The organism is Bradyrhizobium ferriligni (assembly GCF_056837965.1).
In genome coordinates, this window is the sequence record NZ_JBXEJO010000076.1 from 1 (window position 1) to 48,251 (window position 48,251).

A 48,251-nucleotide genomic window follows, 5' to 3' on the forward strand; every position below is an offset into this window, starting at 1 on the left:
AGATGTGTATAAGAGCCAGATCCAGCACCGCGCGCGCGGTGGCCTCATCGGTGATGAGGCCGTTGATGACCCGGCCCGCCAATGCGGCCTTGATCGACGGCACCTTGGCGGCGCCGACCGCCGCGGCAATCGTGATCGCTTCCGCGGGGATCTGCGGCGGGATGCTCGTCAGCCGCTTGTTGGTGCCGCCCTTGATCAGGCGGCCCCTGGCGTCATAGGCCCAGCCGGTCACCTCGCCGATCGCGCCGAGCCGCATCATCTCGAGCAGCTCTTCGCGGGTGACGAAGCCGTCGACATGGACCTGGGCCTTCTGGTCCATCTGGCCGATGCCGATCAACCGCAGATCGGCCTTGGCGGCGACCGCCCTCACCCGCGCGATCGGATCGATGCGCACCATCCGGTTGCGCTCGTCCTCGCTCGACATCAGGAACGGCAGCGGCATCGGGTAATGACGCGCACCGGTGCGGTCGGCGAGCCGTCCCACCGTGTCGTAGAAGCTCGCCGAGCCGTCGGCGGAGATGTTGCCGACCAGCGAGACGATCTGGTGATCGGGCCGCTCGATCGGCGAGACCCGCTCGACCGCGGCGCGCACCGCGCGGCCGGTGCCGAGCGCGACGATCACCGGCGTCTCCGAGCGTAGCGTCGTCTCCAGCAGATTGGCGCTACGCTCGGCGATTCCTGCATTCGACAGCGGCGCCGCCGGATCGGTCGGCACGACGTCGCAATGCACGAGGTCGAACCGCGCCTTCAGCCGGGAGGCCAGCTCCATGCAGGCCGCGATGGGATGTTCGAGGCGAAACGTGATCAGCCGCTCCGCCAGGCACAGCGATACCAGGCGCTGCGCCGAGGCGCGCGACACCTGCAGCATTTTCGCAATCTCATCCTGGGTATGGCCCGCGATGAAATACAGCCAGCCGGCGCGCGCCGCATCGTCGAGGCGAGACTTTTCGTTGTCGGGCGCAGCCATCGTCTTGCGTCAGCCTTCCATCCAGAAATCCGTCATCGCGGCGAAGATTCGATCCGCCCCGGCCTGCCGCAGCAGAGCACTGCCATCCGCCAACCGATAGTGGGCGCCGCCGACAAATCCCCACACTTTCATGCCGGCCGCCTTCGCGGCCATCACCCCGCTGACGCTGTCCTCGATCACGAGCGTGCGGCGCGGCGTGGCGCCCATCGCGCTTGCCGCATGCAAGAACAGATCCGGCGCCGGCTTGCCGTGCTTGACCATCTGCGCGGTATAGAGCCGCGGTCCGAAGCTGACGGCGAGGCCGGTCAGCTCCAGCGAAAACTTCACCCGCTCGAGATCGCTCGACGAGGCGACGCAATACGGCAGCCGCAATTCCGCGAGCACCGCCGCGATGCCGGCGATCGGCTTCAGCCGGGAGCGGAAGGTCTCACGGACCTGCAGCGCCAGGTCGGGCAGAAAGGTCGCGGGCAACGGCTTTCCGACGCCCCGGCAGTAGTCGACCAAGGCCGTGGTGCTGCGGCCGAGGAAGAGTTCGAGCGCCCGCTCGGTGGTCATCCCGATCCCGGCCTGCACCATCGCCTCGGCAAGGCAGCGACAGCTCAATTCCTCGCTGTCGACGAGCACGCCGTCGCAGTCGAAGATGACGAGATCGGTCTCGGGAAGCCGCGGATCCATCCCGACATGAGATCATATGCTCACGTCATGAGCAATAGATCACAGTTTCGCGCGGAATGCCGCGCCTCAAATGGTCGCGGTGCACCGCCAGGGATGCTGTGCGACAAGGCGAAATGCCGCATGACACACCTCTGATCGCGACCATCGTAGCGGGTCTCGGATTAGCTTTCGTCTTCGGAACCATCGCCCAGCGCTTTCGGGTTCCGCCACTGGTCGGTTATCTGCTCGCAGGCGTGGCCGTTGGTCCGTTCACGCCCGGCTTCGTCGCCGATCAGGCGCTGGCAACCGAGCTCGCCGAGCTCGGTATCATTCTCCTGATGTTCGGCGTCGGCCTGCATTTCTCGCTGAACGATCTGTTGTCGGTGCGCGCGATCGCGGTGCCCGGCGCGATTGCGCAGATTGCAGTCGCCACATTGATGGGCCTTGGCCTTGCGCTGTTGATGGGCTGGACCGTCGGCGCGGGCCTGGTGTTCGGCCTCGCGCTGTCGGTCGCAAGTACCGTCGTGCTGTTGCGCGCGCTGCAGGAGCGCCGCCTGATGGACACCGAACGCGGCAAGATCGCGGTCGGCTGGCTGATCGTCGAAGACCTCGCCATGGTGCTGGCGCTGGTGCTGTTCCCGGCGGTGGCGAGCTTGCAGGGCGGCGATGGCGCGGCGCTCACCTCCGACCCGCTCGCCGCCCGTTTCGGTCTCGGGCTGACCGGCGTATTGGTGCTAACGCTGATCAAGATCGCCGTGTTCATCGCGCTGATGCTGGTGGTCGGGCGCCGGCTGATCCCGTGGATCCTGCACTACATCGCGCATACCGGCTCGCGCGAGCTGTTCCGGCTGACCGTGCTCGCGATCGCGCTCTGCATCGCGTTCGGCGCGACCAAGCTGTTCGGTGTCTCGCTGGCGCTCGGCGCCTTCTTCGCCGGAATGATGCTGCGGGAATCGCCGCTCAGCCAGCGCGCGGCCCAGGAAACACTGCCGCTGCGCGATGCGTTCGCGGTGCTGTTCTTCGTCTCCGTCGGCATGCTGTTCGATCCGCTCAGCGTGGTGCGCGAGCCCTGGCCGTTCGTCGCGACGCTGTTCGTCATCGTGGTCGGCAAGTCAATCGCCGCCCTTCTGATCGTTGTGCTGTTCCGTCATCCGATGGCAACCGCCCTGATGATCTCGGCGAGCCTCGCCCAGATCGGCGAATTCTCCTTCATCCTGGCCGAACTCGGCGTTGCGCTCAATCTGCTGCCGAAGGCCGGCCGCGACCTGATCCTGGCGGGCGCGATCGTCTCGATCATGCTCAACCCGCTGGTGTTCGCGGTGGTCGACTGGCTGACGTCGCGGCTCGAGAAGCCGCAGGCTTCCTCGCCAACCGCCGCAGCTTCTGAACCAATCCCGGTCACCGAATTGCAGGATCACACCATCCTGGTCGGCTACGGTCGGGTCGGCAGTATCGTCGGCGATGCGCTGCATCAACGCAGCGCGCCGTTCCTCGCGATCGAGGCGTCCGACGACATGGTCGCCAAGCTCAAGGAGCGGGGCATCGAAGCCCTGATGGGCAACGCCGCGCGTGCCAGCGTGCTGCGCGCGACCAATCCGGCCGCCGCGCGATCGCTGGTCATCGCGATTCCCGAAGCCTTCGAGGCCGGCCAGATCGTCGAGCAGGCGCGCGCCGCGAATGCCGATATTCAGATCATCGCCCGTGCGCATTCCGACGCCGAGGTCGATCATCTCAAGGCACTTGGCGCCGACATCGTGATCATGGGCGAGCGCGAGATCGCCCGCGGCATGATCGAGGAGCTCGACAGGGCGCGGCCAGCTGCTATGCGAACCGCCGAGCAGGATTCGGCTGCTTGAGATAGATTACGCCCGCCGCACCGATGCACGCGCGCGTCACGCGATGAGGGAGATCAAAACATGGCCTTCAAGAGCCCGCACGTTTCGCTGGTGTCGTTCTCCGTCGAGATCGGCGCCGCGGAGACGACAAACGTCATGCAGGTCGAGACCGACCTGCACCTGAACACCCGTCATCCAAGCTATGACGCGGCCGCCGTGGAGCGGCTGGTGCGTGACGCGCAAGCCTATCTCGCCGGCAGTGCCGGTCAGGTCACCCGGATCCGGCTGGTTTCCACCCGCAGCGGCCAGACCTGACGCCACTTCATTCGAGCATGATCTCTGCGCAAACGCTTCGCGTTTGTCGCGAGGGAAAACCGGCTTCCACTTCTCCGGATCATGCTCTAGCCGCCAAGAAATGCCGGCGCCAGATCTTCCTGCACGATGATGTTGGCGGCTTCCGTCGTCAGCTCGCTGCCGACGAGGTCAAGATTCTTGGCGGCCTCGAACAGCATCGAGCGGACGTCGTCCGGCGTCAGCACGCCTTTCGCGATCAGCTTGCGCACCAGCGCCTGCAGGATAAGAACGTCGATCTCGCCATGCGCCAGCGGCGTCGGCTTGTACGTCATGATCGTCTCCCAGGCTGATCTCAAGGCTGAGGTTCGTCGTAAGTGAGGCGCCTAGCGCGGTGGTGACGCCATATCCTTGTGCAATTGCTCGAACGCACGGCGCAGGCCGTGCAGCTGATCGACCAGATGGAGAATGACGTCGATGCCCTCGTCGTTGACGCCGAAGTCGCCCTTCAGGTCGCGGATCAGATGCGCTCGCGCCACGTCGGTGTCGGAGAAGCTGACCTCGCTGGCGGTCTCGTCCGGCACGAGCCATTGCTGCTCGATCCAGAACTCCAGCGTCTGCACCTCCAGACCTGCACTGGTGAGGAACTGCTGCTTGTTCATGATGCACCATCCTCGCGCGGATCGAACGCCTTTCGATCCCAGTTCGATACAAACGCCTCGAGCTCGGGATCGGGTCCCTTGGGCAGGACCACCTTGAGCTTGACGAGCTCGTCGCCATGGCCTCCACCGACGTGGGGCGCGCCCTTGCCGCGCAACCGCATGGTCGTACCGGTGTTCGATCCCTTCGGAACCGTCATGGTCACGGCACCGGTCGGCGTCGGAACGCGGACTTTTCCGCCGAGCACCGCCTCGGACAGCGAGATCGGCAGTTCCAGCGTAATGTCGTCACCCTCGCGGGTGAAGCGCGGGTCGGGGCGAACCTCCACCTCGATCAGCGCATCGCCGGGACCGCCCTTCCCGCTGCCGGGCATGCCCTTGCCGCGCAGACGAATGATCTGGCCATCGACGAGCCCCGGCGGGATCGTCACTTCGAGCGTACCGCCGTCGGGAAGCGTCAGCCGCTTGCTCGCGCCGGTGATCGATTCCGCGAAGTCGATCGCGAGAGCGTAATGCAAATCGCGGCCGCGCCGGTTGGCGCGCGCCTGCTCGCTGCGCCGGAGCAACTCGGCGAAGGCGTCGTCCTGGTCCATGTAATCGGCATAGCCGGAACTGTCGGCATAGGGATGCCCCGCATCGGCGGTGGCGAAATCCCGGTAGTAGCGATGCTGCGGCCGCTCGGTGCCATCAGCGTCGATCTCGCCGGCGTCGAAGCGCTTGCGCTTCTCGGCATCCGAGAGCAGATCGTTCGCAGCAGCGACTTCCTTGAATTTGTCTTCGGCCGCCTTGTCACCCGGATTGAGATCCGGGTGCAGCTTCTTCGCCAGCTTTCGATAGGCCTTCTGGATATCGGCCGCAGACGCCGTCGGGGCAACGCCAAGAACCTCGTACGGATTTCTCACAACCTGCTCCGCAACACCGTGAGTGCACCTGCAATCATGAGGGCGCAAAAGCAGGCGATTTGCAAGTGCGCAGGCGCGCCGCCCGGAAGCGGCCGACGCAGCATGCGCTCACGTCACATGACGAGCTAGGATGTATGTCCGGGGTCCAGATAGTTCGGCATGTTCTTTTGCTGCTGCGGCGTCATCTTGGCGGTATCCGGCTTGCCGGGCACGCCCCGCGGACCCAGCAGGGCGCGCTGCATATCGTCCTCGCTCAGGCGCGGCTTGCCATCGTCGAGCTGTCCATCGCCACCGTGACTCTGTGCCATGACCAACCTCCAGTGATGATCGCTTGCGCACAGGCGGGACAATACCGCGCTCCGCCGAAACGAGCCAGCGGAGCGCGGACGTGCCTTAGAGCGTTTTCGAGCGAAGCGGGCACCGGTTCGCGTGAAGAAAACGCGTCAAAACAGGAATCTAGAGCTTCGGTTCTGATTCAATCAGAACCGAACATGCTCTAGTGTTGCTCCTGCCGCTTCTCCTCCGCGGGATGACTTGCCGCGGGCGCAGCATGCGGAGCGGCGTGTGGCTCCGGCCGTGCGGCGGGCTGGGGATGGGCGGCCTGCGGATGCGGCTCGGGGCGCGCCATCGTCTCCGGGCGCGCTTCCGGCCTTGCCGCAGGCTCCGGTCGTGCTTCGGGCTTCGCTGGTTCAGGCCGCGCGACGGGCTTCGCGGCAGGCTCGGGACGCGGCTCATCCTTGCGCACCTCTTCGGGCCGCTTCTCCTGCACGGCAGGCCGCGCCGCTTCTGCAGGACGCGGCTCAAGCTTCGGCTCGGCGGCAGGCGCTGCGCGCTTCTCTTCAACCGCGGGCCTGTTCACTTCGGCGGGCGGATGCGCCGCAACGCCCTTCTCGGGAACCGGAAGCGCGTGGGATCCGGCAGGCGCCGGTGCAGCAGGATGCGGCTCGGCCTTCGTCTCGGGAGCAGGTGCCGCGCGCTTCTCCTCGGCCGCGGGCTTGTTCGCCTCGGCCGGTGGATGCGCCGCCGGAAGCTCCTTCCCCGGGACCGGGAGTGCGTGGGAAGCAGCCGGTGCTGTTGCGGGCGCGGCTGCAGCTCCCGGGTGCCCCGGCTCCCCGGCCGCCGGCCGTGCAGCGTTGGCAGGCACCGCCTCGCCGGCCGCCCGCGCGCGAACCACGCCCGGTCCCTTCAACTCGCCGGGACGCGCCGTTGCGGCGACAGCGGGCACGCCATTGTTGGTCCGCTTGAACAGGCTCGGATCTTGGCTTGCGGTCTCGACCTGCTTGCGTTGCAACGGCGTCGCCGCGAAGTGCTGCTCCTTGGCGATCGCGCGATCGGCCGGCGTCGGCCGCACCTCGATGCCGCCGCGGCCGCCATTGTAGCTGACGTTGTTGACGGTGGTCTGATTGATCGTGACGTTCTTCTCGTAGACGTTGGTGATCCGCGCGCCCTGCAGATTGTTCACGGTGCGATTGTAAAAGAAGTTGCCGTGATCCCAGCGGCCGCCTTCATACCCTGAACCGCCGTAGCCGAAGCCGTAATTGACGCCGCCGTAGAAGCCGACGCGATCACCCCAATAGCCCTGATGGAAAATGAAGCCGCCGCCGAACGCGCCCCAGTAGCCGGGCGTCCACAGCAGTCCGACCCGCGGCGGCTGCACCCAGGTGCCCGGCACCCAGTAGTAATCGCCGCGCTCCTCGTCCCACGACCAATTGCCCGGCGACCACATGTAGCCGGGACCAGGCACCGGCGGCTGATCGTAAGTCGGCAACGGTGGCGGCGCGGTCTCGACGGCCGAGACCGGCGCGCATGCCGCATCCTGCGCGATTGCGGGCGCCGCCGTCGCATAGAACAGCGCCGTGGCAATCGCTGCACACGACACGGTCGAAAGGAGACGAGTTGTCATTGGGAGCCTCTTCGATGAGCACGTTCGACGTGAGACGGAACAAAAGTTCCGTGCATCGGCAATGCACCGACACACTTCATCGCTAGCGCCTTGACCTTACACCAGCCTGAAACGCATCGACGCAAACGGAAACGCGCTCACGCGGCTATTCATGGTCGGTTCAGAGTGCGCCGTGATGCAACGTCGCGCGATTCAGTGGAACATCGCGCGCTGCTTCTCTGCATCATCGAGCGAGCTACGCGAAACGCGACGTGATCGATTCCAACAGCGTGTCCCGAACATGACTTGGGCCCTTGTACGATCACAGCGATCCATGCTCATCCAGCGCTCGCTTCGCGAGCACGGCTATCCATCGAACCGCAATCAGCGCGATGCGTGCATCCGGCTTGCCGGCGCGGCCGTAGCAGTGCTCCCGGATGAGTGCCAGAGACGAACATCAGCCCTCGCAACGGCTTAACCGCAGCATCCCAGCGAGCGCGCTCCGCGATTGACACTCCCCTGAAAGGACCACACGATGCGAGATGCGGCGGCCTCTGGCCCGCGGTTTTTCCGCCGGCGCAATTGCACGGGACTGTTGCATGATGGATGTCATCGTTCCGCCATCTGTCGCCGGCGGGACTGCGTGGCTGACTTGATCTCGACGAGCCTGCGTTGCCTTGAGGTGCCACGATGAACATAGAAAAATATACTGATCGCGTTCGCGGCTTCATTCAGTCGGCGCAATCGCTCGCGATGCGCGAGGGGCATCAGCAGTTCTCGACGCTTCACATCCTGAAGGTGCTGCTCGACGACAATGAGGGCCTCGCGGCCGGCCTGATCGACCGTGCTGGCGGCAACTCGCGCGCGATCCTCAAGGCCACCGAAGACGCGCTGGCGAAGGTACCGAAGGTCAGCGGCGCCGGCTCGGGACAGATTTATCTGGCGCCCGAGACCGCGCGCGCCTTCGCGGCGGCGGAACAGGCCGCCGACAAGGCCGGCGACAGCTTTGTCTCGGTCGAACGCCTGCTGCAGGCGCTCGCAGCCGACAAGGACAGCGAGGCCGGCAAGCTGCTCGCCAAGGGCGGCGTCAATCCGCAGAACCTGAATGCGGCCATCAACGCACTGCGCAAGGGCCGCACCGCCGACAGCGCGTCGGCCGAGAACGCCTATGACGCACTGAAGAAATACGCCCGCGACCTGACCCAGGCCGCGCGCGACGGCAAGCTTGACCCGGTGATCGGCCGCGACGAGGAGATCCGCCGCACCATCCAGGTGCTGTCGCGGCGGACCAAGAACAATCCCGTCCTGATCGGCGAGCCCGGTGTCGGCAAGACCGCGATCGTCGAGGGCCTCGCGCTGCGCATCGTCAATGGCGACGTGCCGGAAAGCCTGCAGGACAAGGCGCTGCTCGCGCTCGATCTCGGCGCGCTGATCGCCGGCGCAAAATATCGCGGCGAGTTCGAGGAGCGGCTCAAGTCGGTGCTGCAGGAAGTGACCTCGGCCGAGGGCGGCATCATCCTGTTCATCGACGAGATGCACACACTGATCGGCGCTGGCAAGGGCGACGGCGCGATGGACGCATCCAACCTGTTGAAGCCCGCGCTCGCCCGCGGCGAGCTGCATTGCATCGGCGCCACCACGCTCGACGAATACCGCAAGCATGTCGAGAAGGACGCAGCGCTGGCCCGGCGCTTCCAGCCGGTGTTCGTCTCCGAGCCGACGGTCGAGGACACCATCTCGATCCTGCGCGGCCTGAAGGACAAGTACGAGCAGCATCACGGCGTGCGCATCGCGGATTCGGCGTTGGTCGCCGCCGCGACGCTGTCGAACCGCTACATCACCGACCGCTTCCTGCCCGACAAGGCCATCGACCTGATGGATGAGGCCGCGGCGCGGCTGAAGATGCAGGTCGATTCCAAGCCGGAAGAACTCGACTCGCTCGACCGCGAGATCATCCGGCTCAAGATAGAGCAGGAAGCGCTGAAGAAGGAGACAGATCTCGGCTCCAAGAGCCGCCTGCAGACACTCGAGAAGGATCTTGTCGATCTGGAAAAGAAGTCGGCGGACATGACATCGAAATGGCGGTCGGAAAAGAGCAAGCTCTCCGATGCGCAGAAGATGAAGGGCGAACTCGAACAGTTGCGTACCGAGCTCGCCAATGCGCAGCGCAAGGGTGAATTCCAGAAGGCGGGTGAGCTGGCCTATGGCCGCATTCCCGAACTGGAGAAGAAGCTCGCGGCTGTCGAGGCCAGCGAGACGTCGTCCGCCAGCGAAACCGTGACCGCCGACAATATCGCGCAGGTAGTCTCACGCTGGACCGGCGTGCCGGTCGACAAGATGCTGGAGGGCGAGAAGGACAAGCTGCTGCGCATGGAGGAGATGCTCGGCAAGCGCGTCGTCGGCCAGGCCGAAGCGGTCCGCGCGGTGTCGACCGCGGTGCGCCGCGCCCGCGCCGGCCTGCAGGACCCGAACCGGCCGATCGGCTCGTTCATGTTCTTAGGCCCAACCGGCGTCGGCAAGACCGAGCTTGCGAAAGCGCTTGCCGAATATCTGTTCGACGACGAGACCGCGATGATCCGCCTCGACATGTCCGAATACATGGAGAAGCACTCGGTCTCGCGGCTGATCGGCGCGCCTCCCGGCTATGTCGGCTATGACGAGGGCGGCGCCCTGACCGAAGCCGTGCGGCGGCGGCCTTATCAGGTGGTGCTGTTCGACGAGATCGAGAAGGCGCATCCCGACGTCTTCAACGTGCTGCTGCAGGTGCTCGACGACGGCCGCCTGACCGACGGCCAGGGCCGCACCGTCGATTTCCGCAACACGCTGATCATCATGACCTCGAATATCGGCGCCGAGTACCTGGTCAACCAGCCGGAAGGCCAGAGCACAAGCGCGGTGCGCGAGCAGGTGATGAACATGGTACGGGCGCACTTCCGCCCGGAATTCCTCAACCGGATCGACGAGATCATCCTGTTTCACCGGCTGCAGAAGAGCGACATGGGCCGCATCGTCGAGATCCAGTTCTCGCGGCTGCGCAGGCTGCTGGAGGATCGCAAGATCGAGCTGGAGCTCGATCCGAAAGCGCGCGACTGGCTGGCGGAGAAGGGCTGGGATCCGGCTTACGGCGCCCGCCCGCTGAAGCGGGTGATCCAGCGCAGCGTACAGGATCCGCTGGCGGAGATGATCCTTTCCGGCAACGTGCGCGACGGCTCAGAGGTAAAACTCTCGGCTACCAAGGCCGGCCTCACCTTCAACGGCAAGAAGCCGGAGAACGCGGCCGCGGACGAATTCGAACCGGTGTGAGACAGGCCGGACTGCCCACGACGCGCTGTCATCGCCGCGTCGTCTGCCGGCATCATATGCAAGCCGACTATACAAGCTGACCTGCAACCAGGGAGAGCGCCATGACGCAGCACAAGATCAAGGACAACATGGAGGTCATCGGCGCCGATGGCGTGCATGTCGGCACCGTCGATCACGTCGAGGGCAACCGCATCAAGCTCAAGAAAAGCGACAGCGATGGCTTCCACAAGGGCCATCACCACTTCATCGAGCTCGGCTTCGTGGCGGGTGTCGAAGGCTCCAAGGTTCGGCTCTCGGCCAACGCTGCGATTGCGGTGACCCTCGAGGAAGAGAAGTCCGGCAAGCCCGTCGATTGAGGCAGGCACCTCTGCAAGCGCGTGAGCCATTCGAGCCCTTGTAAAGGCTCCACCGGCATGCTCCTCTGCCCCTGTCTGGACGCCGATCCGGCGTCCAGCGCCTGCCTTTTGTCCTCGTGGAAGTGCCGTTCTAGTCAAGGAGACATGCGTGCCATCAGCCGTTCCGCAACCGGTCGCTGCGAAGCTGACGCGCGCGGCCATCTTCCTTGCGGTCACGCTCAAGCCCAACCCGGAATATGATGCGGTGGTGCGGTCGCTATGCGCCGACCTGGGCGCGCTCCTGCGTGCCGTGGGCTTCCGCGATCTCGAGGGCCGGCTGTCATGCGTCATGGGCATCGGCTCCGACGCATGGGACCGGCTGTTCGGTGCGCCGAAGCCGAAAGGTCTGCATCCGTTCCGCGAGATCAATGGCGTCCACCACGCCGTCGCGACGCCGGGCGACCTGCTGTTTCACATCCGCGCCGTGCCGATGGACCTGTGCTTCGAGCTCGCGACCCAGATCATGACGCGGCTCGGCGATGCGGTCGCGACCTCCGACGAGGTGCACGGCTTCAAATATTTCGACGAACGCGACCTGCTCGGCTTCGTCGACGGCACGGAGAATCCGGAGGACCAGGCGGCCACCGACGCCACCATTATCGGCGACGAGGACGCGGCGTTTGCCGGCGGCAGCTATGTGATCGTGCAAAAATACCTGCACGACCTGAAGAATTGGAACGAGCTGCCGGTCGAGATGCAGGAAAAGATCATCGGCCGAACCAAACTGTCCGACATCGAGCTCGACGATGCGGTGAAGCCGAGCTACGCGCATAACGCGCTGACCACGATCGTCGAGAACGGCGAGGAGCTCGATATCGTCCGCGACAACATGCCGTTCGGCAATATCAGCAAGGGCGAGTTCGGCACCTATTTCATCGGCTATGCCAAGTCCCCGCACCGGATCGAGCAGATGCTGGAGAACATGTTCGTCGGCAAGCCGCCGGGCAATTACGACCGTTTGCTCGACTTCAGCCGCGCCGTGACCGGCATGCTGTTCTTCGTCCCGTCCGCGACCTTCCTGGAGGACGTCGCGAGCGAGGCGCCGGCACCTTCGTCCGCCGAGCCGTCTCTGGATGACGCCGGGGCCGACGACACACCTGCACCAGGAATACCGCCGTCCGACGGCTCGCTCGGGATCGGCTCACTGAAAGGAGAGGCTGGACATGAATAATCTTCATCGGGGACTCGCCCCTATCTCGGACGCGGCATGGGCCCAGATCGAAGAGGAGGCCTCGCGCACGTTGAAGCGCCATCTGGCGGCGCGCCGTGTCGTCGACGTCGACGGTCCGAAGGGAACGGATTTCTCCGCGGTCGGCACCGGTCATCTCAAGAAGATTGCGGCGCCGGGCGACGGGGTCGAGGCGACGCAACGCGACGTCCAGGCGCTGGTCGAGCTGCGCGTGCCGTTCGAGCTCTCGCGCCAGGCGATCGACGATGTCGAGCGCGGCGCGAATGATTCCGACTGGGATCCGCTCAAGGATGCCGCGCGCAAGATCGCCTTCGCCGAGGATCGCGCGGTGTTCGACGGCTACGCGGCCGCCGGCATTCAGGGTATCCGTCAAGGCACCAGCAACCCGGTGCTGACGCTGCCGTCGAGCGTCAAGAACTATCCCGCCGTGGTCGCGCAGGCGGTCAGCCAGTTGCGGCTTGCCGGCGTGAACGGTCCCTATACGCTGCTGCTCGGCACCGAGCCCTATACCGCGATCGGCGGGGCGACCGACGACGGCTATCCGGTGCTGCAGCACATCCAGCGCCTGATCGACGGCAAGATCATCTGGGCGCCGGCGATCGAGGGCGGCGCGTTGCTCACCACCCGCGGCGGCGATTTCCAGCTCTCGATCGGCCAGGACCTTTCGATCGGCTATCTCAGCCACTCGGCGAAATCGGTTCAGCTGTATTTCCAGGAGACCATCACCTTCCTGATGCTGACGAGCGAGGCGTCAGTGGTGCTTGCGCCGGAGGCGAAGAAACCCGCCTAGTCTTACCGGCGTTGACTCATCCGGGAAGTCTCCGGCCGTGGCCGGAGCTTCCGTTGAACTTCAATGGAGAGGAGGCGCGCAATGGACTACGATCTCTACATCAATCCGAAGAAGACATCGGTCGGTCTTTATGTCCGCAAGGGCGCGGGTCTTCCCGACCTTGCCGATGCCAAGGACTGGGTGTTCGACGGCACCTCGGCGCAGGCCAATCTGCCGCCGCAGCTCGTGAAGGAAATCGAGGCCAACGGCCACGCCTTTCGCGACATGGATTAAGCGCGTCAGCCGGCGTTATTTCTCACCAGTCTTCACCGGGGCGGTCTCGGGCATCAGGCTCATCGCCACGATGCCGATCGCCGCCGCGAGCAGAAGATACCAGGACGGCGCCAGCGGATCCCCCGACACGTGCAGCAGCCACGTGACCACAAGCTGCGCGGTGCCGCCGAACGTCGCGATGGCGACCGCGTAGATCGTGGCGAACACGCCGCCGCGGATGTTCTGCGGCAGCGCTTCGGTGAAGGCGGCATAGAACGCGGTGAACGGCAGCGATCCGATGAACGACAGGATACCGAAGCCGAACAGCAGCGACCACGCACCGGGGTCCTGGACGATCCACAGGAAAGCCGGATAGGTCAGCACCAGCACGACCAGCTGCGGCCAGATCATGATCGGCTTGCGTCCGAGCCGGTCGGCAAGCCAGCCGCCCAGCACCGCGCCGATGATCTGCAGTCCGTTGCTGACCAGCGAGACCGTGAACGCCAGCGACGGCGACACATGCAGCGTGTTCTTGGCGTAGGTCGTCATGTACTGCGTCACATAGGTCGAGATCGTACCGCTGGCCAGAATCATCACCGCCAGTACGATGACGCGAAGATGCCGGCGCGCCAGCGCCACATGGCTTAAGCGTTCGACCTGCCCGGCGGCGTGCTCCCCATGCGAGACCGTTTCCGGCAGCGTGCGGCGCATCCAGATGCCGAACGGCAGGCAGACGGCCCCGAGCAGGAACGCGATGCGCCATCCATAGGCCTGCAGCATGTCGGGCGCCATCGCGCTGCTCAGGATGACACCGACAAGCGCGCCCACCGTCGCCGCGATCTCCTGGCTGGCCGGCTGCCATGCGACCACGAGGCCGCGGCTCCTCGGTGCAGCGATCTCGATCAGATAGGCCGTGGTCGGCCCGACCTCGCCGCCGAGCGCGAACCCCTGCACCATCCGCGCCAGGATCACGATGATCGGCGCCACAATGCCGATGGCGGCATAGGATGGCGTCAGCGCAATGGTCAGGATCGCGCCGCCCATCAGCGCGAAACTCAGCAGCATCGCCGGCCGCCGCCCGACGCGGTCGGAGAAGACGCCAAGCACGATGCCGCCGATCGGCCGCGTCAGGAAACCGGCGCCGAAGGTCGCAAGCGACAGCATGAGGCTGCCGTATTCGCTGTGCGCGGGGAAGAAGGTGCGCCCGATATCGGTCGCAAAGAAGCTGTAGGTGATGAAGTCGTAGAACTCCAGCATGTTGCCGATGGTCGCGGCAAAAGCTGCGCGCTTGACATCGAACTGTTCCCTGCTCGCAATCTCCGGCAACGCTCTCGGTTCCTTGTCTGCTGGTGCGAGCGGAGTATTATTCCTCCGACCGTGTTAGGCAAGGCATGGAGAGCCGCGCGATCTGCATGCGACGCAAGCGACAAGAGGAACAGATCCGATGCCAGCCGACAAACTCTTCATCAATGCCAGGCTCGGTGACGGCACCAGCCGCGATATGCTGGTCCGTGGCGGCCGCATCGTTGCGATTGAGGCGATAGGCGAACGGCCGAGCGGGATCGAGATCGTCGATCTCGGCAATGCGCTGGTCGTGCCCGGCTTCGTCGAAGGCCACATCCATCTCGACACCAGTTTTTACGGCGACGCCTGGCGGCCGCACCGTCCCTGCACCAACGGATTCGACGTCCATGAGCGGGTGGCGTTTCAGGCCGAGAACCTTGCCGCCGCCGCTCCGATGGACGTGCGCGCGCGGAACCAACTCGACCTCTGCATCGGGCATGGCACGACGCAGATGCGCAGTCACATCATGGTCGACGGTTCTGTTGGGCTGAAGTCGCTGGAGACCATCCTCGGGATTCGCGAGGAATACAGGGATTTGATCGACATCCAGCTCGTGGCGTTTCCCCAGAACGGCATCCTCACCAGCCCCGGCACGCCGCAACTGCTCGACGAGGCGATCAAGCTCGGCGCCAACGCCGTCGGCGGGCTCGATCCCGCAAGCTTCGACCGGGATGTCGAGGGCCATCTCGACGTCGTGTTTGGCGTCGCGCAAACGCACGGCGTCGATGTCGATATCCATCTTCATGACGGCGGCATGCTTGGCGCCTTCGAGGTCGAGCAGATCGCGGCGCGCACCCGTGCGCTCGGCATGGAGGGCCGCGTCACCGTCAGCCACGCTTACGGGCTCGGCGACATTCCTGCCGACGCGCTGAAGAAGACCGCCGACAGTCTGGCGCGCTCGGGCGTGGCGATCATGACGAATGCGCCGGGCAGCCGGCCGTTCCCGCCCGTCGCCCTGTTGCGGAAAGCCGGCGTCACCGTATTCAGCGGCAACGACAACATCCGCGACTCCTGGTGGCCGTATGGCGACGGCGACATGCTGGGCCGCGCCATGATGATCGGATACCGCTCGGGTTTCTACACCGATGAGGAGCTCGCGATCGCGTTCGATATGATCACCGCGGCCGGCGCCAAGGCGCTCAGGCTCGAGGACTACGGCCTGCATGTGGGGGCCAAGGCCGACTTCGTGACCCTGAACGCCGCGCATATCCAGGAGGCCGTGGTCGCGCGGCCGTCCGGTCGCTCCGTCTACAAGGCCGGCGTGCTCACCGCGCGGGACAATCGCGTCGTCAAGGCCGCCGGCCGATCCTGAATTGGACGCGGCGTCCAATCGAACGGCTTAGCGGACCGAGGGGATGATCGCGCGGAGGATGTCCGCCTTCCAGCGCTGCCGGGCGCCGTCGAATGCCGCAAAATCGTGGTCGAACTGCCAGTAAGCCCACGCCCAGCCATTGCGTTCCGCGCGTCTCGCCATGAACGACAGATACGTCGCGCGGCTCTCCGCGGGAGCACGTTCATAGACACCGAACTCGCCAAGATAGATCGGGCGCTTCTCCTTCTCGGACCAGGAGCGGATCTTGTCGAAATCGGCCGAGGCCCTGGCTTCGTCTTCCGCAGAGCCCCAGCGCAACGGACCGATCTTCGAGAAGGTCGGCGACCACGGCGCACCCTGATGGGTGAATTGCAGCGGCAGGTAATAGTGGAACGTGACGATGAGGTTTCGGTCGCCGGCCGGCAGCACCAGCTGATCGATCGGCAGCTCCTCGGTGTTCAGGATCGCGACCACGACATTGCGCTGCGGGTTGGTATCCCGGATGATGGCAAGGCAATCGCCGAGCAGCGCATTCCATTCGGCCGAGCTCATGTTGCCGCCGGGCTCGTTCAGGATCTCGAACACCAGCGCCGGGTATTTCCCCGCATAGCGCGATGCGATCTGGCGCCAGAATGCCTTGAGCTTCACACCGCACTCGGCCACGTCGCGTTGGCAGAGATCGGTGTCGTGCTCATCGAGGATCGGAACGAGCCTGCTCGCCAGCACCTGCTCGATCACGGCATCGAGGCGCCACAGGACGGCATCATCGAGGATGTCGCCGGAATCCATATGCCTGAAGCCGAAGAAATTGATCCGGACATGGGAAAAGCCGGCCCTGCGAATCGCGGCGAAGTTTTCCAGTCGGAACGGCGCGTTCTGGTAGCCTTCCCAGATGCCGTCATAGCCGAGAATATTGATGCCGCGCCCCAGCGCCGCCGCGTCCGGCGATGCCCCCTGCCCCGCAGCGTTCACCGGCGCGATCAGCGGGACAGCAAGCGCCGCCGCCGCCAGCATGATGAAGGCTCTTTGCAGAAGCAATCGGAACGCGGTCATGGCTGCTCCAACTCGCGCGGATGTACGCGCAACGACGGCACCGGCCGGCAAATGGCGAGGAAGAAGGCGATCAGCAGCACCGACGTGAACATCGTCGAGCGAAGGAAGACCGTCTCGGTGAAATTGGTTTGGCAGTTGAGGAAGACGAACCCGATGATCAACGCGCAGTGCAGACGGTCGATCGCCCGCCCTGCGATCAGGCAGAGCACCTTGTAGGAAAACAGGAAGACGCTCGCCGTGAACAGGAAATAGCCCAGGAATCCGGTCTCGACGAGAATGGCGATATAGCCGTTGTGATAATTGTCGAGGACCCAGCCGTGGTTCTGGTTGAAATAGTCGTAGATCGCCGGATTGGTCCAGAACCCGTTGATGCCGAATCCGAACAGCGGCGCGTCATCGAAATGGCTGATGGCGTACTGCCAGATGAAGGTTCGCTCGGTGAAATCGATCGTCGTGTCGAAGACATGGATCGAGTCGTAGCCGGTCGTGTAGAAATACAGGATCAATAGCGCTGCCGCGACGCACATGGCACATGGCAGCATCGCGTAGACCTGCATGCACCGGACCGACCACAGGGAGGTGATCAGTAGCGCGCAGGCAACCAGCGACAGGGCGCCGGCGCCGCGCGACTCCGAGAGCATGACGCAGGTGGAGGCCAGCACGAACGTCACGAGGAACGGCAGCCATCCTTGTCCCGCTATCTTTCGATAACAGGCGAAGAACATGAGATAGGCGCCGGCGAAGCCCAGGGTTTGCTTCGACTCGAAGACGCCCTGCCACTGTCCCTTGTGCATCCAGGTCTGATCGACCCCGATGTCCGGGAGGACGACCGCACAAAACGCAGAGGCCGCGATCAGCACGAACAGGCCGCGGATGGCCGATGTCACGATGTCGTCGATATCGAGGCGGGTGATCATGCAGAACGCGCCAAGCGTCGTGATCGCAAGCGCCGCGGCCTTCATCAGGGCCGCCGCGCCGAGGTTGGTCCACAGCACGGAAACAGTGGCGAACGCATAGAACGCGACGATCACGAGCGTGTCGAGATTCAGGGCCAGCCGCAGGCAGGGACGGATGAACAGGCTTGCGTAGATCAGAACGCCCCACATCAGCAGGGCGACGGCCTGCTGCACCAGGGTCAACTCGGTTGGAAGCAGCGCGGCGTGGAAGGTCCCCATCGACATGATCACATTGATGGTGATCGACCAACCGACGACGGTCCTGGCAAAATTTTCCGCCCCGACACCCGGTGCCTGCCAGATCGATCCGTCGATCGCACGTCCGTCCATTCGGTTGTACTCCGCTCATGGAATGAGCCTGCTGCTCCGGTGGAGCGGAGCGGCACATTGCACTCGTTAGAGGCGTCAGTCCTTCGCTGACGAGGATCGGGTGCGGTTGAACAGCAGATAGAGCGCGTGCGGATTGGTCGTCAGGTAGCGCCAGAACAGCCGCCGCGGCTCGAGCCACAGGCGCCAGGCCCATTCGAGGCCGACGATCTGCATCCATGTCGGCGCACGCGGCCGCGAGCCGGACAGGAAGTTGAACAGCCCGCCCGAGGTCTTGATGACGCCGACATTGCCGAGCCGAGGCATGAACTCGTCGACGAAAGCCTGCTCATAGGGCACGCCGAGCGCGACCCAGAGAAAATCAGGCGCCAGGGCGTTGATCTCGTCGACCTTGGCCCGCAGTGCGTCGCCGCGCAGATAGCCGTGCGAATGGCCGACGATCTTGAGTGCCGGATAGGCCCGGCGGACATTGGCAATGGCAGCCTTGTTCTCGGCTTCGTTGGCGCCGAACAGATAGAAGGTCAGTCCGAACTCTTCCGCCTTGCGTGCGACATCGTGAAACAGATCCGTGGTCGCGACGCGCTCGGGAAGCGGATTCGGCGACCGAAGCTTGGACACCATGACCAACGGTTGCCCGTCGGCGTTGATCAGGTCGGCGGTACGGAACAGCCGGTCCGTCATCGGCTCGGTCGAGCAGCGCGACAGCACCTCGCCGTTGGCGGAGGTCAGATACAGCGGGCGATTGGCACGCCGGTTCGGATGCACCGCCTCGACCATGAACTCGGCGGTCTGCTCGCGATCGAGCACGGCGAGCCGCAGTCCACCGATGGTTGCCCGGGGAACTCCGGCGGTCGCAGCCCTGCCGACAGGATTGATACGCCGCTCCCTCGCACCGTGTGGCAATGATCCGATCTGCGTCGACGCCGAGGACATCTGCTCGGCCCGCAATATGTCGCAAATCCGGACAGGTGGCGCAGCCATGTCCGAATTGAGACGCCGAGCCGGCTTGCGGTCGGCCTGCGGGAACGAAATTGCGTAGGAAGCGCGGGTTTTTTGGCTGTGACTCAGCATTTCGGCGGGACTCCAGGACTTGCGAGCCCTTAACTGCAATATCCGGTCCAGACCGTGTGCGATTATCTCACCACGGCGCGATTGAGCTGATCCTTAAGGGATTGTTAACGATGCTGATCCCTGGGACGCGGCCACGCCGAGTTGACGCCGATCGCAGTCGATACGATGACGGCAATGGCTCGACCCAGCAACAATGTGCAAAGGTCGACGCATTGCGTTAATACAAATCGTATTCTGCCGCTGCCCGAGCCGATCGACCTTTGCTATAAAGGGCGGCGTGCCGGATTCAATCGGCGCTTTGAAACTGTCGTTTTGTTTGGTCTCACATGAACAAGAATGATGACGCGTTCGATGTCAGCATCGACGACGCATTCGACTTCCTGTCTGAAGAGTACGTGAAGTTATTTGAAGGCTCGGACGCGACCGCCTTCCAACATCCGCTATGGCTGGACAGCCTTTACCGCAAGCTCGCTCCCGCCGCGTCGGCCAGACCGCTGGTCGTCGCCGTCCGCCATCGTGCGAACAAGTCGCTTGCGGCCGTGCTGCCGATGCTGCGCGTGCGGCGCGGCCCGATGCGCACCATCGAATTCGCCGATCTCCGCGTGTCCGACTATCTGTCGCCGGTGTGCAGCATCGCGACCTTCACCGACCTGCTGCAAGACCAGCGTGCCTGCGAAAGGCTTCGACAGCTGCTGCGGCCGTTCGACCTGCTGCGCATACCCAAGCTGCTCGACGCGAGGATGCCGATCGAGAATCTGCTCGGCGCGCCCCACCGCAGCCTGATGGATACCAACGCTTACGCGACGGTCCTGGTCGCGCCGTTCGAGCAATGGCAGATCAATGCATTGGGAAAGTCGTACCAGAAGGAGCTGGCAAAGAAACGGCGCCAGATCCACAAGAAGGGCACACTCACCTTCTCATGCTGCGACGACAGCGCTTCCGTCGGCGAAGCCATGGAGACGATGAGAAAGTTTCGCGGACCGCGGTTTCACGAACAGGGTGATGGCGACCTGTTGCAGCGACCGGAGTATTTCGATTTCTACTCGAGCGTGGCGCTTCGCGGCATGGACTCCTTTGCCCGGCTCTACGCCATGAAGATGGACGGCAGCGTCATCGCCACCGCGCTTGGGCTTGTCCACCGCGGCAGCGTCCTCGTCGTCATGACGGCGTTCGACATCGAGGGATACAAGAGCCAATCGATCGGCGCGCTGACATTCGAGAGCGTCGCCAGGGATTGCGTCGAGCGCGGCGACCGGGTGCTCGATTTCACCATCGGTGACGAACCCTATAAGATGCAGTTCGGCGGTCAGCCGACGCCGATGTCTGCGGTGACGCAGGCCGGCAGTGCGGCCGGCTCGCTCGCGCTGTTTGCCTTGAAGCAGGCGCCCTGGATCAAGCAGGCCGCCAAGCGTGTGACCGACCTCAGGCCGGTCCGCACCTCGACCGGCACGCGCTAAAGCGCGATGAGATCGGCTCGGATCATCATCGCGCTTCAGCTCATTGTGAACATGATCTCGGCGCGACGACTCGGCTAGCGGAGCGCGCTGCGGACGCGCATCACCCATCCCGGATGAATCCGGTCCACCCGGTGGGTGATCATGCGGCGAAGGAAGTGCAGCTTCCGCCGCAAGCTCCAGCGCACACCGGTGTTCAACGTCAAGGCCTGGCGGAAGTTCGCCAGGTGCAGCGAGTGCTGATCGGCGGCGAGCTTGTCCCGATCTGAATAGAACTGCGCAATCTTGTCCACGCCCATACCGGCGGTCTTGAGCCAGCGCGGCACATAGTCCGTGCAAAGACGTTCGACGTCCACCAACAGTCGGCCAACGCCGGTTCCGGCTGCGGGACAATTGGTCTGAAACGCATCGCCGATCAACACGACGCCGGGCTGCAGGTGGCCCTCGGTCACAGTCAGATCCATGACCCAGTTCTGCACCTGGCCGACCACCTCGAAATCGCCGAGATAAGGCTGCAATCCCGGCATCAGGCGAAGCAGCGTCCTTCTGGTGTCGCGGCGCAGCTCGCGCATGATCGGATCGGTCGGATCGCGGAACATGAACAGGTTCGCGCGCATGCCGCCCGACATCGGAAACAGGCTGAGATAGTCGACACCGTCAGCCGCCTCCTCGCCGTAGCAGGTCAGTGCATCGAAATCGAACGGCGCGTTGTCCGGCCGTGCGATCGTGAAGCCGAACGAGACCGAGTGGCGCGCAGCAAGCATCTGCCGGCGCATTCCGAGACCGTGGCCGAGCATGTTCGTCATACCGGTCGCCAGAATGACCAGACGCGAGACGACGCGCTTTCCGGAGGCCAGCGTCAACTGCTGACGTTCCTCGCTGCAGCTGACATTGGTCACCTGGTCGAGCAGGAAGCTCGAGGCATCGGGCGTCAGGCCGCGTGCCATGTTGACGAGGTTGGCATAGGAAATCCCGTAGGATCGGCCGACGCCGATATCGACCAGCTTGCCGCTCCTGATGTTGAGCACCCGGTCATAGGGCGCGGCAATGGCCTCGACGTCGTCGATGAAGCCGAGGCGGCGCAGGATATCGATCTGCCGTCCGGCGATCTTCTCGACGCGGAATTCATCCGGCGGGATCGAACGCTTGTCGATCAGGATGACCCGGTACCCGGCCCGGGCGAGCACAGCCCTTGCAAGCGAGCCTGCCAAACCGGCTCCGACAATTGCGACGTCCGCTTCGATGACCTCGGCCTCGCAGGCCACGATCGGCTTGGTCACACTTTTCTCGGCAATCATGTTTGTCCGCTCCGACGGCTAGAGCGTTTTCGAGCGAAGTGGATACCGGTTCGCGTGAAGAAAACGCGTCAAAACAAGAATCTGGAGCCCCGTTCCGATTCCATCGGAACGGGAAAAGCTCTGGTTGGCCGCAGAACTGCAATTTCCTTGCCTGCGGTGCCGCCTTGCCGATCGAGCACGGCGAGTTCCAGAATCGAGGTTAATGAAAACGTCCGGACCACGATCGGCGGTCTCTCGGCACATGGTTTGCACGACGGTCGGCCATGAAACCGAACCTTTGCAGGATCCGCAGCGGGATGGCGAGGCGATTGCCAGGCCATGGAGCAGCGACAGATGGCGTTGACGCGCAAGCGCCGTCTCATCCGGCTAGGTCCGCGCCACTGGACCCGGCGCTGGAGGCAAATCCGACCTGCGCCGTTTGGGGACAGGGTAGGCGGCGCCGTTCCAGAATGGAGCAACGCGACGTGGCCCCGTTCACAACTGCGTTGGGCCCGGAAGCCATTCGAAAGGAACGGAATCTTAGCAAGAGAACATTAACACTCCAGGCTTCACCGATTGCTGCGGTCAACAGCCCCGACTGGATATTGAGACGTCTCTGGTGATTGCCTCCGTGTTCCAATTGTTACGGCGCGACGTCACGCGCGGCGTTGCCGGGACCATCCTGCTCAAGGTTGGTAGCGGCGGGCTCGCATTCGCGTTGTTCTCGCTGGCCGCGCGGGCGATGACGCCCGACGCGTTTGGACACTTCGCAACCCTGCTCTCCGTCGCCCAGATCGCCTCGGTCGTGGGCCTGGTCGGCCAGGAGCTGCTCCTGGTTCGGTTTCTCAATGAGTATGAGGTGCGCGGCCAGACCGACTTCACCAAGGGTGTGCTGCTGACGAGCCTGAAGAACTCAGCGATCGGGATGCTGATTTCGATCGCCTCGATCGCCGCGGTGGCAGGCATTCGCGGCGAGTGGTGGCTCTTGATCCTGTCGGTCTCGGCGTTCACCGCGGTCAATGCAGGGCTCATGCTCGGCAGCCAGATCGCGCGATCGCTGGTCAGCATCCTGATGGGCGAAGGCAATCGGGAGTTCTTCTGGCGCGTCGCCGTCGTCCTGTTCCTGATCGCGGTGCTGTTCGGCCACCGGCAGCTCACCCCCGCCGAGCTGTTCAGCGCGATGTCGGCCGCCATGGCCCTCGGGCTCGTCGTGCAGATCGTATCGATCGTGCGGGTGCTGCCGAACCTGCGGTCGGTCACGGCGCGCTTCGAGACCTCGCGCTGGAACAAGAGCGCATTCCGGTTCTGGCTCGCCTCCATTCTCGAAGCGGCAAACCAGTATTTCGACGTCATCCTGGTCTACTGGATGCTGGATCCGGCCACCGCCGGCGTCTATTTCGCCGCCTCGCGGCTGGCCAACATCTTCGCCATGCTGTCGGCTGCGCTGTACACGTTCGGCGCGCGCCGGCTCCCCTCGCTGTACTTCAGCAAAAATCACGACGAGCTCGAACATACGCTGAAGCTGATGGCCGAGGTGACCGCTCTCTGCGTGCTCAGCGGCCTCGTCATTGTCTGGGTGGGCGCCCCCCATCTGCTCGGCCTGTTCGGACCGCACTTTGCGGCGCAGCAGTGGGTGTTGATCGTGCTCGCGATCGGAACGGCCTTCCAGGCGGCGGGCGGGCCTTCTGCTGCTGTTCTGCAGCTGACAGGCCATGAGCGCGATTACGTTCCCGTTGTCGCAGCCAATGTGGCGTTGCGGCTGCTGGGATTTGTCGTGTTGATTCCCTGGCTCGGCGTGCTCGGCGCCGCGATCTCGGCGACGGTTTCGCTGGTCGTCGCCACCATCGCGCTCAACGTGCTGTGCCGGCGGCGGACCGGCGTCGACCCATCCATTCTGGTGCTGTCGCATCTGTGGCCGTCGAAAGGTGACGCCTACGCGGTCCGCGTTGCGGACAGCAACGACTAGAAGCGTCTTTCGAACGAAGTGGATACCGGCTCGCGTCAGAACAAGAACCCAGAGCCGCGTTCCGATACTCTGGGAACGGAAAGGCTCTAGCTTCAGCCGAACCGCCTTCAGCTCGCCAGGCCCAGCGCTTCGCCCTGGGGATCGCGAACGGCGGCATTGACCGCCACGCGATTGACGACCAGCGCGGTCGGCACCGAACCATACCCGGATAAATCGGCCCGCGCCTTGCCGATCGCAGCCGAGTTGGCGGCCCCTTCGCGAACCACGAGGATCACGAGGTCGGCATGGGCAGCCAGCGCCACCGCGGCCGGCTGCAGGGCAAGCGACGATGCGTCGACGATGATCAGGCCGAAATCGGCGCGAATATCGTCCGGCGGATAGGGCGGCGCCTTGCTGCTGGTGCCCAGCAGCTCGACGACGGACGGCAGATCGGCCTTGATGATCCCCGATCCTTGCGGCGGCGCGGCCTCGGCGCGCCTGGCTTTCATCTCGATCAGGACGCTGAGCATGCCGCTTTTGACGGCGGATCGGTTCAGCGACCGTGCAACGGTGCTGCCGCCGGCACCGCCCTCAACCGACAGCAGGAGCGCCACCTTCCCGTGGTCTCCCGGAAGCTGCTCGATGTTCTCGATCAGCAGCTGAAGATGCGGACTGAGGTCAGGCTCGGCCGTCGTCGAGATCGGGGTCTGCCAGACGCTTTTGACGGCGTCCGGCGACGCGATGTTGGGAATCCGGGCCAGCACCGGCAATCCCGGCAGCAGCGCGGGTTGCGGCGCGGCGGGCGGCGGCGGTGCGGGCGCCTCGGCCCGACGAAGCGGCGGAATGGCCTTGATCGGGAGCTGCTTAAGATTCAGACCGGGAACGGCGACGATCGCGGTCGACGTCAGCAGCGAGACGATCGCGAGCGCGACGAGCAACAGCGGAAGCGGCGGCAGCGTCGAGCGCACCGGCGGCGTCGCAGGCGATGCGACCTTGGTCTGCGAGCTCTGCAGCAGCCGCTGCTCGTCGGTGGTCTTGTAGCGCGAGAGGAATTGCTCGTAGATATTCTTGTTGGCATCGGCGTCGCGCTGCAATCCCTGCAGCTTGACGAGCGCCTGACCGTCGACCAGGATTTGCTGTTCGACCGCCTTCTGCTGATCCTCGAGCGCTTTCTGCTGATCGCGCTGCGCTTCATATTCCGACTTCGCGGTGTCGATGTTCTTCTTCCGCTCGATCTCGATCTGCCGGTTGAGATCGCTGAGCTGGCTGAGAGCCATCACGAGGTCTGGATGACGGTCGCCCAGCACCCCGCGCTTCTGTGCGATCTGGTCGTTGAGCGCGGAGCGCTGAGCGCGCAGCGCACTCAGCAGGTCCTGCTTGACGGGTCCGTCGACATTGGCCTTCAGGTCGCGCTGCAGTTGCTCATAGCGGACCTTGGCCTCCTCGGTGCGGGCGCGCGCGGCGGCGACCTGCTGGGTCAGATCGGTGACGCGCAATTGTTGCGTCGTCGATTCCTTGCCGGCGTTGACGATCCGGTGCTCGAGCTTGAACTTCGCAACGGCATCTTCCGAAGACCGCAAGCGGTCGTCCAATGTCTTGAGCCGGCTCTTCAGCCAGTCGGCGGCCTCGTCGGTCGCCACGCTGCGCGTGCCACGCTGGCTGGCGACGAAGGCCTCAGCCACCGCATTGGCGTAATACGCCGCACGCTGCGGGTTGTTGGACGTGAACTTGATGGCGATGACATAGGTCAATCCGCGCCGGGAGATATCGAGCCGGTTGCGGAACCGGTCGAGCAGCCGCGTGGGGTCGGTCCTGCCGCCGGAGATGTCACTGTCCTCGGCGACCTTGAGTTGCTCGATCAGCGGCCCGAGAAATCCATCGGATTTGGCGATCTCGACATAGCTCTGCAGTGCTGCCGCGTCCTGACCGATCCCCGGCAGGACGTCCTGATCGGTGGTCACGCGCTGTTCGCGCGGGTCGACCACGACGAGCGCGGTCGCGGCATAGCGCGCCGGAATCAACATCAGCAGAATGACGCCGACCGCGAAGATCACCGCGGCGAGCATCAGAATGCGTTGACCGTTCTCGCGGAAAAATGCCACCACGCCTGGAATGCTCAGCACGCCCTTGGTGGTTTCCGCAGAGGACCGGCTGGCCGGCACGCCGGCAGTTTCCCACGACGCGGCGGGTTCCGTGGCTTCGGAACGGCTCGAGCCTACGCGGTTACCGAACTTCATGAGGCTGTGACTCGAATTCAACTGACAGTACCGCCCCAACGTAAATATCTATGGTTAATCCGCGGTTACCCCCTCTTCATGCGGCCGTAACCAATTAGTTAACGAGCCGGCTGTACCCTTTGTGTGAGACAATGGCTCTCGATTGCTGGCGATGTCTGACCGCACTAAATGAGCAGTAACCTCAACACGCGCTACTCGGTGTACGAGCGTGCTTCGCGTGATAAGCACGCGCGCAATAGCGAGGGAGCCGTCTCCACTCCTTCGACGGGTGAGGAAGCCGTGCTCCACTACAGGCCAAGCACAGAATTGCGCGAGGCATCGACCGCATCACGCAATCAATCGAACGAGAACAAGCCGAAGCTGCGTGTCGTCCTGGTACAGACCCAGGCCGAGAACGCCGGCGCGCAGGAGATATCGCGGCTGGTCGGCGCGGGCCTGACCGCGCGCGGCTATGACGTCGCCAACCTGTTCTTCTTCCGCAAGTCGGATTCGTTCGACGAGCCGCCCAATACATTCTATTGCGCGCCGAGCCGCCCGGGAAATCCGCTGGCGCTGCTGCGGATGCTGTGGACGCTCGCCGGTCATCTCAGGACCCTCAGGCCCGATGTCGTGCTGACCTTCCAGCACTTCGGCAATGTGATCGGCGGAGGCGTGTCGCGCCTCGTCAGCCGCGCCCCTGTCATCGCCAACCAGGTGTCCTCGGCGATGTCGATGAGCATGCCGGTGCGCGCTGCCGACATCATCATGGGCTCGACCGGCTTCTTCCAGTGCATCACGCTGAATTCGCGCGACATGGAGCGTGAATACGCGCGCTATCCCGCGCCCTATCGCTCGCGCATGACGCACGTCCCGCATGGCTTCGACGACAAGTCACACAGCCTGCCGAAGAACGTCGCGCGGCAGCAGTTCAAGCTGCCGCCGGATCGCACCCTGCTCGGCTGCGCGGCACGGCTGCATCCGCACAAGCGGCTCGATGCGGCAATTCGCCTGCTGGCCTCCGACCAGTCCTGGCACCTTGCCCTCGCCGGACAAGGCGCGGATGAGGAACGGCTGCGAGCCCTGGCGAGCGAGCTTGATGTCACGGACCGGCTGCACTTCATCGGCGAGATTCCACCGCGCCAGATGGCCGATTTCCTGGCGTGCCTCGACGTCTTTGTATTTCCGACGCAGGCCGAAACCTTCGGCCTCGCCGCAGTGGAAGCCGCGAGCGCCAGCATTCCCTGCGTCGTCAACGATCTTCCCGTGCTGCGCGAGGTGCTGTCCTACCAGGGACAGCCTGCCGCGGTGTTCGTTGACGCTGCGAACGAGGCCGAGTTTTCGGCCGCCGTCTCGAGAGTCCTGACCAATCGTTTGTTGAGCGACCAGCTGCGGCAAAGTGCCGTGGGCCTGAAGTCGCGTTATTCGTTGGATGCCATGATAGAGGAATACGTCCGCATTCTCGGCAATGCCGTGGGAGTGGACGCGCACTAGGAAATCGGGCTGGACATGATTATCGAGTTTCGCTGCGATCGCGCGCAGGCGCGACTCTGGATGCGTCGCGAGACGCTGCGCGTCAGCGATCAGGATATTCCCGTTCAAATCGCCTGGACTACGACGCCGGGGCCGAGGCCCGCCGGCCTCGACATGCTGTTCGAGCTCGAACGCATCGTGCTGCGCAAGGGCAAGGCGGGCGATGCCGACAGGCTGAAGACGATTGCGGAACGGCCGCGCATGGGCAGCCCCGATGTGGTGGTCGACTTCACCACTGCCGAGCGGGACCCGAACTGCTCCGCCGGGCTCTATCTCCGGCCACGCTTCAACGGGCAGGCGGGCGAAGCCGCCGCACTGGCCGCCATTCTCGCCGGCGACCTGCCGGTGATTGAAATCGTCAACGAGCTCGACGGCATGGTCATGGACCGCGGCCATCCCTCGGCGGAAATCGCCGCCGGCCTGAGCGGCGGGCTCGAAACGGTGATGGCGCGCACGCTTTCCATGCTGCCGCCGATCCTGTCGGGAGGTCCGCGGCTGGTCCCGCAATTGGCTGCGCCGGCGGCCGGCAGCGCGCCGCGAAATGCCGCACCCTTTGTCCTGCGCGGCGTCGCGACCTCGATCGCGAAGGAAATCTACCGTCTCTGCTGCTACGCGCCGCATTGGCATGTCGGATGGCGCTACGCCGAGAACGCGGATGTCTGGCGGACCGGCGACCTGTCGGGACCTGCCTGGAACGTGCTCGGCGATCCCGGCAATCACTTCTATGCCGATCCCGTCCCGGTGAAATGGCAGGGCAGGACCTTCGTGTTCTTCGAAGACCTCGACCACCGCACCGGCAAGGGCATCATCTCCGCGATCGAATTCGACGGCAACGGACCGGTCGGCACCGTGCTGCCCGTGCTCGAAGAGCCCTGGCACCTGTCCTACCCGTTCCTGATCGAGAACAACGGCGAACTGTGGATGATCCCGGAAAGCACCGCGCATCGGGATGTCCCGATCTACAAATGCGTGCGCTTTCCCGACAAGTGGGAACGGCAGGGCACGCTGCTGTCCGGGCTCGAACTCGCCGACGCGACCATCACGCAGCATGACGGCCTCTACTACATGTTCGGAGCGTGGCGCGACGGCACCGGCGGATATTCCGACACGCTGGCGATCTATTACGCCGAGCAGTTGTTCGGCCCCTGGCGGCCGCATGCAAGCAATCCGATCCTGATGGATCGCGCGACGACCCGGCCGGCGGGCAATTTCGTGACCGTCAACGGCAGGCTGTGGCGGCCGGTGCAGGACTGCACCAACGGATACGGCGCGGCGCTCGGACTTGCGGAAGTGCTCGAACTGTCGCCGACGACCTACCGGCAGGCCGTGCGCCATCTGCTCAAGCCGGGGCCGCTGTGGACCGGACGCAAGCTGCACACGCTCAACCGCTGCGGCCAGCTCGAGGTGATCGACGGCTCGCGGGTCCAGCCGAAGACCACCGCCTTGCTGGCGAGCCTGCGGTCGAGCGACCGCTCGGCGCAGCGGGAGTGGCAAAACACGCTGGCGAAGCCGATCGCACGTCGGCTCCACTAGCGCGTCGGTCGACCCGGCTCAGTTCGGGTCGGCACTCAGAACGCCGCCGAACTGCTCCCATGAGCTTCCGGTCCAACGTTGCAGCTGAAGCTGCGTATAGGCCATGCTGTTGTCCGGACCTGTGTTGATGGTGATGCCCGGCATCAGGGTCGGCAGCACGAGCCCCCTGATGTTGCGCGCCTGCTTGACGATGTTCTCGCGCGACAGGTCGTCGCCGCACTGCTTCAGCACCTGTTCCAGAATTTGGCCCTGCTGGGTGCCGAACAGATAATTGTTGTCGCCGATATCGGCGCCGGGAAGATATTTCTCGAAATGGGCGCGATACCATTTCATGCCGGGATCGTCGGCCCACTTCTTGTCGTTCGGATCCTTGGTGACGGTCGCCACGACAACGCCCACCGCCTTGTCCGCCCCCGCCGGCACGATGGTCGCGGAGACCGAGCTCGACACATAGTTGACGATGGTCAGCGGCGACCAGCCGATCTCGTTCGTCTTCTTGATCGCCTGGGCCGCGAATTTCGGCGTGCCGGCGATCAGGAACGCCTGCGCACCCGACGCCTTCAGCGTCACCACGCGGGATTCGATCGTCGGCTCGGTGACCTCATAGGGCGACGTCACCACCTTCCTGTCGAAATCGGCCTTCAGCACCTCCTTGAACGCGGCCACGAAATCGCGGCCGAGATCGTCGTTCTGGTAGAGGATCGCGATCCTCGCATCGGGCGCCGTCTGCGTGATGTATTTGGCGTAGATCTTTCCTTCGGTGTTGTAGCTCGGCAGTCCCGTGGTGGTCAGCGGAAACTCGGTGAAGTTCGCAAACTTGGTCGCGCCGCTGACGACGAACAGATGCGGCACCTTCTTCGCGGTGACGTATTTGATGGTCGCGCCGATGCCGGGCGTGCCGAGCGGGCTGAACAGGAACGCCACCTCGTCGCTCTCGATCAGCTTGCGGGTCTGCTCCACGGCCTTGGGCGGCGTGTAGGCATCGTCATAGGTGATGAGGTTGATCTTGCGGCCGTTGACGCCGCCGCGGTCATTGACGGAATGCACGTAGGCAATGAGGCCCCTGCCGGTGTTGCTGAGCGGAGACGCCGGGCCGCTGAACGGGAACGTCGCCCCGACCTTGATTTCCGACTCCGACACCCCTGGCGTTTCGGCGCGGATTGGAGCTGCGGCAAGCGCCGCGAGCATCGCAACGGACACGGCAAACGTCTTCAACAGCATGAAATTCCTCCTGAGCTTTTATGAATTGACCAATTCCTGCAACCGCCGCGCGGCGCTACCAGGCTTCGCCGAACGGCCTGATCTCGACATTGAACGACCACGCGCTGCGATCCTGATGGGCGACGTGCCAGACCTCGTCGGCGATCGCTTTCGGCTTGATGAAGAAGTCGTCCGGCCGATCCGGCCAGCGCTTGCGCGTCCACTCCAGATCAATCACGGCATCGATCACGAGATAGGCGACGTGCACGCCTTGCGGCCCGAGATCGCGGGCCATCGCCTCGGCGAGAATCCGCTGCGCGGCCTTGGTCGGCGCGAACCCCGCGAAACCGGCCTTGCCGCGCAAGGCCGAGGTGTTGCCGGTCGCGACGATGGCGCCCTTGCCCGCACCGATCATCGCCGGCGCGAACCGCCTTGCCAGGTACAGCAGGCCCATCGTGTTGACCTGGAAGTTGCGATTGAGAATCTCCGGATCGATCTCGCGGAAGGTGCCGAACGCTCCGCCGACGGCGTTATGAATCACCACGGCGGGATGACCCAGATCGCGCTCCACGGCCGAGGCCACCGCCTCGACCTGCGCGGGATCGGACACATCGCACCGATAGGCTTTTGCGCCCGGCAGCTGCTGCTCGAGCGCGGCGAGGCGCGCCTCGTTCCTGGCGAGCAGCGCGACGCGGTAGCCGCCCTCAGTGAATCTCCTGGCGAGCGCCGAGCCGGTGCCGGGCCCAACCCCGGATATCAGACAGACAGGTGCGGTCATGCGATCAACCCTCCGCGTTGCGGTCCCATGGCCTTCATGGTCAGGCGGCCGCCTTCGACAGCAGCTTCTCGACGTAAGGCTTGAGGTCCGGCCCGATGTGCTCGTGCGCGATCAGGCGGTCAAAGTGAGCAAACATCAGCGGATACTCATCCTGCACGCCCGAATGCAGGATCTTCGCCAATCCCTGCTTGCGCAATTGCTCGGCCCGCGCGTGTTCGTTCATGAACAGCGCGAGTTCAGCGGCAAAGCAGATGTCGGCAATCGAGATGCCGTTCCCGACCAGCGCCTCACGCCGGGGCGACAGCGCCTGCTCGATCCCGGACGCATAGATCGCGAACGCATCCTTCGCCCGCGCATGAATGGCCGCATCGACGGTGCCGCCCGACAGCGCCAGCAGATAGATCTGCGAGTCCCGCGCAAACACCAGGCTGACATCGAGAAAACTGTCGATCCTCGACGCCTCATAGGCGTCGCGCCCGTAGAGCGGGAACGCTGCCTCGCCGAGCCGCGCCACCACGCGCATGATGCTGTTCGATTCGAAGATCCCGACCTTGCCGTCGGCGCCGAATGCCGCCGGCACATTGCCGAACGGCTGCGCCGCCATGAACGCATCGGTTTTGAAGAGCTGCGCGCCGGTCAATCCGACCCGTCCGGTTCGCGCCAGCGACGACAGCGAGGCGCGCTCATGCTCCGCCAGCGGACGGGCATCATAGTCCCACAACCAGTCGCGCAACTCCTTGCCGGAGGCGCCCCTGACCTCGACATCGACACCGCAGAACCGCGCCGCGATGGTTGCCTTCCAGACGCGCGGGTTCGGCAAATAGGAGAAGATGCGCAAGGCGGCCATGGTGGACTGCTCCGGTGCTAATGCCTCAGGCGGCCAGCTTCAGGATCTTGACGACGTCACCGGGTTCGCGGATCGGCTGCGGGTTGGCCCGGGTGAAGATCGACAGCATGGCGTTCCGGCCGATCAGCTCGAACCGATCTTCGCCGACGCCGACATCGGCAAGCCGGCGCGGCAGGCCGAGCTCTGCGATGAAGCTGGCGAAGGCTTCGCCGGCGTCACGGCCCGGCGCGCCGAGCGCGGCGGCGATCGATTGCTGGGCGGCCTCCGTCGCCGGGCGGTTATAGCGGAGCACGCTCGGCATCATCACCGCGGTGCAGAAATAATGCGGCACATCGCAGGTGCCGCCGAGTACATGGCCGATGGCGTGACTGGCGCCCATCGGCACCCGCGACTGCAATCCGAACGCCGACAGCCAGGAGCCGAGCTGGCAGCTCAGCCGCGCCGCCACGTCGTCGGGTTTAGCTTTGGTGCGCAGCAGGCCGTCGTGCATGTAGCGTAGCCCCTGCTGGCACACCGCATCGACCAGCACATTGGGGCGGCTGGAGCAGATCGCCTCGATGCCGTGATCCATCGCCCGCGTCCCGGAACCGAGCCAGAGCTTCTCGGGCGTATATTTCGTGATGGCGGGATCGAGGATGATGCTGCGCGGCATCATCATCGGATGGTTGAATATCTGCTTCAGCTTGCGGCTGGTATCGGTGACCAGCGCGCCGGAATTGTATTCGCCGCCGGACAGCGTGCTGGGGATCGCGATCATGCGCACTTTCGGCGTGCGGAACGGCCCGAAGCGGCGGTCCGGCGTGGTCTCGAAGCCGTCGAGGCCATCAGGCTCGAAGATCGCGTGCTCCATGCACATCAGCACGATCTTCGCGGCATCAACCACCGAGCCGCCGCCGATCGCGACGACGAGGTCGGCCTTGGCCTCGCCGGCCTGCCGCGCGATCTGCGTCACCACGTCCCGCGTCGTGTGCTGCGGCACGCCGTCGAAGGTCGCGGCATGGCGATCGCCGAGCGATTGACGGATTTTCTCGATCTCGTCGGTCGTGGTGTTCAACGTCCGGCTGGCGATCAGGTAGACGCGCCTGGCGTCCAGCCGCTCGGCCTCCTCGCGCAGCGCTTCGGCTGCCGGCCTGCCGTAGATCACGGATTCCATGGTCGGGTATTGATGGCTGCCGGTGACGCGCATGCTTTCACTCCCTCGATGTGTCCGTGAGTTACGCCGCCGGTCAGGCCGACAGCTTGGTGAAATCGGGCTGACGCCGTTCGGCGAAGGCGGCAAAGGCCTCGCGCGCCTCCGGCGTCGTCAGCCGCTGCTTGAACAAAACGCCTTCCTCGGCGATCTGCGCCGCGATCCGTTGCTGCTCGCGCATCAGCGTCTTGGTCATGCCGAGCGACCCTGCCGGCCGCCTGGTCAGCGCAATCGCCGCGTCATGCGCCCTCTTGCGCAGATCGGCCTGCGGCACCACGGCATTGGCGAGGCCCGATGCCAGCGCGCCCTGCGCATCCATCGGCTCGCCGAGCGCGAACATCGCATAGGCGCGCGCGTGCCCGATCCGAAGCGGCAACAACCAGCTCGACGCCGCTTCCGGAACCAGAGCAAGGTTGACGAACGGCGTGATCAGCCGCGCGTCCTCGGCGAGATAGACCAGGTCGCAATGCAGCAGCATGGTGGTGCCGACGCCGACCGCATTGCCCTGCACCGCCGCGACGATCGGCTTGCCGACCTTGCTGATGGTTTCGATGAAAGTGTGGGCCGGACTGTCGACAGCGCTTTCACCGCGCGCCTGGCTTGCGAAGTCAGCCAGATCATTGCCCGCGGTGAAGCTGTCGCCGTCGCCCTGGAACAGGATCACCCGGACGGAGGCATCCGCCTCCACGTGCTTGAGCGCCGCGGACATGACATTGTACATCGCGCCGGTCAGCGCGTTCTTCTTCTCGGGCCGCTGCAAGGTCAGCGTCATGACGCCGGCGGCGATGTCAACCTTGACATGCTCGGTCATGGCACTCTCCCGTCAGGCGACCGCGCGGGCCGGCGTGGTTTCGAATTTGCCGTCGAGGAAGCCGGTCAGCCGTTGCCGGATGATCGCTTCGGCCTCAGCCATGATGCGGTCGATCAGCTCCTTGACGGTCGGGATGTCATTGATCAGGCCGACCACCATGCCGCAGCTCCAGGCGCCGGCATCCATCTCGCCGTCGATCATCACCTTCGGATAGACGCCGGCGACCTGCTCATGGATATCCTCGATCTTCAGCCTGGCGCCCTTCTCGCGCTCGATCTCGAGCAGCTCATCGACGCCCTTGTTCTTCAGAACCCGCTCGGTGTTGCGCAGCGCGCGCATCACCAAGCGCGTATCGAGCTCGTCGGCGTCGAGCAGCGCCTGCTTCACATTGGGATGAACCGGTGCTTCCTTCGTCGCGATGAAGCGCGTACCCATGTTCATGCCGGCCGCGCCCATCGACAGCGCGGCGACAAGGCTGCGCGCGTCCGCCATGCCGCCCGAGGCGACGAACGGGATCCTCAATTCGTCCGCCGCGCGCGGCAGCAGGATCATGTTCGGGATGTCGTCCTCGCCGGGATGACCGCCGCACTCGAAGCCGTCGACGCTGACCGCGTCGCAGCCGATCTTCTCGGCCTTCAGCGAATGCCGCACCGAGGTGCATTTGTGGATCACCTTGATGCCGGCCGCCTTCAGCGCCGGCATGTACTGCTCCGGGCTGCGGCCCGCGGTCTCCACCGCCTTGACGCCGCCCTCGCGGATAGCAGCGATATATTCCGGATAGGGCGGCGCGGTGAAGCTCGGCAGGAAGGTGAGGTTCACGCCGATCGGCTTGTCGGTCATGTCGCGGCAGCGCGCGATCTCCTTGGCCAGCAGCTCCGGCGTTCGCTGGGTCAGGCCGGTGATGATGCCGAGGCCTCCGGCGTTGGACACCGCCGCCGCCATCTCGGCGAAGCCGACAAAATGCATGCCGCCCTGGATGATCGGATGCTGGATGCCGAACAGTTCAGTGATTGCTGTCTTCACAAGTCTCTCCCGCGTTGCCGCTCAGTGGACGATTTCGAACAGGCCCGCCGCGCCCATGCCGCCGCCGATGCACATGGTCACCACGCCGTATTTCGCCTTGCGCCGCCGGCCCTCGATCAAGAGGTGGCCGGTGAGCCGCGCGCCGGTCATGCCGTAGGGATGGCCGATCGCAATCGAGCCGCCATTGACATTCAGCCTGTCCGGATCGATGCCGAGCTTGTCGCGGCAATAGATCACCTGCACCGCGTAGGCCTCGTTGAGCTCCCAGAGATCGATGTCGTCGATCTTGAGGTTATGCCGCTTGAGGAGCCGCGGGATCGCGGCAACCGGGCCGACGCCCATCTCGTCCGGCTCGACGCCGGCGGCGACGAAGCCGCGGAAGATGCCGAGCGGCTTCAGGCCTTTCTGCGCGGCAACCTTGTCGCTCATGATCACGCAGGCCGAGGCGCCATCCGAGAGCTGGCTGGCATTGCCGGCGCTGATGGTCTTGCCTTCGAACACCGGCTTGATCTTGGCGAGTCCGTCCGCGGTGGTATCCGGCCGCGGCCCTTCATCCTTGGCCAGCGTCACCTGCTGGTAGCTGACTTCCCTGGTGTCCTTGTTGACCACAGCCATTTTGGTCGTGAACGGCACGATCTCGTCGTTGAAGCGGCCGCCCTGCAGCGCGGCGCCGACGCGGCGCTGGCATTCGAGGCTGTATTCGTCCTGCTTGTCGCGGCCGATCCCGTAGCGCTCGGCGACGACCTCGGCGGTCTCCAGCATCGACATGTACATCTCCGGCTTAATCGCCATCAGCTCGTCGTCGACGGCATGGAACCTGTTCATGTGCTCGTTCTGCACCAGGCTGATCGACTCGATGCCGCCGCCGATCGCGATCTCGACGCCGTCGAGCATCACCGAGCGCGCGGCGACCGCGATCGCCTGCAGGCCGGAGGCGCATTGCCGGTCGATGGTGGTGCCGGCGACTGTCACCGGCAGCCCGGCGCGGATGGCGCCCTTGCGCGCGACGTTCATCACCATGGTGCCCTGCTGCATGGCGCAGCCCATCACCACGTCCTCGACCTCGCCGGGCGCGATGCCGGCGCGTTTCACCGCCTCGGCCATCACATGACCGGCGAGGGTCGGGCCGTCGGTGTTGTTCAGCGCGCCGCGATAGGCCTTACCGACGCCGGTGCGCGCGGTGGAAACGATGACTGCATCCTGTGACATGCTTGCCTCTCTGGCTTAGGCGACCGCGTCGAGCTGCGCATAGCGCAGCACGTGATAGGCGGGATCGCCGAACTGGATGTTGATGGAGGAAATCCGCTTGAAGTAGTGGCCGACATTGAGCTCGTCGGTCATGCCCATGCCGCCGTGCAGCTGCACCGCCTGGTCGGCGACGAACTTGCCGGCATAGCCGATCTTCGACTTGGCGCCGGAGGCAAGCCGGGACACGCCGGCCTCATCGTCATTGAGACTGAGGCTGAGATGCTGCATCAGCGACAGCGCCTCCTGATGCGCGATGAACATGTCGACCATCCGGTGCTGCAGCACCTGGAAGCTCCCGATGGTGACGCCGAACTGCTTTCGCGTCTTGGAATAGTCCAGGGTCGCCGCGTTCAGTTCGCCGATCGCGCCGACCGCCTCAGCGCAGAGCGCGCCGATGGCGCGGTTGCGGCAGGCCTCCAGCGCGGCGACGCCCTCGCCTTCACTGCCCAGCAATTCCGCGCGCACGCCGCGCAGGCTGACCTCGCCCGCCCTGCGGCCATCGATCGTCTTGAAGCTTTGCAGGTCGAGATTGGCCGCCCGGCGATCGACCACGAACAGGCTGACGCCGCCACGATCATGGCGATGGCCCGAGGTGCGCGCGGAGACGATGAGATAATCCGCCCACGGCGCCGCCAGCACCGCCGCCTTCTCGCCGGTGAGCACATAATCGTTGCCGTCGCGGCGCGCCGTGGTGGTGACGGTGGCGAGATCGAAGCGCGAGCCCTTCTCGGTCCAGGCCAGTGCCCAAAGCTTCGTACCTGCGATGATGTCGGCAATGAACGTTTGCCTCTGCGCGTCGGAACCTGCCCGCTCGATCAAGCCACCCGCAACGACGACCGTCTCGACGAACGGCTCCACGACAAGATGCCGGCCGAACTCCTGCATGATGATCATGGTCGACAACGGCCCGCCGCCGAGCCCTCCGACCGCTTCCGAGAACGGCGCGGCGAGCAGGCCGAGCTCGGCGAATTCAGCCCATTGCTTGCGGCCAAAACCCTCCTCGCTCGCGACGATCTTGCGGCGCGCGTCGAAATCATACTGGTCGCGCAGCAGCCGCTGGACGCTGGACCGCAACAATTCCTGCTCTTCCGTGAACTGGATATCCATCCGATCCTCGTTGCTTGTGGCTAGAGTCCAAGCACCGCTTTGGCGATGATGTTGCGCTGGATCTCGTTCGACCCGCCGTAGATCGAGAGCTTGCGCGAGTTCAGATATTTCTCAGACGCCGTGTGGCCGTAGTCGGGGCCCGGCATGAAGTGGTTGGCGCTGACCGGATGCTCGCGGATCGCAAGCCCGTAATTGCCGATCGCCCGATGCGTCAGCTCGGTGATGTCCTGGAAGATCTCGGTGCCGCGGATCTTGAACAGCGAGGCCGCCGGTCCCGGGTCGATGCCGCGCGCCATCTGGGCGACGACGCGGAGTTCGGTCGCCTCCAGCGCCAGCACGTCGAGCTCGACGCGGGCGATGTCCCTGATGAACTCCAGATGCGCCGGATCGTCTTCGGGGATCTCCGCTTTGACGATCCTCTTCAGCCGCTCGATATAGCGTGTCGAGCGGCCGATGCCGGCCATGCTGGTGCGCTCATTGCCGAGCAGGAATTTGGCGTAGGTCCAGCCCTTGTTTTCCTCGCCGATCAGGTTCTCGGCGGGGACGCGGACATTCTCCAGGAAGACGTCGTTGACCTCGTGCGAGCCGTCGATCGTGATGATCGGGCGCACCGTGACGCCCGGCGACTTCATGTCGATCAAGAGGAACGAGATGCCGGACTGCGGCTTGGCCGTGGGATCGGTACGAACCAGGCAGAAGATCCAATCGGCGTGCTGCGCCAGCGTGGTCCAGGTCTTGTGGCCGTTGACGATGTAATGGTCGCCGTCGCGCACCGCCTTGGTGCGCACGGTGGCGAGGTCGGAGCCGGAGCCCGGCTCCGAATAGCCTTGGCACCACCAGTCCTCGCCGGACAGGATTCGCGGCAGGAATTTCCTTTTCTGCGCGTCGTTGCCGAACGTGTAGATGACCGGGCCGACCATGGTGACGCTGAATGCAAGCGGCGGCATGGTGCCGGCGCGCGTCGTCTCCTGCTCGAAGATGAAGCGGCGGGCGATCGACCAGCCGGGCCCGCCATATTCCCTGGGCCAGAGCGGCGCGATCCAGCCCTTGTCGTGCAGGATGCGATGCCACAGCAGCATCTGCTCCTTGGAGAGATCGGTTTCCGGATTGGCGACGCGCATCTCCGCCGGATAATTGTCCTTGATGAAGGCGCGAACCTCATCGCGGAACGCCGCATCTTCGGGGGATAGCGCGAGCTCCATCTGCAGTGCTCCCTACCACTTCTCGCCGAAGGGCCGGATTTCCAGTTCAAAAGTCCAGGCGCTCTTCGGCTGCTGATAGAGCTGCCAGTAGGCGCCCGCGACCGATGCCGGCGGCATCAGCAGATCGGGGTTGTCGAGCGCGTTCGGGCCGAGCGCCTCGATACGGCGCTGCCGCACCCATTCGGTGTCGACGCCGGAATCGATGATCAGATGCGCGACATGGATGTTCTTCGGCCCCAGCTCGCGGGCCATCGCTTGCGCCACGGCACGCAAGCCGAACTTGGCGCTGGCAAACGCGGCATAGCCGCTGCCGCCGCGGAGCGACGCGGTCGCGCCGGTGAAGAAGATGTTGCCCTCGCCGCGCGCCGTCATCAGCCGCGCCGCCTCGCGTCCGGCGAGAAAGCCGGAGTAGCAGGCCATCTCCCAGACCTTGCGGAACACGCGCTCGGTGGTTTCGAGAATCGGGAAATTGACATTGGCGCCGATGTTGAAGATGCAGACCTCAAGCGGCGCATGCTTGTCGGCGTCGTTGAGGAAGGCCGTGATCTCCTCCTCCTTGCGCGCATCGAGCGAGCGCGCGTGGATCTCGCCGCCGGCGGCCTCGATCTCCTTGACCAGCGGCGCCAGCTTGTCGCCGTTGCGACGGCCGGCGAAGATCGTGAAGCCCTCGGAGGCGAACTTCTTGGCGATCTCGCCGCCGATGAAATCACCGGCACCAATGACGGCCACCGTCTTGTTTCGCTTCTGCATGGTGTACTCCGGTCTTGTTTGAGTGAACTGGCTCGCGGCGGCGGCTCAGCCTCAGCTGCGCAGCGACTCCGCCAGCTTGTGCTTCAGCAGCTTACCCGTCGATGTCGCGGGCAGCGCGTCCATCAGGATAATCTCCGACGGACGCTTGTACGAGGTGAGTTGCGGAGCAATATGCGCCATCAGGTCCTGTACGGTGGCGGTCGAGCCCTTGATCAGCTGCACAAAGGCGACCACCTCCTCATTGCCCTCGACCGGCCGGCCGACCACGGCGCACTGCACCACGGCGTCGTGCGTGCTCAGCACCGCCTCGATCTCGGCCGGATAGACGTTGAACCCGGAGCGGATGATCATCTCCTTGGTTCGCCCGACAATGTAGAGCGCATCATTCTCGAAGCGGGCCAGATCCCCGGTGTTGAACCAGCCGTCGGGATCGATCGCCTTGGCGGTCAGGTCGGGCGCGCGGTAATAGCCGCGCATCACGTTGGGGCCGCGAACATGCAGCTCGCCGACTTCGCCTGCCGCAACCGGCTTGAGGTCGCGGCCGACCAGCTTGGCCTCGAGGCCGGGCATGAGGGTACCGACCGCATGGTCGGCCCGCGGATTGTCGGGCCGGACGCCGGAGATACCCGGCGAGCATTCGGTGATGCCATAGCCGTTGAGCAGCGGCAGCCCGAGCTCCTGCTCGACCCGTGACTTGAGATCGAGGTCGAGCGGCGCGCCGGCCACCGAGATCACGCGCAACCGGCCGCGATCGAGCTTCGGCAGGCCGGCATTGCGCCGGTATTCGAGCAGACGCTGATAGGTCGCGGGCACGCCGTTCAGGATCGTGATGCCCTCCTCGGTCATCGCCTTGACCAGCGCGGCCGGATCGTATTTCGCCACCAGACGCACGGTGGCGCCGATCATCAAGGTCATGGTCAGCAACGAGATGCCGACGATATGCGAGATCGGCAGCACGCAATACTGCACGTCATCGGCCGCCATCTTTCGGAAGCTTGCCGTCGCCCGGGCGCTGAACAACAGATTGCGATGGGTCAGCATCACGCCCTTCGGCGTGCCCGTGGTGCCGGAGGTGTAGATGAGAACCGCAACCTGGTTTGCGCCGTCGGCCTCGACCGGCTCCGCCACCGTTGCCAGGTTCAGGCCGGTGACGGCGATGCCGCGGAGCGGGCCGACATCCTGCACGGCGGCCTCGTAACGTGCGGCATGCGTGGCCGCCTCCTGCGAGACCTCGGCGGTCAACAGCACGCGGCGGGCGCCGCTGTGATCCCTGATCTGGTCGAGCTCACGCGGCGACAGCCGCGGATTGACCACGATGGACCAGACATCGAGCCGGCTCGCCGCCAGCAGCAGGCAGGCGAGCGGGATCGAATTCTCGCTCACGATCATCATGCGGTCGCCGGCGCGGATGCCGAGCGCCCGCAGCGCCTCGGCGACGCCGCCGACCGTTCGGTCGAGCTCGCGGTAGGTCAGCCGCATCTCGTCGTCGATCAGCGCCGGATGATCCGGCGTCGCCACGACGTGGTGATCGATCACCTCGTGGATGCGGTTCGGCAAGCCTTCCACACTTCCTTCAAACTGGGTCGACGCCTGCACTGAAACCTCCCTGTGACAGCCCTTTGGGCCTGATTTGTTGTCTTGAGGAATTTTCCCGCTCAGGCGGTCTTGCGCCGCCCCGCGGCCAGCTGCGCGACGATCTCGTCCTCGACCTCGCGCAGCTTGTCCTTGCCGAAGAAGATCTCGTCGCCGACAAAGAAGGTCGGTGAGCCGAACGAGCCGCGCGCCACCGCGTTGCTGGTGTTGTCGATCAGCTTCTTCTTCACCTCGTCCTGCTGGGCGCGGGCGATGATGCGGTCGATATCGAGGCCGGAAGACAGGAACGCTTCGCGGAACACCTGCGGATCGTCCATCTTCTTGGGCTCGGACCACATGTGGTGATAGGCGGCGCGAAAGTACGGCTCGAACAGCCCTTCGAAATCGGCAGCGACGACGCCGCGCATCAGCATCAGCGTGTTGACCGGAAAGAACGGGTTCGTCTTGAACGTCGTGATGTTGTGGCGGCGCAGGAAGCGCTCGGTCTCGAGCGCGTTATATTCCGGCTTGTTCTTGATGCCGCGCAGCGACTCGCCGGGCGACATGTTGCCGGTCGCCTTGTAGACGCCGCCGAGCAGCACCGGGATGTAGTCGAATTTCACGCCGGTGCGCTTCTCGATGTCGGGCAGCGCCAACTCCGCCAGATAGGCATTCGGACTTCCAAAATCGAAATGGAATTCGACCTTGAGCGGAGCAGCCATGGAACGCCCTTCCCTTCGATTGCCAGCGGCCGTCAGCCGCCGCGTTGATCGAACCGGGACCTTAAGTTCTATTTTAGAACTGTCAATATGATATTTGTCATCCAATGACCAAGCTGCGGCTCCAAGCTAGGCATCCTATTGAAATGACGTTAGTTCTGTTTTAGAATTTTACTGAGCGATATCGTCGCCGGCCGCAGGAGATGCTGATGAAATGGGATGCCCTCGAGGAGGAGCCGTGCTCGGTGGCCCGCACGGTGGCTGTCATCGGCGACCGCTGGAGCCTGTTGGTCCTGCGCGAATGCTTCCTGCGCATCCGCAGGTTCGATGACTTCCAGGCGTCGCTCGGGATCACCCGGCATCTGCTTGCCGACCGGCTGAAGAAGCTGGTGCGCTTCGGCGTGCTGCGCAAGATTCCCTATCAGGAGGCGCCGAAGCGCTACGAATACATCCTGACGCAGAAGGGACTCGACCTCTATCCGATCATCATGTCGATCGTGCACTGGGGCAACGTCCACATGGTCGATTCGCGCGGCCGGCCGATGCTGCACGAACACAAGACCTGCAAGAAGATGTTCGATCCCGTCATGGTCTGTTCGGAATGCGGCGAGCCGCTGAGCGCGAAGGCGGTCCACGTGCATCCGGGCCCCGGTGCGCGGAAATCGTCACCGGTGCACGCCAAGGCGCAGGAGCGGGCCAGGCGCGCCGCTGACTAGACCTGGATACTGTTTACGAAGCCGGCTCGCCTTGCGCTGGCGGCTGCTCAGTGTGACGGCGCAGCCATCAGCGCAACATTGCCGCCAAGCAGGCAGCCGACGGGACGGCCGCCGGCGAAGCCGATGCGGACCCGGATCTCGGACAGCCGCCCCATCGCCCTGCCCTGCAGGATCCGGATCTCGCCGTCATCAGGACCGACCAGGCCATAGTCGAGCAGGCCGAACGCCAGCGCCGCGGCCGCAATGCCGGTTGCGGCATCCTCCCGATAGCCGGATGAGCGCGGGAATTGCCGCGCCTCGAACAGGCGAGCCTTTCGGTCGATCACGGCGAATGGATAGAGCCCGGTCGATCCGATCCGGCCGCAGACCGCCTCGACGTCCCCTGTCGCGGGATCGAGCGCATTCAGCGCTTCGGGGGAGCGCATCGGGATTAAGGTCTTGATCCGCGATGTGACGGCATTGCACGGTGTTGCCGCATCGATCGCTTCCGGCCCGACCGCGAGCGCCCGGAGCACGTCGTCGCGTTGCCCCGTGGTGAGCGGAACGGTCTTGCCGGCCGGTTGGGTGATCTCGACACTCGGCTCGCCGTGACAATCACGGCTGATGAAGCCGGTGACCGGACCGCTGCGCGTCGATATTCGCATCGTGTCGCCCGACAGCCTTCCCTGGCGCGCAAGCAGCCAGAGCGCGCCGATGGTTGCGTGGCCGCACATTTCCATCTCGTGGTTCGGAACGAAGAAGCGGAACGTGGCGTCGAAGTCGTCGCTCTGCGCCGGCAACACGAAGCCGGACTCGTGACCGTGGCGGCGCGCAACATCCTGCATCTCGGACGCGCTCATGCCGCTTGCATCCACCACGATCGGACAGGGATTGCCGCCCTGCCCATCGACCGTGAACACGCTGACCAGTTCCGCTGTCGTCATGATGTCGCGCTGTCTCCTACTTGACCAGCGTCGCGCCGGTCTCCGGATGCTGCAGCCAGCCGAGCAGCGCCTCGTGGAAGCGCGCCGGCGCCTGGATCTGCGGCGAATGGCCGAGGTCGGGGAATTCGATCAGCTGCGCGTGCGGAATGCGCTTCGCGGCCTCCTTGCCCAGCACCGGATAATTGCCGAGCGTCTTGCGAATCTCCGGCGGCGCGGTGTCCTTGCCGATCGCGGTGGTGTCCTTGTCGCCGACGAACAACAGCGTCGGCGGCTTGATCTGCTCGAATTCGTAGAACACCGGCTGGGTCGCGATCATGTCGTAGAGCCGCGCCGAGCTCGACGCCACGGCGGCGCGGCCCTCCCCGCGATATATGCCGGCGAGCATCTGCACCCACGTCTCGTAGGACGCATCCCAGGTGTCGGCGTAATAGGTGGCGCGCTCATAGGCGCGGATGCTGTCCGCGGTGACGCGCGTCTCACGCTGCATCCAGCCGTCGAGGCTGAGCCACGGCACGCCCTTGGCCTTCCAGTCTTCGAGGCCAATCGGATCGACCAGCACCAGCTGGTCGGTGGCCTCCGGATACATCAGGGCATAGCGCATCGCGAGCATGCCGCCGGTCGAATGGCCGACCATGATCGAATGCGCGATCCCGAGCGATGCGAGCAGCGCGCGGCTGTTGCCGGCGAGCTGCTGAAAGGTGAACTGATAGCGTTCCGGCTTGCTGGATTTGCAGAAGCCGATCTGGTCCATCGCGATCACGCGGTAGCCGGCGCCGCTGAGCGCCTTAATGGTGCCGTCCCAGGTCGCGGCACAGAAATTCTTGCCGTGCAGCAGCACCGCGGTCTGGCCGTTCGGCGTCGCCGGCTTGACGTCGAGATAGGCCATGTCGAGCTCCTGCCCCTGCGAGCTGAAGCGATAATGCTCGACCGGATAGGGATAGTCGAAACCTTGCAGCTCCGGTCCATAGGCCGGCTCGGCGGCCGATTGCGCCAATGCGTTGGACGAACCGAGCGCGACGGTCGCGGCGACGGCAAGGTGAAACAAGGCTTTCAGGTGCATCTGGACAGGTCCAAAATCAGGGTCGATCTCGTGATGCCGTAGCCGAACGGCTGAACGCCATCCAGCACCCACTGATGATTTGTTCGTGATCGGCTGCGGTCCCCCCGCTACGCCGGATCGAACGCCCGGATCGGCGGCAGATTGCCGTTGAACCGCTCGACCTCGACGCTGGTCAGCTGGCCGGTACAGCCCTGCGCGAAGGATGACGTGCCGATGTCGCGCGTCAGCACATTCGGATTGCCGTGCACGCAGAGCGGCGCCTCCTCCTCGGGGTCCATCGGGTCGTACCAGGCGCCGGTCGGCAGCTGGACCACGCCGGGCGCGATGCCGTCGGTGACGTGCACCGCGGCAAGGCAGGCGCCGCGCGCATTGAAGATACGGATGATGTCGCCGTCGGCGATACCGCGCGCGGTCGCGTCGCGCGGGTTCATGCGTGCAACCTCGCGGCCGCGATGCTTGGCGTCTAGTGAATGGCCGCCGAAATCGAGCTGGCTGTGCAGGCGCGTCACCGGCTGGTTGGCGACGAGGAAGCACGGCGCGCCTGATGTCGGCGTGTCGGTCTTCTCGAGCCAGACCGGATGGCCCGGACAATCCGCATCTCCGTGACCTGCGATCTTCTGCGAGAAGATCTCGATGCGGCCGCTCGGCGTCGGCAGCGGCCGCGCGACGGGGTCCTCGCGAAAACGGCGCAGCGAGCCGCCGTCGTCGAGATGCTGCGGCACCACCAGGCTGCCGCGCGCCCAGAACTCGTCGAAGCTCGGGGCTTCGAGCCCGCGGGCGGCGAGCGCCTTGCGGGTCGGCTCGTAAAGATGTTCGAGCCACTCTCGCGAGGTGCGTCCCTCGGTGAAGGGCTCGCGGGCCCCTAACCGCTCGGCGAGATCGGCGAAGATCTCATAGTCGTCGCGCGCAAGGCCGAACGGCTCGGCGATCCGGTGCATGGCGACCATCAAGGGATCGTTGCTGGAATAGCCGATGTCCTCGCGCTCCAGCGTCATGGTCGAGGGCAGCACGATGTCGGCGTGGCGGGCGGTGGCGGTCCAGGCGAGCTCGTGCACCACCAGCGTGTCGAGCCGCGCAAACGCCTTGCGCAGGCGGTTGAGGTCCTGGTGATGGTGGAACGGATTGCCGCCGGCCCAGTAGACCAGGCGGATGTCCGGATAAGTCCGCGTCTCGCCATTGTAGCGATAGGTGGTGCTGGGATTGAGCAGCATGTCGGCGATGCGCGCCACCGGAATGAAGTCGGCGACGCCGTTGCGGCCCTGCCCGAGCGTCGGCCCGGGCACCGCATTGACGCGGCGGCCGTAATAGCCGATCGCGCCGAGCGAATAGGCGTAGCCGCCGCCGGGCAGGCCGATCTGGCCGAGCGCCGCCGCCAGCACCATGCCCATCCACACCGGCTGCTCGCCATGCTCGGCGCGCTGCAGCGAATGCGACACGGTGATCAGCGCGCGACGCCCGGCGAGCCGCCGTGCGAGCGTCCTAATCGTATTGGCGTCGATGCCGCAGATCGCTGCGGCCCATTCGGCGCTCTTGGGCACACCGTCGCTCTCACCGGTGAGATAGCGCAAAAACACTGGCCAGCCCTCGGTGTAGCGATCGAGGAAGGCCTGATCGTGCAGGCCTTCGCTGACCAGCGTGTGGACGATGCCGAGCATCAGCGCGGTGTCGGTGCCGGGTGTGGCTGTCAGCCATTCGGCGCCGGCCTCGACGGGGAGATCGTCACGCAGTGGGCTGACGAGGATGAACTGGCAGCCGCGCCGCTGCGCGGCTTCCATCGCGCCGCGCTCGACATGCTTGCTGATCGAGCCGCCGGCCACCATCGAATTCTTCAGCGCCATGCCGCCGAACGCCAGCACGATGTCGGTCTCGGCCGCGATCTGCTCCCAGGTGACGTTGCGTTTGGTGATGTCCTCGTAGCCGGTCAGGATCTGCGGCAGCAGCACCGATGACGCGCCCGAGGAATAGGTGTTTACCGAACGGACATAGCCACCCATCGCGACGTTGAGGAAGCGGTGCACCTGGCTCTGCGCGTGGTGGAAGCGGCCCGCGCTCGACCAGCCGTAGGAGCCGCCGAACACCGCGCCGGGGCCGATCGTGTCGCGGATCCGCGTCAGCTCGCCGCCGAGCAGATCGAGCGCCTGCTCCCAGCTGACCGAGACGAAGTCGTCGCGGCCGCGGCGATCGTCCGGACCGGGCCCGCGCTCGAGCCAGCCGCGGCGGATCGCGGGCTGCGCGATGCGCGCCTGGTGGCGCAGCGCGCCGGGGAAATTGTTGATGATGCCGTTCGGATCGGGATCGGCGGCATAGGGCCTGACTTCGAGACCGACCTTGCCGAGACGGGCCGAGAACACGCCCCAATGCGAGGTGTGCGGCTTGAATCCGTCGGACAGATCGAGGCCGGGATCGGGGTGGCCAATGGTCTCGCTCATCGATGCTCCTTCATCCCAGGCCGGTTCATCCAAGGCCGGCGTCTTGCCAAGTCTGTCGCAACATTCCCCGCCAGTATAATGATCCAATCGGCGCACGGTACCCGCTAACACGGATCGCACCGTGCCTTGCCGGCATGACTGCGCCTGACGGCGGTGGAACTCCCCGGCGGGGGGCGCGCCGCCAAAATATCGAAAACAACCCCATGCAAAGGAGCCGGCGGCTGCCCGGCGCCCGACAAGGCCACTTGACGCGTCGGGCAAATCAGCGATACATTTCCAATATTCAGAAATCGTGCAAGTGCCCCCTCGCCCGCCACAACGGGCGCGACGGGTGCGCTGCGACCGAAACCCTCCCCACAATCGACATCGCACCGGCTGCCGCAGCGAGCGATCGCCCGCGCTTGCCGCGTGCGTTCCAGGGAATACCCGACATGGATACTGCACCCGACATCACCGTCCCGACGATGGCGGCCGCAACCGGCCCGACCCAGGCTGCCACAGCCCCGCGGATCAAATTCTCGTCGCACGGCTTCCGCATCGACCATCCTGATCCGGAGCTCGGCGCACAGCTGATGGCGAACGCGCTGGGCGTTGCCGACCGCGACGCAATGGACGGCATCCTCCGGCAATTGGTCAAGGCCAGCGTAAGCGGCGGCAAGCCCTGCGAGGTCAACCTCGCCTTCATGATCTCGATGGTGAGAAGCATCGGTCCGCGGGATTCCGTCGAGGCCATGCTGGTGGCGCAGATGGTGTCGGTTCATGTGATGGCGATGCGATGCGCCCATCACCTCGCACATGCCAAGGACCTCGCCCAGCACGACAGCGCCGCGCGCGCATTGGGCCGGCTCGCCCGCACCTTTCCCGCCCAGATCGAGGCGCTGAACCGCCACCGCAGCCACGGCGCGCCCGCCATCACCGTGCAGAACGTCAAGGTCGAGGACGGCGGCAAGGCCATCGTCGGCAACGTCACGCAGCATGCGAGCGTGATCGTCTCCGACACCAGCCCGGCATCCGCGGCGCGGGCGCCGAGGTCCGCAGGCACCAGGCGACGGCGGAATTCCGCCGATGCCGGGCGGGACGCACAGGCATGAGCGGCCAAGTCCAAACGACCGGCCCGATGCTGGCCAGCCTGCGTTGCGGCGCCAGGACCCGCTGCGGCGGTTCTTGCCGCGCGCCGGCAGTGCGCGGCAAGACGCGCTGCCGCATGCACGGCGGCGCCAAGGGATCCGGCGCGCCACGGGCGAACCGGAATGCGCGCAAGCACGGCCGGTTCACTCGGGAAGCGATCGCCGAGCGGCGGCAGATCCGGGCGTTGTTGGGGGACGTGCGGAAGCTGCTGGAGGGGATGAAGTGATTGCGTTTTCGCAAATGGCCGCGCGCAAAAACGGCATTTGGGAATGTCGATCCTCGAGGCGTGTTGCACCAGCTCGATAGCAAAGGAAACGCTCCAATAAAAATAGCGAAGATCGCACTGGCAACAGCATTCATGTTCGGGTCAATCGCAGCAGCGAGCGCTCAAGGCGGTGGTGGGGGTGGAGGC

44 protein-coding genes are annotated in these 48,251 nt (G+C 64.9%); 16 read left to right on the plus strand and 28 right to left on the minus strand.

Features of this window, described 5'->3' with window-relative positions; genetic code table 11:
* Both AC1VNY_RS34085 and AC1VNY_RS34090 read right to left on the minus strand, forming a co-directional pair.
* Positions 1 to 967, minus strand: a 967-nt coding sequence (locus AC1VNY_RS34085; RefSeq protein WP_482408466.1) for a sugar-binding transcriptional regulator, incomplete at its 3' end; no start/stop codon positions are given.
* A gap of 9 nt (positions 968 to 976) precedes the next feature.
* The gene (locus tag AC1VNY_RS34090; protein WP_482408467.1) at positions 977 to 1,642 is read right to left on the minus strand and encodes an HAD family hydrolase; all 666 of its coding nucleotides are present in this window, start codon (positions 1,640 to 1,642) and stop codon (positions 977 to 979) included.
* Between the two features lie 113 nt (positions 1,643 to 1,755).
* On the opposite strand from AC1VNY_RS34090, the gene ybaL reads away from it, so the two are divergent.
* Complete coding sequence (gene ybaL / locus AC1VNY_RS34095) at positions 1,756 to 3,477, plus strand: YbaL family putative K(+) efflux transporter (RefSeq protein ID WP_482408468.1); 1,722 nt, start codon at positions 1,756 to 1,758, stop codon at positions 3,475 to 3,477.
* 60 nt (positions 3,478 to 3,537) lie between these two features.
* On the plus strand, positions 3,538 to 3,771 hold the full coding sequence (locus tag AC1VNY_RS34100) for a hypothetical protein (protein ID WP_482408469.1): 234 nt from the start codon (positions 3,538 to 3,540) through the stop codon (positions 3,769 to 3,771).
* A gap of 86 nt (positions 3,772 to 3,857) precedes the next feature.
* Here the strand turns inward: AC1VNY_RS34100 and AC1VNY_RS34105 are convergent, their stop codons facing one another.
* The 5 genes from AC1VNY_RS34105 to AC1VNY_RS34125 all read right to left on the minus strand — a co-directional run bounded on the left by AC1VNY_RS34105 (position 3,858) and on the right by AC1VNY_RS34125 (position 7,211).
* On the minus strand, positions 3,858 to 4,082 hold the full coding sequence (locus tag AC1VNY_RS34105; protein WP_482408470.1) for a hypothetical protein: 225 nt from the start codon (positions 4,080 to 4,082) through the stop codon (positions 3,858 to 3,860).
* Between the two features lie 51 nt (positions 4,083 to 4,133).
* Entirely contained in the window at positions 4,134 to 4,409 is a 276-nt protein-coding gene (locus tag AC1VNY_RS34110; RefSeq protein WP_482408471.1) for a chaperone modulator CbpM, read from the minus strand.
* A complete protein-coding gene (locus AC1VNY_RS34115) occupies positions 4,406 to 5,308 on the minus strand; it encodes a DnaJ C-terminal domain-containing protein (RefSeq protein WP_482408472.1) in 903 nt (300 codons plus the stop codon). Before AC1VNY_RS34115 ends, AC1VNY_RS34110 begins: the two co-directional genes overlap by 4 nt.
* Positions 5,309 to 5,433: 125 nt before the next feature.
* Complete coding sequence (locus AC1VNY_RS34120) at positions 5,434 to 5,616, minus strand: hypothetical protein (protein WP_028334890.1); 183 nt, start codon at positions 5,614 to 5,616, stop codon at positions 5,434 to 5,436.
* Positions 5,617 to 5,804: 188 nt separating this feature from the next.
* Complete coding sequence (locus tag AC1VNY_RS34125) at positions 5,805 to 7,211, minus strand: YXWGXW repeat-containing protein (protein WP_482408473.1); 1,407 nt, start codon at positions 7,209 to 7,211, stop codon at positions 5,805 to 5,807.
* Between the two features lie 669 nt (positions 7,212 to 7,880).
* Here AC1VNY_RS34125 and clpB point away from each other — a divergent pair.
* From clpB to AC1VNY_RS34150, 5 genes are all read left to right on the plus strand, one after another.
* Entirely contained in the window at positions 7,881 to 10,493 is a 2,613-nt protein-coding gene (gene clpB / locus AC1VNY_RS34130) for an ATP-dependent chaperone ClpB (protein WP_482408474.1), read from the plus strand.
* A 101-nt stretch (positions 10,494 to 10,594) separates the two neighbouring features.
* Positions 10,595 to 10,849, plus strand: coding sequence for a DUF2171 domain-containing protein (locus AC1VNY_RS34135; protein ID WP_028334888.1), 255 nt, complete (start codon positions 10,595 to 10,597; stop codon positions 10,847 to 10,849).
* A gap of 148 nt (positions 10,850 to 10,997) precedes the next feature.
* Complete coding sequence (locus AC1VNY_RS34140) at positions 10,998 to 12,059, plus strand: Dyp-type peroxidase (RefSeq protein WP_482408475.1); 1,062 nt, start codon at positions 10,998 to 11,000, stop codon at positions 12,057 to 12,059.
* A complete protein-coding gene (locus AC1VNY_RS34145) occupies positions 12,052 to 12,867 on the plus strand; it encodes a family 1 encapsulin nanocompartment shell protein (RefSeq protein ID WP_482408476.1) in 816 nt (271 codons plus the stop codon). Before AC1VNY_RS34140 ends, AC1VNY_RS34145 begins: the two co-directional genes overlap by 8 nt.
* Positions 12,868 to 12,948: 81 nt before the next feature.
* The gene (locus AC1VNY_RS34150; RefSeq protein ID WP_028334885.1) at positions 12,949 to 13,140 is read left to right on the plus strand and encodes a hypothetical protein; all 192 of its coding nucleotides are present in this window, start codon (positions 12,949 to 12,951) and stop codon (positions 13,138 to 13,140) included.
* A 15-nt stretch (positions 13,141 to 13,155) separates the two neighbouring features.
* On the opposite strand, the gene AC1VNY_RS34155 is transcribed toward AC1VNY_RS34150, so the two are convergent.
* Complete coding sequence (locus AC1VNY_RS34155; RefSeq protein ID WP_482408477.1) at positions 13,156 to 14,445, minus strand: MFS transporter; 1,290 nt, start codon at positions 14,443 to 14,445, stop codon at positions 13,156 to 13,158.
* Positions 14,446 to 14,563: 118 nt separating this feature from the next.
* Here AC1VNY_RS34155 and AC1VNY_RS34160 point away from each other — a divergent pair, with 118 nt between their 5' ends.
* Positions 14,564 to 15,775, plus strand: a complete 1,212-nt coding sequence (locus AC1VNY_RS34160) for an amidohydrolase family protein (protein WP_482408478.1) — start codon at positions 14,564 to 14,566, stop codon at positions 15,773 to 15,775.
* Positions 15,776 to 15,802: 27 nt separating this feature from the next.
* Here the strand turns inward: AC1VNY_RS34160 and AC1VNY_RS34165 are convergent, their stop codons facing one another.
* The 3 genes from AC1VNY_RS34165 to AC1VNY_RS34175 form a co-directional block, all read right to left on the minus strand.
* Entirely contained in the window at positions 15,803 to 16,828 is a 1,026-nt protein-coding gene (locus AC1VNY_RS34165) for a glycoside hydrolase family 5 protein (RefSeq protein WP_482408479.1), read from the minus strand.
* Positions 16,825 to 18,114 carry an O-antigen ligase family protein gene (locus tag AC1VNY_RS34170; protein ID WP_482408480.1) on the minus strand — a complete coding sequence of 430 codons (1,290 nt, stop codon included), beginning with the start codon at positions 18,112 to 18,114 and terminating at the stop codon, positions 16,825 to 16,827. The genes AC1VNY_RS34165 and AC1VNY_RS34170 overlap by 4 nt, the downstream gene beginning before the upstream one ends.
* 75 nt (positions 18,115 to 18,189) lie before the next feature.
* Entirely contained in the window at positions 18,190 to 19,044 is an 855-nt protein-coding gene (locus AC1VNY_RS34175; protein ID WP_482408503.1) for a WecB/TagA/CpsF family glycosyltransferase, read from the minus strand.
* A gap of 464 nt (positions 19,045 to 19,508) precedes the next feature.
* Between AC1VNY_RS34175 and AC1VNY_RS34180 the strand changes: the two genes are divergently transcribed.
* Positions 19,509 to 20,639 (plus strand): GNAT family N-acetyltransferase, encoded by a 1,131-nt coding sequence (locus tag AC1VNY_RS34180; protein WP_482408481.1) that lies wholly within the window; start codon positions 19,509 to 19,511, stop codon positions 20,637 to 20,639.
* Positions 20,640 to 20,713: 74 nt separating this feature from the next.
* Here the strand turns inward: AC1VNY_RS34180 and AC1VNY_RS34185 are convergent, their stop codons facing one another.
* Entirely contained in the window at positions 20,714 to 21,934 is a 1,221-nt protein-coding gene (locus tag AC1VNY_RS34185) for an FAD-dependent oxidoreductase (protein WP_482408482.1), read from the minus strand.
* A 619-nt stretch (positions 21,935 to 22,553) separates the two neighbouring features.
* Between AC1VNY_RS34185 and AC1VNY_RS34190 the strand changes: the two genes are divergently transcribed.
* Positions 22,554 to 23,879: a lipopolysaccharide biosynthesis protein gene (locus tag AC1VNY_RS34190; protein ID WP_482408504.1), complete on the plus strand. Its 1,326-nt coding sequence runs from the start codon at positions 22,554 to 22,556 to the stop codon at positions 23,877 to 23,879.
* A gap of 107 nt (positions 23,880 to 23,986) precedes the next feature.
* Here the strand turns inward: AC1VNY_RS34190 and AC1VNY_RS34195 are convergent, their stop codons facing one another.
* Positions 23,987 to 26,095 carry a GumC family protein gene (locus AC1VNY_RS34195; RefSeq protein ID WP_482408483.1) on the minus strand — a complete coding sequence of 703 codons (2,109 nt, stop codon included), beginning with the start codon at positions 26,093 to 26,095 and terminating at the stop codon, positions 23,987 to 23,989.
* Positions 26,096 to 26,374: 279 nt separating this feature from the next.
* Here AC1VNY_RS34195 and AC1VNY_RS34200 point away from each other — a divergent pair, with 279 nt between their 5' ends.
* Both AC1VNY_RS34200 and AC1VNY_RS34205 read left to right on the plus strand, forming a co-directional pair.
* Positions 26,375 to 27,565, plus strand: a complete 1,191-nt coding sequence (locus tag AC1VNY_RS34200) for a glycosyltransferase family 4 protein (protein WP_482408484.1) — start codon at positions 26,375 to 26,377, stop codon at positions 27,563 to 27,565.
* Between the two features lie 15 nt (positions 27,566 to 27,580).
* A complete protein-coding gene (locus AC1VNY_RS34205; protein WP_482408485.1) occupies positions 27,581 to 29,137 on the plus strand; it encodes a glucosamine inositolphosphorylceramide transferase family protein in 1,557 nt (518 codons plus the stop codon).
* 18 nt (positions 29,138 to 29,155) lie between these two features.
* On the opposite strand, the gene AC1VNY_RS34210 is transcribed toward AC1VNY_RS34205, so the two are convergent.
* The 12 genes from AC1VNY_RS34210 to AC1VNY_RS34265 are packed head-to-tail and all read right to left on the minus strand — an operon-like array spanning position 29,156 to position 41,586.
* Positions 29,156 to 30,358 (minus strand): ABC transporter substrate-binding protein, encoded by a 1,203-nt coding sequence (locus AC1VNY_RS34210; RefSeq protein WP_482408486.1) that lies wholly within the window; start codon positions 30,356 to 30,358, stop codon positions 29,156 to 29,158.
* 55 nt (positions 30,359 to 30,413) lie between these two features.
* Positions 30,414 to 31,115 (minus strand): SDR family NAD(P)-dependent oxidoreductase, encoded by a 702-nt coding sequence (locus tag AC1VNY_RS34215; protein WP_482408487.1) that lies wholly within the window; start codon positions 31,113 to 31,115, stop codon positions 30,414 to 30,416.
* Positions 31,116 to 31,155: 40 nt separating this feature from the next.
* Entirely contained in the window at positions 31,156 to 31,962 is an 807-nt protein-coding gene (locus AC1VNY_RS34220) for a glutathione S-transferase family protein (protein ID WP_482408488.1), read from the minus strand.
* Between the two features lie 25 nt (positions 31,963 to 31,987).
* Positions 31,988 to 33,148, minus strand: a complete 1,161-nt coding sequence (locus tag AC1VNY_RS34225; protein ID WP_482408489.1) for an iron-containing alcohol dehydrogenase — start codon at positions 33,146 to 33,148, stop codon at positions 31,988 to 31,990.
* Positions 33,149 to 33,188: 40 nt separating this feature from the next.
* On the minus strand, positions 33,189 to 33,962 hold the full coding sequence (locus tag AC1VNY_RS34230; RefSeq protein WP_482408490.1) for an enoyl-CoA hydratase-related protein: 774 nt from the start codon (positions 33,960 to 33,962) through the stop codon (positions 33,189 to 33,191).
* A 12-nt stretch (positions 33,963 to 33,974) separates the two neighbouring features.
* A complete protein-coding gene (locus AC1VNY_RS34235) occupies positions 33,975 to 34,985 on the minus strand; it encodes an NAD(P)H-dependent flavin oxidoreductase (protein WP_482408491.1) in 1,011 nt (336 codons plus the stop codon).
* A gap of 21 nt (positions 34,986 to 35,006) precedes the next feature.
* A complete protein-coding gene (locus AC1VNY_RS34240; RefSeq protein ID WP_482408492.1) occupies positions 35,007 to 36,194 on the minus strand; it encodes an acetyl-CoA C-acyltransferase in 1,188 nt (395 codons plus the stop codon).
* A 15-nt stretch (positions 36,195 to 36,209) separates the two neighbouring features.
* On the minus strand, positions 36,210 to 37,340 hold the full coding sequence (locus AC1VNY_RS34245; RefSeq protein WP_482408493.1) for an acyl-CoA dehydrogenase family protein: 1,131 nt from the start codon (positions 37,338 to 37,340) through the stop codon (positions 36,210 to 36,212).
* 20 nt (positions 37,341 to 37,360) lie between these two features.
* Positions 37,361 to 38,542, minus strand: coding sequence for an acyl-CoA dehydrogenase family protein (locus AC1VNY_RS34250; protein WP_482408494.1), 1,182 nt, complete (start codon positions 38,540 to 38,542; stop codon positions 37,361 to 37,363).
* Positions 38,543 to 38,554: 12 nt separating this feature from the next.
* Positions 38,555 to 39,292, minus strand: coding sequence for an SDR family oxidoreductase (locus AC1VNY_RS34255; RefSeq protein WP_482408495.1), 738 nt, complete (start codon positions 39,290 to 39,292; stop codon positions 38,555 to 38,557).
* A 51-nt stretch (positions 39,293 to 39,343) separates the two neighbouring features.
* The gene (locus tag AC1VNY_RS34260; RefSeq protein WP_482408496.1) at positions 39,344 to 40,888 is read right to left on the minus strand and encodes a class I adenylate-forming enzyme family protein; all 1,545 of its coding nucleotides are present in this window, start codon (positions 40,886 to 40,888) and stop codon (positions 39,344 to 39,346) included.
* 59 nt (positions 40,889 to 40,947) lie between these two features.
* A complete protein-coding gene (locus AC1VNY_RS34265; protein ID WP_038387724.1) occupies positions 40,948 to 41,586 on the minus strand; it encodes a 2-hydroxychromene-2-carboxylate isomerase in 639 nt (212 codons plus the stop codon).
* A 206-nt stretch (positions 41,587 to 41,792) separates the two neighbouring features.
* On the opposite strand from AC1VNY_RS34265, the gene AC1VNY_RS34270 reads away from it, so the two are divergent.
* Positions 41,793 to 42,299 (plus strand): winged helix-turn-helix transcriptional regulator, encoded by a 507-nt coding sequence (locus AC1VNY_RS34270; RefSeq protein WP_026193238.1) that lies wholly within the window; start codon positions 41,793 to 41,795, stop codon positions 42,297 to 42,299.
* 47 nt (positions 42,300 to 42,346) lie between these two features.
* Here the strand turns inward: AC1VNY_RS34270 and AC1VNY_RS34275 are convergent, their stop codons facing one another.
* The 3 genes from AC1VNY_RS34275 to AC1VNY_RS34285 all read right to left on the minus strand — a co-directional run bounded on the left by AC1VNY_RS34275 (position 42,347) and on the right by AC1VNY_RS34285 (position 46,711).
* Entirely contained in the window at positions 42,347 to 43,222 is an 876-nt protein-coding gene (locus AC1VNY_RS34275; RefSeq protein ID WP_482408497.1) for a PhzF family phenazine biosynthesis protein, read from the minus strand.
* Positions 43,223 to 43,238: 16 nt separating this feature from the next.
* A complete protein-coding gene (locus tag AC1VNY_RS34280) occupies positions 43,239 to 44,282 on the minus strand; it encodes an alpha/beta fold hydrolase (RefSeq protein WP_482408498.1) in 1,044 nt (347 codons plus the stop codon).
* A 107-nt stretch (positions 44,283 to 44,389) separates the two neighbouring features.
* Positions 44,390 to 46,711: a molybdopterin guanine dinucleotide-containing S/N-oxide reductase gene (locus tag AC1VNY_RS34285; RefSeq protein WP_482408499.1), complete on the minus strand. Its 2,322-nt coding sequence runs from the start codon at positions 46,709 to 46,711 to the stop codon at positions 44,390 to 44,392.
* 431 nt (positions 46,712 to 47,142) lie between these two features.
* Here AC1VNY_RS34285 and AC1VNY_RS34290 point away from each other — a divergent pair, with 431 nt between their 5' ends.
* From AC1VNY_RS34290 to AC1VNY_RS34300, 3 genes are all read left to right on the plus strand, one after another.
* Positions 47,143 to 47,802 (plus strand): hypothetical protein, encoded by a 660-nt coding sequence (locus AC1VNY_RS34290; protein ID WP_482408500.1) that lies wholly within the window; start codon positions 47,143 to 47,145, stop codon positions 47,800 to 47,802.
* Complete coding sequence (locus tag AC1VNY_RS34295) at positions 47,799 to 48,065, plus strand: HGGxSTG domain-containing protein (RefSeq protein WP_482408501.1); 267 nt, start codon at positions 47,799 to 47,801, stop codon at positions 48,063 to 48,065. Before AC1VNY_RS34290 ends, AC1VNY_RS34295 begins: the two co-directional genes overlap by 4 nt.
* Positions 48,066 to 48,251: hypothetical protein (locus tag AC1VNY_RS34300; protein WP_482408502.1), on the plus strand; the 186-nt coding region annotated here is incomplete at its 3' end.

What these genes read in the sequence shown, in the direction of transcription:
- AC1VNY_RS34090 (WP_482408467.1), bottom strand. Translation starts at nt 1,642, where the DNA reads ATGGATCCGCGGCTTCCCGAGACCGATCTCGTCATCTTCGACTGCGAC.
- ybaL (WP_482408468.1), top strand. Translation starts at nt 1,756, where the DNA reads ATGCCGCATGACACACCTCTGATCGCGACCATCGTAGCGGGTCTCGGA.
- AC1VNY_RS34100 (WP_482408469.1), top strand. Translation starts at nt 3,538, where the DNA reads ATGGCCTTCAAGAGCCCGCACGTTTCGCTGGTGTCGTTCTCCGTCGAG.
- AC1VNY_RS34105 (WP_482408470.1), bottom strand. Translation starts at nt 4,082, where the DNA reads ATGACGTACAAGCCGACGCCGCTGGCGCATGGCGAGATCGACGTTCTT.
- AC1VNY_RS34110 (WP_482408471.1), bottom strand. Translation starts at nt 4,409, where the DNA reads ATGAACAAGCAGCAGTTCCTCACCAGTGCAGGTCTGGAGGTGCAGACG.
- AC1VNY_RS34120 (WP_028334890.1), bottom strand. Translation starts at nt 5,616, where the DNA reads ATGGCACAGAGTCACGGTGGCGATGGACAGCTCGACGATGGCAAGCCG.
- AC1VNY_RS34125 (WP_482408473.1), bottom strand. Translation starts at nt 7,211, where the DNA reads ATGACAACTCGTCTCCTTTCGACCGTGTCGTGTGCAGCGATTGCCACG.
- clpB (WP_482408474.1), top strand. Translation starts at nt 7,881, where the DNA reads ATGAACATAGAAAAATATACTGATCGCGTTCGCGGCTTCATTCAGTCG.
- AC1VNY_RS34135 (WP_028334888.1), top strand. Translation starts at nt 10,595, where the DNA reads ATGACGCAGCACAAGATCAAGGACAACATGGAGGTCATCGGCGCCGAT.
- AC1VNY_RS34145 (WP_482408476.1), top strand. Translation starts at nt 12,052, where the DNA reads ATGAATAATCTTCATCGGGGACTCGCCCCTATCTCGGACGCGGCATGG.
- AC1VNY_RS34150 (WP_028334885.1), top strand. Translation starts at nt 12,949, where the DNA reads ATGGACTACGATCTCTACATCAATCCGAAGAAGACATCGGTCGGTCTT.
- AC1VNY_RS34160 (WP_482408478.1), top strand. Translation starts at nt 14,564, where the DNA reads ATGCCAGCCGACAAACTCTTCATCAATGCCAGGCTCGGTGACGGCACC.
- AC1VNY_RS34165 (WP_482408479.1), bottom strand. Translation starts at nt 16,828, where the DNA reads ATGACCGCGTTCCGATTGCTTCTGCAAAGAGCCTTCATCATGCTGGCG.
- AC1VNY_RS34170 (WP_482408480.1), bottom strand. Translation starts at nt 18,114, where the DNA reads ATGGACGGACGTGCGATCGACGGATCGATCTGGCAGGCACCGGGTGTC.
- AC1VNY_RS34175 (WP_482408503.1), bottom strand. Translation starts at nt 19,044, where the DNA reads ATGTCCTCGGCGTCGACGCAGATCGGATCATTGCCACACGGTGCGAGG.
- AC1VNY_RS34180 (WP_482408481.1), top strand. Translation starts at nt 19,509, where the DNA reads ATGAACAAGAATGATGACGCGTTCGATGTCAGCATCGACGACGCATTC.
- AC1VNY_RS34185 (WP_482408482.1), bottom strand. Translation starts at nt 21,934, where the DNA reads ATGATTGCCGAGAAAAGTGTGACCAAGCCGATCGTGGCCTGCGAGGCC.
- AC1VNY_RS34195 (WP_482408483.1), bottom strand. Translation starts at nt 26,095, where the DNA reads ATGAAGTTCGGTAACCGCGTAGGCTCGAGCCGTTCCGAAGCCACGGAA.
- AC1VNY_RS34205 (WP_482408485.1), top strand. Translation starts at nt 27,581, where the DNA reads ATGATTATCGAGTTTCGCTGCGATCGCGCGCAGGCGCGACTCTGGATG.
- AC1VNY_RS34210 (WP_482408486.1), bottom strand. Translation starts at nt 30,358, where the DNA reads ATGCTGTTGAAGACGTTTGCCGTGTCCGTTGCGATGCTCGCGGCGCTT.
- AC1VNY_RS34215 (WP_482408487.1), bottom strand. Translation starts at nt 31,115, where the DNA reads ATGACCGCACCTGTCTGTCTGATATCCGGGGTTGGGCCCGGCACCGGC.
- AC1VNY_RS34220 (WP_482408488.1), bottom strand. Translation starts at nt 31,962, where the DNA reads ATGGCCGCCTTGCGCATCTTCTCCTATTTGCCGAACCCGCGCGTCTGG.
- AC1VNY_RS34225 (WP_482408489.1), bottom strand. Translation starts at nt 33,148, where the DNA reads ATGCGCGTCACCGGCAGCCATCAATACCCGACCATGGAATCCGTGATC.
- AC1VNY_RS34230 (WP_482408490.1), bottom strand. Translation starts at nt 33,962, where the DNA reads ATGACCGAGCATGTCAAGGTTGACATCGCCGCCGGCGTCATGACGCTG.
- AC1VNY_RS34240 (WP_482408492.1), bottom strand. Translation starts at nt 36,194, where the DNA reads ATGTCACAGGATGCAGTCATCGTTTCCACCGCGCGCACCGGCGTCGGT.
- AC1VNY_RS34245 (WP_482408493.1), bottom strand. Translation starts at nt 37,340, where the DNA reads ATGGATATCCAGTTCACGGAAGAGCAGGAATTGTTGCGGTCCAGCGTC.
- AC1VNY_RS34250 (WP_482408494.1), bottom strand. Translation starts at nt 38,542, where the DNA reads ATGGAGCTCGCGCTATCCCCCGAAGATGCGGCGTTCCGCGATGAGGTT.
- AC1VNY_RS34255 (WP_482408495.1), bottom strand. Translation starts at nt 39,292, where the DNA reads ATGCAGAAGCGAAACAAGACGGTGGCCGTCATTGGTGCCGGTGATTTC.
- AC1VNY_RS34265 (WP_038387724.1), bottom strand. Translation starts at nt 41,586, where the DNA reads ATGGCTGCTCCGCTCAAGGTCGAATTCCATTTCGATTTTGGAAGTCCG.
- AC1VNY_RS34270 (WP_026193238.1), top strand. Translation starts at nt 41,793, where the DNA reads ATGAAATGGGATGCCCTCGAGGAGGAGCCGTGCTCGGTGGCCCGCACG.
- AC1VNY_RS34275 (WP_482408497.1), bottom strand. Translation starts at nt 43,222, where the DNA reads ATGACGACAGCGGAACTGGTCAGCGTGTTCACGGTCGATGGGCAGGGC.
- AC1VNY_RS34280 (WP_482408498.1), bottom strand. Translation starts at nt 44,282, where the DNA reads ATGCACCTGAAAGCCTTGTTTCACCTTGCCGTCGCCGCGACCGTCGCG.
- AC1VNY_RS34285 (WP_482408499.1), bottom strand. Translation starts at nt 46,711, where the DNA reads ATGAGCGAGACCATTGGCCACCCCGATCCCGGCCTCGATCTGTCCGAC.
- AC1VNY_RS34290 (WP_482408500.1), top strand. Translation starts at nt 47,143, where the DNA reads ATGGATACTGCACCCGACATCACCGTCCCGACGATGGCGGCCGCAACC.
- AC1VNY_RS34295 (WP_482408501.1), top strand. Translation starts at nt 47,799, where the DNA reads ATGAGCGGCCAAGTCCAAACGACCGGCCCGATGCTGGCCAGCCTGCGT.